General features: G+C 66.0%; 47 protein-coding genes and 1 rRNA gene. 13 read left to right on the top strand and 35 right to left on the bottom strand.

Annotated features, from left to right (window positions below; genetic code table 11):
* The 4 genes from B5G02_RS08335 to B5G02_RS08350 form a co-directional block, all read right to left on the bottom strand.
* A 16S ribosomal RNA gene (locus B5G02_RS08335) occupies nt 1-1,410 on the bottom strand; the annotation flags it as partial.
* Between the two features lie 447 nt (nt 1,411-1,857).
* Nucleotides 1,858-3,270, bottom strand: a complete 1,413-nt coding sequence (locus B5G02_RS08340; protein ID WP_094335885.1) for a phosphoglucomutase — start codon at nt 3,268-3,270, stop codon at nt 1,858-1,860.
* A gap of 161 nt (nt 3,271-3,431) precedes the next feature.
* Nucleotides 3,432-4,328, bottom strand: a complete 897-nt coding sequence (locus B5G02_RS08345; protein WP_094335886.1) for a homocysteine S-methyltransferase family protein — start codon at nt 4,326-4,328, stop codon at nt 3,432-3,434.
* Nucleotides 4,329-4,760, bottom strand: a complete 432-nt coding sequence (locus tag B5G02_RS08350) for a metal-dependent transcriptional regulator (protein WP_094335887.1) — start codon at nt 4,758-4,760, stop codon at nt 4,329-4,331.
* 214 nt (nt 4,761-4,974) lie between these two features.
* Between B5G02_RS08350 and pepT the strand changes: the two genes are divergently transcribed.
* Nucleotides 4,975-6,225: a peptidase T gene (gene pepT / locus B5G02_RS08355; RefSeq protein WP_094335888.1), complete on the top strand. Its 1,251-nt coding sequence runs from the start codon at nt 4,975-4,977 to the stop codon at nt 6,223-6,225.
* An 89-nt stretch (nt 6,226-6,314) separates the two neighbouring features.
* Here pepT and B5G02_RS08360 read toward each other — a convergent pair whose 3' ends face one another.
* The 28 genes from B5G02_RS08360 to prfA all read right to left on the bottom strand — a co-directional run bounded on the left by B5G02_RS08360 (nt 6,315) and on the right by prfA (nt 33,293).
* On the bottom strand, nt 6,315-7,511 hold the full coding sequence (locus B5G02_RS08360; protein ID WP_094335889.1) for an LCP family protein: 1,197 nt from the start codon (nt 7,509-7,511) through the stop codon (nt 6,315-6,317).
* 11 nt (nt 7,512-7,522) lie between these two features.
* On the bottom strand, nt 7,523-8,806 hold the full coding sequence (gene murA / locus B5G02_RS08365) for a UDP-N-acetylglucosamine 1-carboxyvinyltransferase (RefSeq protein ID WP_094335890.1): 1,284 nt from the start codon (nt 8,804-8,806) through the stop codon (nt 7,523-7,525).
* Between the two features lie 84 nt (nt 8,807-8,890).
* Nucleotides 8,891-9,283, bottom strand: coding sequence for an ATP synthase F1 subunit epsilon (gene atpC / locus B5G02_RS08370; RefSeq protein WP_094335891.1), 393 nt, complete (start codon nt 9,281-9,283; stop codon nt 8,891-8,893).
* A gap of 2 nt (nt 9,284-9,285) precedes the next feature.
* Nucleotides 9,286-10,743: a F0F1 ATP synthase subunit beta gene (gene atpD / locus B5G02_RS08375; RefSeq protein ID WP_019240042.1), complete on the bottom strand. Its 1,458-nt coding sequence runs from the start codon at nt 10,741-10,743 to the stop codon at nt 9,286-9,288.
* Complete coding sequence (gene atpG / locus B5G02_RS08380) at nt 10,740-11,651, bottom strand: ATP synthase F1 subunit gamma (RefSeq protein WP_019240043.1); 912 nt, start codon at nt 11,649-11,651, stop codon at nt 10,740-10,742. The genes atpD and atpG overlap by 4 nt, the downstream gene beginning before the upstream one ends.
* 4 nt (nt 11,652-11,655) lie before the next feature.
* Nucleotides 11,656-13,272: a F0F1 ATP synthase subunit alpha gene (gene atpA, locus B5G02_RS08385; RefSeq protein WP_019240044.1), complete on the bottom strand. Its 1,617-nt coding sequence runs from the start codon at nt 13,270-13,272 to the stop codon at nt 11,656-11,658.
* A complete protein-coding gene (gene atpH, locus B5G02_RS08390) occupies nt 13,265-13,738 on the bottom strand; it encodes an ATP synthase F1 subunit delta (protein ID WP_019240045.1) in 474 nt (157 codons plus the stop codon). Before atpH ends, atpA begins: the two co-directional genes overlap by 8 nt.
* A 10-nt stretch (nt 13,739-13,748) precedes the next feature.
* Complete coding sequence (gene atpF, locus B5G02_RS08395) at nt 13,749-14,351, bottom strand: F0F1 ATP synthase subunit B (RefSeq protein WP_019240046.1); 603 nt, start codon at nt 14,349-14,351, stop codon at nt 13,749-13,751.
* 33 nt (nt 14,352-14,384) lie between these two features.
* A complete protein-coding gene (locus tag B5G02_RS08400; RefSeq protein WP_019240047.1) occupies nt 14,385-14,576 on the bottom strand; it encodes an ATPase in 192 nt (63 codons plus the stop codon).
* A 98-nt stretch (nt 14,577-14,674) separates the two neighbouring features.
* Nucleotides 14,675-15,472 (bottom strand): F0F1 ATP synthase subunit A, encoded by a 798-nt coding sequence (gene atpB / locus B5G02_RS08405; RefSeq protein ID WP_019240048.1) that lies wholly within the window; start codon nt 15,470-15,472, stop codon nt 14,675-14,677.
* A gap of 380 nt (nt 15,473-15,852) precedes the next feature.
* Nucleotides 15,853-16,143, bottom strand: a complete 291-nt coding sequence (locus tag B5G02_RS08410; RefSeq protein ID WP_241146208.1) for a hypothetical protein — start codon at nt 16,141-16,143, stop codon at nt 15,853-15,855.
* Nucleotides 16,144-16,210: 67 nt separating this feature from the next.
* Nucleotides 16,211-16,858, bottom strand: a complete 648-nt coding sequence (gene upp, locus B5G02_RS08415) for a uracil phosphoribosyltransferase (protein ID WP_094335893.1) — start codon at nt 16,856-16,858, stop codon at nt 16,211-16,213.
* Between the two features lie 61 nt (nt 16,859-16,919).
* Nucleotides 16,920-17,363: a ribose 5-phosphate isomerase B gene (rpiB, locus tag B5G02_RS08420; protein ID WP_019240051.1), complete on the bottom strand. Its 444-nt coding sequence runs from the start codon at nt 17,361-17,363 to the stop codon at nt 16,920-16,922.
* A 208-nt stretch (nt 17,364-17,571) separates the two neighbouring features.
* Nucleotides 17,572-19,113 (bottom strand): glycerol kinase GlpK, encoded by a 1,542-nt coding sequence (glpK, locus tag B5G02_RS08425; protein ID WP_019247005.1) that lies wholly within the window; start codon nt 19,111-19,113, stop codon nt 17,572-17,574.
* A gap of 13 nt (nt 19,114-19,126) precedes the next feature.
* The gene (locus B5G02_RS08430) at nt 19,127-19,867 is read right to left on the bottom strand and encodes an L-threonylcarbamoyladenylate synthase (protein WP_019240053.1); all 741 of its coding nucleotides are present in this window, start codon (nt 19,865-19,867) and stop codon (nt 19,127-19,129) included.
* Between the two features lie 339 nt (nt 19,868-20,206).
* Nucleotides 20,207-21,376 carry a N5-glutamine methyltransferase family protein gene (locus B5G02_RS08435; protein WP_094335894.1) on the bottom strand — a complete coding sequence of 390 codons (1,170 nt, stop codon included), beginning with the start codon at nt 21,374-21,376 and terminating at the stop codon, nt 20,207-20,209.
* A gap of 469 nt (nt 21,377-21,845) precedes the next feature.
* The gene (locus B5G02_RS08440; RefSeq protein ID WP_019240055.1) at nt 21,846-22,565 is read right to left on the bottom strand and encodes a GntR family transcriptional regulator; all 720 of its coding nucleotides are present in this window, start codon (nt 22,563-22,565) and stop codon (nt 21,846-21,848) included.
* 264 nt (nt 22,566-22,829) lie between these two features.
* Complete coding sequence (locus B5G02_RS08445) at nt 22,830-23,804, bottom strand: aldo/keto reductase (protein WP_019240056.1); 975 nt, start codon at nt 23,802-23,804, stop codon at nt 22,830-22,832.
* Between the two features lie 3 nt (nt 23,805-23,807).
* Complete coding sequence (locus B5G02_RS08450; protein WP_019240057.1) at nt 23,808-24,851, bottom strand: zinc-dependent alcohol dehydrogenase; 1,044 nt, start codon at nt 24,849-24,851, stop codon at nt 23,808-23,810.
* Between the two features lie 46 nt (nt 24,852-24,897).
* Nucleotides 24,898-26,097, bottom strand: coding sequence for a hypothetical protein (locus B5G02_RS08455; RefSeq protein ID WP_019240058.1), 1,200 nt, complete (start codon nt 26,095-26,097; stop codon nt 24,898-24,900).
* Between the two features lie 18 nt (nt 26,098-26,115).
* Nucleotides 26,116-26,955, bottom strand: a complete 840-nt coding sequence (locus B5G02_RS08460) for a PTS system mannose/fructose/sorbose family transporter subunit IID (RefSeq protein WP_019240059.1) — start codon at nt 26,953-26,955, stop codon at nt 26,116-26,118.
* Complete coding sequence (locus B5G02_RS08465; RefSeq protein WP_094335895.1) at nt 26,945-27,715, bottom strand: PTS mannose/fructose/sorbose/N-acetylgalactosamine transporter subunit IIC; 771 nt, start codon at nt 27,713-27,715, stop codon at nt 26,945-26,947. Before B5G02_RS08465 ends, B5G02_RS08460 begins: the two co-directional genes overlap by 11 nt.
* Nucleotides 27,715-28,545, bottom strand: a complete 831-nt coding sequence (locus B5G02_RS08470) for a sugar phosphate isomerase/epimerase family protein (protein WP_094335896.1) — start codon at nt 28,543-28,545, stop codon at nt 27,715-27,717. The genes B5G02_RS08465 and B5G02_RS08470 overlap by 1 nt, the downstream gene beginning before the upstream one ends.
* A gap of 24 nt (nt 28,546-28,569) precedes the next feature.
* Entirely contained in the window at nt 28,570-29,430 is an 861-nt protein-coding gene (locus B5G02_RS08475) for a class II fructose-bisphosphate aldolase (protein ID WP_026089078.1), read from the bottom strand.
* A 36-nt stretch (nt 29,431-29,466) separates the two neighbouring features.
* Nucleotides 29,467-29,928, bottom strand: a complete 462-nt coding sequence (locus B5G02_RS08480; RefSeq protein ID WP_019240063.1) for a PTS sugar transporter subunit IIB — start codon at nt 29,926-29,928, stop codon at nt 29,467-29,469.
* A gap of 59 nt (nt 29,929-29,987) precedes the next feature.
* Complete coding sequence (locus B5G02_RS08485) at nt 29,988-30,413, bottom strand: PTS sugar transporter subunit IIA (protein ID WP_019240064.1); 426 nt, start codon at nt 30,411-30,413, stop codon at nt 29,988-29,990.
* Between the two features lie 320 nt (nt 30,414-30,733).
* Nucleotides 30,734-31,846 carry an ATP-binding protein gene (locus B5G02_RS08490; RefSeq protein ID WP_019240065.1) on the bottom strand — a complete coding sequence of 371 codons (1,113 nt, stop codon included), beginning with the start codon at nt 31,844-31,846 and terminating at the stop codon, nt 30,734-30,736.
* A 379-nt stretch (nt 31,847-32,225) separates the two neighbouring features.
* A complete protein-coding gene (gene prfA / locus B5G02_RS08495) occupies nt 32,226-33,293 on the bottom strand; it encodes a peptide chain release factor 1 (protein WP_094335897.1) in 1,068 nt (355 codons plus the stop codon).
* A gap of 649 nt (nt 33,294-33,942) precedes the next feature.
* Here prfA and B5G02_RS10165 point away from each other — a divergent pair.
* The 10 genes from B5G02_RS10165 (at nt 33,943) to B5G02_RS08545 (ending at nt 44,762) form a co-directional block, all read left to right on the top strand.
* A complete protein-coding gene (locus B5G02_RS10165; protein WP_094335898.1) occupies nt 33,943-34,659 on the top strand; it encodes a zinc ribbon domain-containing protein in 717 nt (238 codons plus the stop codon).
* A gap of 50 nt (nt 34,660-34,709) precedes the next feature.
* Complete coding sequence (locus tag B5G02_RS08505) at nt 34,710-35,108, top strand: hypothetical protein (RefSeq protein ID WP_019240068.1); 399 nt, start codon at nt 34,710-34,712, stop codon at nt 35,106-35,108.
* Between the two features lie 73 nt (nt 35,109-35,181).
* Nucleotides 35,182-35,754, top strand: a complete 573-nt coding sequence (locus tag B5G02_RS08510; protein WP_026089079.1) for a zinc ribbon domain-containing protein — start codon at nt 35,182-35,184, stop codon at nt 35,752-35,754.
* Between the two features lie 44 nt (nt 35,755-35,798).
* Nucleotides 35,799-37,649, top strand: coding sequence for a zinc ribbon domain-containing protein (locus tag B5G02_RS08515; RefSeq protein WP_094335899.1), 1,851 nt, complete (start codon nt 35,799-35,801; stop codon nt 37,647-37,649).
* 11 nt (nt 37,650-37,660) lie between these two features.
* The gene (locus B5G02_RS08520) at nt 37,661-38,848 is read left to right on the top strand and encodes a hypothetical protein (RefSeq protein ID WP_094335900.1); all 1,188 of its coding nucleotides are present in this window, start codon (nt 37,661-37,663) and stop codon (nt 38,846-38,848) included.
* 54 nt (nt 38,849-38,902) lie between these two features.
* The gene (locus tag B5G02_RS08525; protein ID WP_094335901.1) at nt 38,903-39,283 is read left to right on the top strand and encodes a hypothetical protein; all 381 of its coding nucleotides are present in this window, start codon (nt 38,903-38,905) and stop codon (nt 39,281-39,283) included.
* 21 nt (nt 39,284-39,304) lie between these two features.
* Complete coding sequence (locus B5G02_RS08530; protein ID WP_094335902.1) at nt 39,305-39,622, top strand: hypothetical protein; 318 nt, start codon at nt 39,305-39,307, stop codon at nt 39,620-39,622.
* Nucleotides 39,623-39,656: 34 nt separating this feature from the next.
* Nucleotides 39,657-41,876: a zinc ribbon domain-containing protein gene (locus B5G02_RS08535; protein ID WP_094335903.1), complete on the top strand. Its 2,220-nt coding sequence runs from the start codon at nt 39,657-39,659 to the stop codon at nt 41,874-41,876.
* 497 nt (nt 41,877-42,373) lie between these two features.
* On the top strand, nt 42,374-43,372 hold the full coding sequence (locus tag B5G02_RS08540; protein WP_019240074.1) for a hypothetical protein: 999 nt from the start codon (nt 42,374-42,376) through the stop codon (nt 43,370-43,372).
* A gap of 64 nt (nt 43,373-43,436) precedes the next feature.
* On the top strand, nt 43,437-44,762 hold the full coding sequence (locus B5G02_RS08545) for a zinc ribbon domain-containing protein (RefSeq protein WP_094335904.1): 1,326 nt from the start codon (nt 43,437-43,439) through the stop codon (nt 44,760-44,762).
* A 50-nt stretch (nt 44,763-44,812) separates the two neighbouring features.
* Here B5G02_RS08545 and B5G02_RS08550 read toward each other — a convergent pair whose 3' ends face one another.
* Nucleotides 44,813-46,330 (bottom strand): zinc ribbon domain-containing protein, encoded by a 1,518-nt coding sequence (locus tag B5G02_RS08550; RefSeq protein ID WP_094335905.1) that lies wholly within the window; start codon nt 46,328-46,330, stop codon nt 44,813-44,815.
* Between the two features lie 370 nt (nt 46,331-46,700).
* Between B5G02_RS08550 and B5G02_RS08555 the strand changes: the two genes are divergently transcribed.
* Together B5G02_RS08555 and B5G02_RS08560 are read left to right on the top strand one after the other, a co-directional pair.
* Nucleotides 46,701-47,783 carry a zinc-ribbon domain-containing protein gene (locus B5G02_RS08555; RefSeq protein ID WP_094335906.1) on the top strand — a complete coding sequence of 361 codons (1,083 nt, stop codon included), beginning with the start codon at nt 46,701-46,703 and terminating at the stop codon, nt 47,781-47,783.
* Nucleotides 47,784-47,898: 115 nt separating this feature from the next.
* Nucleotides 47,899-49,167 (top strand): zinc ribbon domain-containing protein, encoded by a 1,269-nt coding sequence (locus tag B5G02_RS08560; protein WP_094335907.1) that lies wholly within the window; start codon nt 47,899-47,901, stop codon nt 49,165-49,167.
* Between the two features lie 2 nt (nt 49,168-49,169).
* Here B5G02_RS08560 and B5G02_RS08565 read toward each other — a convergent pair whose 3' ends face one another.
* Both B5G02_RS08565 and B5G02_RS08570 read right to left on the bottom strand, forming a co-directional pair.
* The gene (locus B5G02_RS08565; protein WP_094335908.1) at nt 49,170-50,297 is read right to left on the bottom strand and encodes a DUF1385 domain-containing protein; all 1,128 of its coding nucleotides are present in this window, start codon (nt 50,295-50,297) and stop codon (nt 49,170-49,172) included.
* Nucleotides 50,298-50,309: 12 nt separating this feature from the next.
* Entirely contained in the window at nt 50,310-51,194 is an 885-nt protein-coding gene (locus tag B5G02_RS08570) for an aldose 1-epimerase family protein (RefSeq protein ID WP_094335909.1), read from the bottom strand.
* Nucleotides 51,195-51,487: the final 293 nt, after the last annotated feature.

Raw genomic sequence — 51,487 nt, forward strand, 5'->3', positions numbered from 1 at the left:
CGGTTGGGCCGGCGGCTTCGGGTGCAGACGACTCGGGTGGTGTGACGGGCGGTGTGTACAAGGCCCGGGTACGCATTCACCGCGGCATGCTGATCCGCGATTACTAGCAACTCCGACTTCGCGGGGGCGGGTTGCAGCCCCCGGTCCGAACTGGGGCCGGCTTTCGGGATCCGCTCCCCCTCGCGGGGTGGCAACCCTCTGTACCGGCCATTGTAGCACGTGTGCAGCCCCGCGCATAAGGGGCATGATGACTTGACGTCGTCCCCGCCCTCCTCCGGCTTGGCGCCGGCGGTCCCGCGTGGGTTCCCAGCTTAGTGATGGCAACACGCGGCGGGGGTTGCGCTCGTTGCGGGACTTAACCCAACATCTCACGACACGAGCTGACGACAGCCATGCACCACCTGTATGGGCTCCTCTCGGCCCCCGGGTCTCCCCGGGCTCACCCATATGTCAAGCGCGGGTAAGGTTCTTCGCGTTGCTTCGAATTAAGCCACATGCTCCGCTGCTTGTGCGGGCCCCCGTCAATTCCTTTGAGTTTTAGCCTTGCGGCCGTACTCCCCAGGCGGGACGCTTAATGCGTTGGCTGCGGCACGGGGGGATCGTCCCCCCACACCTAGCGTCCATCGTTTACGGCCGGGACTACCAGGGTATCTAATCCTGTTCGCTCCCCCGGCTCTCGCGCCTCAGCGTCGGTGCCGGCCCAGAGGGCCGCCTTCGCCACCGGTGTTCCGCCCGATATCTGCGCATTCCACCGCTACACCGGGCGTTCCACCCTCCCCTGCCGGACCCAAGCCGCGCGGTTCGGGGGGCGGGCCGGGGTTGAGCCCCGGCATTTGACCCCCCGCCTGCGCGGCCGCCTACGCGCGCTTTACGCCCAATGAATCCGGATAACGCTAGCCCCCTACGTATTACCGCGGCTGCTGGCACGTAGTTAGCCGGGGCTTCTTCTGCAGGTACCGTCAGTCTCGTCCCTGCTGAAAGCGGTTCACGACCCGAAGGCCTCCATCCCGCACGCGGCGTCGCTGCGTCAGGGTTCCCCCCATTGCGCAAGATTCCCCACTGCTGCCTCCCGTAGGAGTCTGGGCCGTGTCTCAGTCCCAATCTGGCCGGTCGGTCTCTCAACCCGGCTACCCGTTGTCGGCACGGTGGGCCTTCACCCCGCCGTCTACCTGATGGGCCGCGACCCCATCCCCCGCCGCCGGAGCTATGCCCGGGCGGACATGCGTCCGCCCGGGGCCACCGGGTATCACCCGCGGTTTCCCGCGGCTGTCCCCGTGCGGGGGGCAGGTTGGTCACGTGTTACTCAGCCGTTCGCCACTCGCTTCCACCCGGAGGTGGGTGCCGTTCGACTTGCATGTGTTAGGCGCGCCGCCAGCGTTCATCCTGAGCCAGGATCGAACTCTCCGTCCAGAGCCCCCGAGGGGGCGCCGGGCGCGAGGCCCGCTCCGGCCGGCTTAAACGCCGATCGGATTCCATTCCGTTTGGGCGATGTCCTGGATGACGGGGAAGATATCTCTTCTTCCCTGTACTGGTTCGAGTGCATCGCTACATTCTATTCCGGAGATGGCTCCCGCCATCTCCCCTCCGAGCGCGCACATCGGGTCTCCCCTCCGTGCGCCTCGCGGTATCCGGTTCCCAAGGTACGCGCCGGCGCGGCTCTCGCTCGGCCGCGCGGCAAGGAGATATAATGCCAGAAATCCCGGCGGGCGCAAGCGGGGATGCTCCCCTCCACATCTCCTACATAATTGAGCCCTGTGCGGTGGTTTTGACCACTATATATAGTGTTTCGAAAACGCTCGTCTACTATTTGCTACCGCTCGCCGAACCCGTGATGAATTTGAAAACCTTTCTCCGGTCTTAGCAGACGCCGTTATCAAGCGCCTCGCCGCGCGCGATGTCGCACCCGGCCTCGAGCAGCTGATCGCGTTCCTGCACGGTCGGAGCCTCCGCGTACACGCGCACCACCGGATCCATGCGGCTCGGGCGTAGGAGCACCCACGACTCATCCTCGAATTCGAGCCTGAGTCCGTCCATGTGGCTCACCGCGACCGGCGCGCGCCCCGCGACGGTGCGGGGATTGAGCCCCGGCAGCATCGTGCGGAAGATCTCACTCACCTCGTTCTCGACGCGCAGGTCGCGCATCGCGTAGGCCATGGCGCCGTACTCCCGCTCGACCTCGTCGACGATCTGCCCGAGCGGCTTGCCCTCGACCGCCATGAGCTCGCAGAGCACCAGCGCGATGTGCAGCCCGTCGCGCTCGAGCATATGGGTGGGCACGCAGATGCCCGTCCGGCCCTCGACGCCCAGCAGCACGTCGCCCTTCAACGCTTCCTTATATATATGTTCGAACCCGGTGGGCTTCATGGTCACGCGGCAGCCGAGCGAACGCGCCATGCGCCGCGTGAGCGTCGACGCCGCGACGCCCAGGACGACGCGACCCGTCTGGCCGCGGTGTTCGACGAGGTGCTTGAGCACGAGCGTCGCGATCATGCGTGGGCTGATGAACCGCCCCCGCTCATCGACGGCGCTCAGGCGGTCGGCGTCGCCATCGGTGACGAAGCCCGCGCACGCATTGGTCTCCATAACCGCACGCTCGCAATCGTCCACCCAGGGCTCGACGGGCTCGGGGTGCACGTCCAGGGTGTCCTCGTCGTCGGAGCCGTGGATCTCGGCCACGTTGATGCCGAGCGCGCTCATGACCTGGGGCAGATAGGTGCGACCGGCCCCGTAGAGCGGGTCGTAGAGCACCGAGAGTCCTGCCTGCGCGATGGCGACGCCGTCCACCGATGCGCAGAGCGCGTCCAGGTAGGGCGTGACGATGTCGGTGCGGTGGATGCCCCCGTACACGCCGATGGGCTCGGCGGACACGTTGCGCTCGATCTCGTCGGACGCCTCGCGCGTCACCGCGACGCCGTCGCTCCCGTAGATGCGCACGCCCAGGTAGTCGTATGGATGATGCGAGCCCGTCACCATGATGCCGCCGCAGGCGCGCGCGTCCTGCGCCACGGTCCAGGCCAGCGCCGGGGTGGGCGCGAAGCGGTCGGACACCTTTGCGGCGAGCCCGTGCCCGGCGAGGATCCTTCCCACCAGGCAGGCGAGGCGCTCCGCCTCGGCGCGCGTGTCGAACGCGACGTAGACGAGGGCGCCCGGGGTGGCCTGCGCCCAGAGCCCGCCGACGGCATCGGCGATGCGTGCGAGATCTACCTCGATCGCCTCGTCGTCGACGCGCGCGTACCAACCGTCGGCGGACAGGTGAATCATCGTGCTCATCGAGCATGCACTCCTTGGATGCTGTTTCGGTTATGCGGTGAGGCAGCATGCGGAACCAAGACCCCGCGCCGCGGTGCCGCACCATCCATATACCCAACATTCATGGCCGCCGTGCGCGGCACACCGTCTTCGCGGAAGCGCGCTGGCGCGGCTATCGCATCTTATATAAGTGCATCCGCCATGGCCGCGGTCGTAGCGGGCGTGCCGCCGCAGCAGCACCCCACAAGGCGCGCGCCCGCGTCCCGCCACCGCACGCATGCCTGGGCGAAGCGCTCCGCCGGGGCGGGCCAGACGAGCGCGCCGTCCTCCGTGCGCGTTGGGTTCCCCGCGTTCGGCCTCACAGAGACCGGGGTGCGCGCCGCGCGCAGCAAGCGCGGGAGCGCGGCATCGGCCGCCTCGATAGAGCAGCAGTTCACCCCGACCGAGCCGGCCCCGTGCTGCTCGGCGTACACCGCGGCACCCTCGATGGTGAGGCCGTCCCCCAAAAGGCAACCGCGCTCATCGACCGCGAAGCTCACGAGCACCGGCATGCCGTCCGCGATGTCGCGCACGCCCGTGAGCGCAGGGCCGAGGTCGCGGATGGAGCAGAACGTCTCGAGCATGACGGCCGAGACGCCCGCGGTGAGCAGCGCGAGCGCCTGGTCGCGGTACGCCGCGCGGGCTGCGCGGTACTCCGGGGAATCCTCGCGGAACCATTCGATGCCGCAGGGGCCGATGGAGCCGACGACGGGGAGGCTTCCCGCTGCGCGCGCGTTGTCGACGGCAGCGCGGTTCACTTCGGCCATGTCGCGCGCGACCCCGTCACGCTCGAGCGCCGGCGCGGACGCTTGGAACGTGTTCGTGAGCATGACCTGCGCGCCCGCCGCCGCGTAGAGGCGGTGCAGGCGCTGCACGGCCTGGGGCTCGGCGAGGTTCCAGAAGGCGGCGGGGACGCCCTCCGCATCGGGCTCGCCCATGAGCATCGTGCCCATGGGGCCCTGCATGAGGAGCGTCTCGCCCTGCAAGCGCTCCATGAGCTCGCGGGCGCCCGTGCGGTCGAAGTAATCCGCCTGCGCCATCTAGGATCGCCCGTCTTCGAATGCGATGCCCTGGCGCTCCAGGTACGAGAGCCAGCGCTCCATGGTGTCTTCCGAGAGGGCGTGCTCCATCTTGCACGCCTCGGCATCGGCGCGGTCGAAGTCCACCCCGAGCTCCTGGGTGAGGAACGCGCGGAGCAGGCGGTGGCGGCGCCACACGGCATCGCCGATCTCGCGCCCCTGGTCGGTGAGCGTGATCCTGCCGTAGTGGGACTGCTCGACGAGGCCCTGCGCCTTGAGCGCGGTGATCGCCTTGTTGACCGACGCCTTCGAGACGCCGAGGCGCGACGCCACGTCCACGGAACGCATGCCGTCCGTCGCCCCTCCCTCTTCCTCGATGCGGACGAGACACTCGAGATAGTCCTCGTTCGACATCGTGAGATGCAGCTCCTGCGATGCCGCGGTGGTATCCATGAAACGCTCCCATCGTCGTGATTTCCGCACGATTGTACCCCAACGCCCCGCCGGTCTGCCCCGCTGCACCGGAGTCGCACACGGCACGGGGCGACGGGCGGCGAGCGGGCGCGCTGCTCGCCGCTCCCCGGCGGGAGCGCGTGCTAGAGTGGGGCTATGCGAATGGCGGAAGGGGCGCCCGGGCGGGCGCCCGCCGCGGGAAAGGAGCATTATTGTGGCAGACCAGCGCACCCCGTCCGACGTCCTCGAGCGCTTCCTGCGCTACGTGCAGGTCGATACGCCGTCGAGCGACGCCCATGCCGACCAGACCCCCTCGACCCCGGAGCAGTTCGACCTCGCGCGCCTGCTTGCAGACGAGCTGCGCGCACTGGGTGCCGAGGACGTCGCGGTCTCCGAGCACGCCTACGTGACCGCGCACGTCCCGGCGAGCCCCGGCGCTGAGCATCTGCCCGCCCTCGGGCTCATCGCGCACATCGACACCACGGAGGCGGCGCCCGGCCGCGGCGTGAAACCGCACGTCGTGCGCTACATGGGCGGCGACCTCGTCTGCGGCGAGCATGCGGGCGACCCCGTCGCCATCGGCCCCGACAAGCTCCCCGCGCTCGATGGGCTCGTGGGCGAGGACCTCGTCTGCTCCGATGGCACGACGCTCCTGGGCGCGGACGACAAGGCAGGCGTGGCCGAGATCATGGCGCTCGTCGCGCGCCTGGCCGCGCACCCGGAGCTACCGCACCCGCGGCTGGGCATCTGCTTCTGCCCGGACGAGGAAATCGGCCACGGCGCCGCCCTCCTCGACCTGGAAGCGTTCGGCTGCGCGTTCGCCTACACCGTCGACGGCGGGCCCATTGGCGAGCTCGAATGGGAGTGCTTCAACGCCTGCGAGGTCATCGTCACGTTCCAGGGCTACTCCATCCATCCCGGCGACGCGAAGAACCGCATGGTGAACGCCGCGAACCTGTTCTGCGCCTTCCATGCCATGCTGCCGGCCGCGATGCGCCCCGAGCACACCGAGGGCTACGAGGGCTTCATCCACCTGCTCGGGGTCTCCGCCACCTGCGAGCGCGCGTGCGCCCGCTACATCGTGCGCGACCATGACGCGGGGCTGTTCGAAGCGAAGATCGGCCTCATGGAGCGCGCAGCGGCGTTCCTGAACGCCGAGCTCGACACGGAGCGCGTGCGCGTGGAGGTGCGCCGGGAGTATCGCAACATGGCCGAGGTCGTCTCCGCGCACCCCGAGCTCATCGAGCGCGCGAAGGAGGCCTTCGCCGCCGCCGGCATCGAGCCGCGTGTGCTCCCCATCCGCGGCGGCACCGACGGCGCGCAGCTCTCGTTCCGCGGGCTCCCCTGCCCCAACCTCTCAACCGGCGGTTACGCGTTCCATGGGATCAACGAGTTCATCCCCGTCTCGTCGCTCGAGGCGATGGTCGATGTCCTCGAGGAGCTCGTGGCGCGCTTCGCCCGATAAAACGCGGCGGGCTGGGCGCACGATTGCGCACCCAGCCCGCTGCTCCTTGGTGATAAAAAGGTGTCTGACACCATGTTATCAGCCTGGCGTTATTCGGATTCCGTGCTCTCCGCCTCGGCGTCGTCGCTCGTCGTGGCGGTTCCGTTCGACCAGTCCGAGCTCGAGTTCTCCGAAAGGTCACCGATGGTCGCGGAGCTGTCGCCGCCCTCGCCCATGGTCTGCGGGCCCTGCGGGTCCTCACCGGCGTCGACGCGCTCCATCATCTCGCGCAGCGCGTCCTCGTAGACGAACACGTAGCTCTGGCCGTCGATATAGGTGTCGTCGCCCGCCCAGGAGGGGATGTTCGCCGAGTACATGGAATCCGTGTCCATGCCGCGCATGGCGTTCACGAGCGCGATGATGTCGTTCACGGAGAGCGACGTGTGCACCATGTCGGCCAGCGAATCGAGGATCGCAGGGATGGTGCTCACATCGAGGCTGTTCAAGATCTTGTCCGCCAGCGCGCCAAGCACCATGCGCTGGTGGCGCATGCGCGTGTAGTCGCCGTCTGCGTAGAGGTAGCGCGAGCGGGCGAATGCGAGGGCGTGTTCGCCGTCGAGATGCTGCTGGCCGGAAGGCACGTCCACGCTCAGGTGCTCGTCGCCCTCGACCGCGTCGCCCTCGGGAATGTAGAGGTCGATGCCGCCCACGGCGTCGATGAGCGTCTCCATGCCGCTGAAGTTGATCTCCGCGTACTCCGAGATCTGGACGCCGCAGAGCTCGTTCACGGCCTCGACCATCTCCTCGGCGCCGTTGCCGTCATCCATCTGGCCGTACGTGAAAACCGCGTTGATCTTCATCGTGCTGCCCTTGTACTCGACCTTCGTGTCGCGCGGGATGGAGATGAGCGTGACCTGCTGCGTCGTGGCATCGATGCGCGCCAGGATGATGGAGTCGGTGCGGTAGGTGTCCTCGCCGGGGCGCCCATCGGTTCCCAGCAGCAGCATGTAGAACGGCTCGCGGGCCACGTCGGAGTCGACGAGCACCGCGCGGAGCTCGTCGGTGATGATGCCGGCGTCGTTCAGGCGCGCGACGATGCTGTTGAACCACAGCGCCACCGCGCTGCCCGCGGTGATGAGCATGATGAGCAGCGTGCACACGATGCTGCGGCGGATGATCTTGCCCCTGCGGCGCTTCCGCGCGCGCTCGGAATAGCGCGAGACGTTCTTGCGGCTGTAGATGCGGCTCGCGGTGGCCGAGGACGTCTGCCTCGACTGCTGTACCGCGCGTTTATGGCGAATCCCCATGGGCACCCTACCTAATCGTCCTCGGGATCGGGTAGCGACAGGCTTTCTACCTTCGCCCCCAGCCCTGTCAGCTTGTCAACGAACCGCTCGTACCCGCGGCGGATATGGTGCGTGGCCGAGACGTCGGTGAAGCCGTCGGCCACGAGGCCCGCCAGCACGAGGGCGGCACCGCCGCGCAGATCGGGCGAGACCACCTCGGCGCCGGAGAGGCGCTCGACGCCGTGCACGATGGCGTGATGGCTCTCGATGCGGATGTTCGCGCCCATGCGCACGAGCTCGGACGCGAACATGAAGCGGTTCTCGAAGATGTTCTCCGTGATGACCGAGACGCCGTCGGCCAGCGCGGCGAGCGCCATGACCTGCGCCTGCATATCGGTGGGAAAGCCGGGGAACGGAAGCGTCTGGATGTCCGTGGGCGCCGGGCGGTCGATGCGCCAGGCGCGCACGCCGCTCTCGAGGCGCTCGTAGCGCAGCCCCATGAGCTCGAGCTTCTTGAACACCATGCCCAGATGGACCGGGCTGAAGCCCAGGACCTCCACGCCCGCGTCGCCGGCGGCGAGGGCGGCCGCCACCACGAAGGTGCCCGCCTCGATGCGGTCGCCGATCACGCGGTGCTCCACGGGATGCAGCTCCTCGACGCCCTCGATCGTGACGACCGGCGTGCCGGCACCCGTGATCTTGGCGCCCATCTCGTTGAGCATGTTCGCCAGATCGACGATCTCGGGCTCGCGCGCGGCGTTGTCGATGATCGTCGTGCCGCGGGCGCGGACGGCCGCCATGATGAGGTTCTCCGTGGCGCCCACGCTCGCGAACTCGAGCGAGACCATGGAGCCGGTGAGGCCGTCAGGCGCGGCGGCATGGATGTAGCCGTGATCGGTGTCGAAGTTCACGCCGAGCGCCTCGAGGCCGAGGATATGCATGTCGATCTTGCGGGCGCCGAGGTTGCAGCCGCCCGGCATGGCGATCTTCGCGCGGCCGAAGCGACCGAGCAGGGGTCCCATGACGGCGGTCGAGGCGCGCATCTTCGCGACGAGCTCGTACGGCGCCTCCCAGCTATCGGCCGTGGAGGTGTCGATGCGCAGCGTGTGCTCATCGAGCACGTCGATGCGCACGCCCAGCCCCTTGAGTACCTTGCCCATCACATGGACGTCGGAGATGTTGGGGACGTTGGTGAGCGTCGTTGCGCCCGGCGCGAGCAGCGTCGCCGCCATGAGCTTCAACGCGGAGTTCTTCGCCCCGGAGACCTCGACGGCCCCCTCAAGGGCATGCCCGCCATGGACGCGGATGATGTTCACAAAGCCGCCTTTCACAACCATGCCCGGAACCGATGCGGCTCCGGGCATGGCACGTTCGCATTCACTCGTGGGGTAAGCAGCGCGCTACTTCGAGCACAGCAGCTTGCACCATGCGATTTCATTATAGAGATATGCGCGGCGTGCATCATCTGCGGACAAATTGCCCAATTGTTCTTCAAATCCGCGCAGGCGCTCGCGCACCTCGTCGGGCGAGACGGACGCCATGTCCTTGGCGCGCTCGGCCAGGATGACCACCTCGTCGCCCGTGATCTCGGCATAACCGCCATCCACGGCGAACGTGTGGCTCACCTCGCCCATACGCTCGTCGCACAGGCGCACGTACCCCGAGGCCACCGAGCAGATCTCGCTCGCATGGAGCGGGGCGACGCCCAGCTCGCCGTCGGTCGTGGGCAGCGCCACGAACACGGCCTCGCCCTCGTACGCGTTATGTTCCGGGCATACGATGCGCACACGCATGGCTACTCGCTCGCCTTCATCTTCTCAGCGCGCTCGCGCACGTCGTCGATGGTGCCGGCGTAGCGGAACGCCTGCTCGGGGATGTCGTCGCACTCGCCGTCGACGATGGCGGCGAAGCTTCGCACGGTGTCCTCGACGCGGATGTACACACCGGGGTTGCCGGTGAACTTCTCGGCCACGTGGAACGACTGCGAGAGGAACTGCTGCAGCTTGCGGGCGCGGTCGACCGTGAGGCGCTGCTCCTCGGAGAGCTCGTCCATGCCCAGGATGGCGATGATGTCCTGCAGGTCGGAGTACTCCTGCAGGATCTCCTGCACCTTCACCGCCACGCGGTAGTGCTCCTCGCCCACGATGCTCGGGTCGAGCGCGTCGGAGCTCGATGCGAGCGGGTCGATGGCCGGGTAGAGGCCGAGCGCCGCGATGGAGCGCGAGAGCACCGTCTGGGCGTCGAGGTGGGTGAAGGTCGTGGCCGGCGCCGGATCCGTGAGGTCGTCGGCGGGCACGTAGACCGCCTGCACCGAGGTGATGGAGCCGGTCTTGGTGGAGGTGATGCGCTCCTGCAGGTCGCCCATCTCGGTGGCGAGGGTGGGCTGATAGCCCACGGCGGAGGGCATGCGGCCCAGCAGGGCCGAGACCTCGGAGCCCGCCTGCGAGAAGCGGAAGATGTTGTCGATGAACAGCAGCACGTCCTGGCCGCGGTCGCGGAAGTACTCGGCCGCGGTGAGGCCGGCGAGGCCCACGCGCAGGCGCGCTCCCGGGGGCTCGTTCATCTGGCCGTAGACCAGGCAGGTCTTGTCGATGACGCCCGACTCGGTCATCTCGAGGTAGAGGTCGGTGCCCTCGCGCGTGCGCTCGCCCACGCCGGTGAAGACCGACGTGCCGTTGTGCTCCTGCGCGAGGTTGTTGATGAGCTCCTGGATGAGCACCGTCTTGCCCACGCCGGCGCCGCCGAAGAGGCCCGTCTTGCCGCCGCGGATGTAGGGCTCGAGCAGATCGACGGCCTTGATGCCCGTCTCGAAGATCTCGGTCTGGGTGGTGAGCTCGTCGAAGTGCGGCGCGGGATGGTGGATGGGGTAATAGCCCTCCACCTCGGGCATGGGCTTGCCGTCCACAGGCTTGCCCAGCACGTTCCACACGCGGCCGAGGGTCTCGGGGCCGACGGGCATCTTCATGGGCTCGCCGGTGTCCACCGCCTCGAGGCCGCGCTGCAGGCCGTCCGTGGAGGTCATGGCCACGCAGCGGGCCACGCCGCCCGGCAGCTGGCTCTCGACCTCGAGGACCGTGCTGATGTGCCCCATCGGGGTGTCGGCCTCGACGGTGAGCGCGTTGTAGATGCCGGGCACCTGGCCGGTGAACTGCACGTCCACCACGGCGCCGATGATGCGCACGATGCGGCCGGAGCCGGCGGAGCGGACCTGTCCGGCCTCCTCGATGGCCGTCTTCATGCTCGGGTCAATCATTGCTGTTCCTCCAATGCTGAGGCACCGCCCACGATCTCGTTGATCTCGGTGGTGATGGATGCCTGGCGCACGCGGTTGTACGTACGCGTCAACGTGGCGACGATCGCCGTGGCGTTCTCGGTCGCCGAGTGCATGGCCTTGCGGCGCGCGCCCTGCTCGGCAGCGGCGGAGTCGATGAGCGCCTGGTGGATGACGGTCAGGATGTAGCTCGGTACGAGCTCGCCCAGCACGTGCTCGGCCGAGGGCACGAACTTGAACGAGGACGAGACGCGCTCCGGCCCCTCGCCCGTGTTCTTGCGCGGGCCGTGCGCCATCGCGATCGCCTCGGGGTCGAGCGGCAGCAGCGTCTCGACGCGCAGCTCCTGGTCCACGCGGTTCTTCGCGTGATGGTAGACGATGACCACGCGGTCGAGCTTCTCGGCCTCGTACTCGCGGCAGACGTAGCTCGAGATCATGCGCGCCTGCTGCAGGTCCGGGTCCGCCGAAGTGCCCGCGAAGTGCATCACGAGGCCCGGGTGGTTGCGGAAGTAGTCGCTCGCGCGGCGGCCGCAGGTGATGATCTGGGCCTCCGCGCCCAGGCGGTTCCACGAGGCCATGAGCTTCTCGGCCTCGCGCGTCACCGACACATTGAAGCCGCCCGCGAGGCCGCGGTCGGACGCGACGGCGATGACGAGGCAGCGCTTCATGGTCTCGCGGCGCTTGAGCATGGGGTTGCTGCCCGCGACCTCGGCGTCCTGCGCCACCGTGAGCATGACATCGGTGAGCGCTTCCTTGTAGGGCTCGGATTGCACCGAGCGATCGAGGGCACGGCGGATCTTAGCCGTCGAGACCATCTCCATCGTGCGCGTGATCTGCTCGGTGCTCTGAACCGACGAGATGCGTTTCCTGATGTCGCGAAGGTTCGCCATGGGGTTAGCGCTCCTCTGCGCCGGGCTCGTCGTCCGCAGACGCGGAGTCGACCGCGTGCTTGGACACGAACTGCGTCTTGAAATCGCGGATGGCGTTGTCGAGACGTCCCTTGAGGTCGCCCTCGATCTTCTCGCTGCGCAGGCGCGTGAGCACCGGGCCGAACGAGTTGCGCATCTGCTCCAGGAGCTCGTCGCGGAACGGGATCACCTGGGAGAGCGGCAGGTCGTCGAGGTAGCCCTCGTTGCCCGCATAGAGCGCCACGATCTGCTCGGCCACGTCGAACGGCTTGAAGCGCGGCTGCTTCAAAAGCTCGGTCATGCGCGAGCCGTGCGTGAGCTGCTTCTGCGTGGTGGCGTCGAGGTCGCTGCCGAACTGCGCGAAGCCCTGGAGCTCCTGGTAGGCAGCGAGGTCGAGGCGCAGGTTGCCCGCGACCTGCTTCATGGCCTTGGTCTGGGCGGCGCCGCCCACGCGCGACACCGAGATGCCCACGTCCACCGCGGGGCGCTGTCCCTGGAAGAACAGGTCGCTCTGCAAGTAGATCTGGCCATCGGTGATGGAGATCACGTTCGTGGGGATGTACGCCGAGACGTCGCCGTCCTGCGTCTCGATGAGCGGCAGGGCGGTCATGGAACCGCTGCCGTGCTCCTCGGAGAGCTTGCAGGAGCGCTCGAGCAGGCGCGAGTGCAGGTAGAAGATGTCGCCCGGGTAGGCCTCGCGTCCCGGCGGGCGGCGCAGCGTGAGCGACATCTGACGGTACGCCACGGCCTGCTTGGACAGGTCGTCGTAGATCACGAGCACGTGCCCGCCCGGGTTCTCGGCACTCGCCGGCTTGCCGTCGCGGCCGTTGTACATGAAGAACTCGCCGATGGCGGCGCCCGCCATGGGGGCGATGTACTGCAGCGGCGCGGAGTCGGCGGCGGTGGCCGAGACGATCACCGTGTAATCGAGCGCCTGGTGCTTCGAGAGCGTCTCGCGGATGTTCGCCACCGTGGAGGCCTTCTGGCCGATGGCGACGTAGATGCAGATGATGCCCTTACCGCGCTGGTTGATGATGGCGTCGATGGCGATGGCGGTCTTGCCCGTCTTGCGGTCGCCGATGATGAGCTCGCGCTGGCCGCGGCCGATGGGGATCATCGCGTCGATGGCGAGCAAGCCCGTCTGGAGCGGCTCGCACACCGGCGTGCGGTCGATGACGCCGGGCGCCTTGAACTCGATGGGGCGGCGGTGCGTGGTGCGGATGTCACCCAGGCCGTCGATGGGCTGGCCGAGCGGGTTCACCACGCGGCCGAGCATGCCGCGACCCACGGGGATGTCCATGATGCGGCCGGTGGTGCGGCACTCGTCGCCCTCGGCGATGGTGTCGACCTCGCCGAAGAGCACGGCGCCGACCTCGTCGCGGTCAAGGTTCTGCGCGAGGCCGTACACGGTTCCACCCGTCTCGACGCTCTTGAACTCCAAGAGCTCGCCGGCCATGGCGTTGCGCAAGCCGGAGACGCGCGCGATGCCGTCGCCGACCTCGTCGACGTGGGACACCTCCTGGGTGTCGACGGTCGCCGCCAGGCTATCGAGCCTATCGGCGAGGGCGCGCGCGATGGACTGCGCGTCGATCTTCTCAGACATGGGCGGTTTCACCTCCATGCGATTCGTCGTCCAGATGGACGGAGGAAAGGGACTCGCGAGCCGCGCGGAGCTGCGTCTTGACCGAGATGTCGCGACGCTGGCCGCGCATCTCGAGCACGATGCCGCCGATGATGGACGGGTCCACGCGCTCGATGAGGAACACCTGCGTGCCGAGCTCGCCCTCGAGCTGCTTGGTGATGTCGGCACGGAGGTCTTCATCGAGCGGCACCGCCGTCGTGACGGTCACGCCCACGATGTCGGCGTCCTCCTCCGTCATGGCGCGGTACGTCTCGGCGATCTTCGGCAGCAGGTCGAGCTGGTCGCGCTCGACGAGCGTCCGAAGCACCTCGATGACCTCGGGAGCCGAGGAGGCGATCGCGTCGAGGTGCTTCAGGTCCTCGAACACGCGGCCCTCGGTCTTCGCGGCCTCGAGCAATGCGCGCGCATAGGTCTCGAGAACCCTCATCTCCCTGCGGCTAGTTGCTGGCATTCAGGCTACCCGCTTCCTTGATGTAGCGCTCGATGAGACGGCGCTGCTCGCCATCCTCGTCCAGCGTCTTCTCGACGATCTTGGACGCCACCGACACGGAGAGATCCGCGATGGATGCGGCCGCGTCGGCGTAGAGCGCCTGGCGCTCGTCCTCGACCGTGCGATGCGCCTTGGCGATGATCGCCTCGGCCTCCTTGTGCGCGGCGGCCACGATGCGCTGGCGCTCGGCCTCGCCGTCCTGGCGAGCCGCGAGCACGATGTCCGCAGCCTGGCGGCGCGCGTCGGTGAGCATGTCGTCCGACGCCTTGCGGTCCGCGATGGCCTGCTTCTTGGTGCGCTCGGCCTCATCGAGGCTCTCCTCGATGCGCTTGCTGCGCTCATCCATCATCGCGAGGATCTGCGGCCAGGCGACCTTCGCCAGGACGACCCAGATGATGAGGAACGCGATGAGCGCGGGGACGAACTCCGCCATCTTGGGGATGAGGATGCTCGCACCGCCCGCCTCCTCGGCAAACGCCGAGACCGGAGCGCAGAGCGCGGCGCACGCGGTGGTCGCGGCGACGCCGGCAATGCGATGTGTGAACTTCATGATGTGCTCCTTATGCCACACGCTGGGGCGTTCCTAGGCAATGAGGGTCACGACGAAGCCGATGAGGCCGAGTGCCTCGGTGAAGGCGGACGCCAGGATGAAGACCGTGAACGCGCGGCCCTGAACCTCGGGCTGACGCGCCATGGCGCTCGTGGCGCCGAACGCCGCAAGGCCGATGGCAAGGCCGGCACCGATAACACCGAGACCGTATCCGATAACTCCCACAATTCCTCCTTTGTCATGCGCCGGTATGGCGCGGGACTCCAACCTATGGACGGGGCGGCGCTCGCCGCCCGGGTCACCTCTTAGGCGCGCCGGGCGCGCTAGTGGGCATCCGCCTCCGCGATCTGGATGTAGACCGCGGCCAGGACGGTGAACACGTACGCCTGCACGAACGCCACGATGAACTCGACGACGTAGATGATGAGCAAGATGAGCAGCCATGCGATGCTCGGGAGCGCGCCCACCGCGTTCATGGCAGTGAAGTGCTCCAAGAGCGGCTGGGCGAAGATCGTGGCCATGAGGGAGAACGAGCCCATGACGATGTGCCCGGCGAACATGTTGCAGAACAGACGGATGGCCAGCGTGATGGGGCGCAGCAAAAGCGAGAACACCTCGATGACCCACACGAACACGTTCATGGGGAACGCGACGCCCGCGGGCGCGAGGCTCTTGAGGTAGCCGAGGACCCCGTGCTTCTTGCAACCGAAGTAGATGAAGTAGATGAACGTCACGAGGGCGAGCGCCGCGGTGCAGCCGATGGCGCCCGTGCCCGGCTTCATGCCCGGGATGAGGCCGATGAAGTTGTTCACGAGGATGAAGAAGAAGATCGTGGCGAGGAACGGGAAGTGCCGGCGCCAATCCGTGCCGACCACGCCCTTGGCCACGTCGTTCTCGACATATTCGACCACGTACTCGACGCCGTTGACGAACACGCCCTTGGGAACGAGCGTCTGCTTCTTCACGAACACGCCGACGATGATCAAGAGCACGACCGCGGCGATGAGGAGCCAAAGCGAGTACTGGGTGAGACCCGCGTCGAGCGTGCCGAAGACCGGATCCGAAGAGAACTCGGCGACGAGCTCGTTGATCGCCTCGGGCAGCTTGGAAAACGCGTCCAAAATCACACTCTCCTATCCACCGGCGCGCCGGCGCCGAAGGGTTTCCACGGCCGGCGAGGTGCCCGACGTCGCCGAACCGTTCCCTGAAATGCTATGTACCCGCCCGGCGGGACACCGGGCGCGAGCGCATGCCGCCAGCATGGAGACGTCGGGGAGGCGGCGTCGCCGCATCCGGTACCCGACGAAGCCCCTGCACGAGGGCATAGGCTCAGGCTCACCATATATTAGTCTGCCGCCCCCCAAAGTCAAGGTGTTTTCGTGGCTAAACTAGCTGGCCAAATGTTGCAAAATCACATACTTGCCACACGTTTTTCGGCCGCGTGGGCGCGTGTGCTCGGCGCGGGAGGGCGAGGGCGGGCGCCGGGGACGGGGAAGGCGGCTTACCAGAAATCGCCGCGGGCGATGGCGGCGAGGGAGAGGGCGATGATGCTGCCCACGAACCCCACGAGCTCGCCCAGGAAGTACGCAAGGAAGGCGTCGCGCCCCACGACCCATGCGACGAGCACGCCCAGGAACAGGATGGCGAACGACGATGCCACGCCCACCATCCCCATGACCATGTTCGCCGCGCGCCGCCGCGACATGACGGGCACGACCGCGAGCGCGAGCGGGGCGAAGGCGAGGAGGCCGGTGATGACGCCCACGACGGCCGCGGGCCACTGTTGAGCCAAATCGAGTTCCGGCACCGCGCCTCCCCTCCCATCGAATGTCAAATTACCCCAGGGGTATTTTTACATGCTACAGCGTGCCGAAGATGCGGTCGCCCGCGTCGCCCAGGCCGGGCACGATGTAGGCCGCGTCGTTCAGGCCCTCGTCGATCGCGCAGGTGTAGATGTGCACGTCCGGGTCGGCCTCCTGGACCGCGGCGATGCCCTCGGGCGCCGCCACGATGCAGAGCAGGCGCACGTCGCGCACGCCCTGCTTGCGCAGGTAGCCGAGAGCCGCCGTCGCCGACCCGCCCGTGGCGAGCATAGGGTCGACGAGCAGGCAGATGCGCTGGTCCACGTCGACCGGCAGCTTGCAGTAGTACTCGTGGGGCTCGTGCGTCTCCTCGTCGCGGTACATGCCGATGTGCCCCACGCGCGCGGCGGGCACGAGCTCGAGCAGGCCGTCCACCATGCCGAGCCCCGCGCGCAGGATGGGCACGATGGCGAGCTTGCGGCCGGAGAGCTGCCTGCACGGTGCCGCGCAGATGGGCGTCTCCACCTGGACGTCCTCGAGCGGCAGGTCGCGCGTGGCCTCGTAGCCCTCGAACAGGGCGAGCTCGCCGATGAGGTCGCGGAACTGCTTGGTTCCCGTGCGCTTGTCGCGCAGGATCGAGAGCTTGTGCTGTACGAGCGGGTGATCGACGAGCGTCACGCGCTCGGGGTCAAACGAAACGGACATGATCGGCACTCCTCGTCTCAAAGCGGTGCCGGTAAGGCGGCACCGGGCGTTCTTTGGGCCGCTACTCCTCGTCGAGCTCCATGATCTTGGCGACGCGGCGCTCGTGGCGGCCGCCCTCGAAGTCCGTGGTGAGGAACGCCTTGACGATGGCCTCGTTGTCCTCGACGTCGACGAAGCGACCCGAGAGGCACACGACGTTACCGTTGTTGTGCTGACGGAAGAGCTCGGCAAACGGCACCGAGGTGATCGACGAGGCGCGGACGCCCGGCACCTTGTCGGCCGAGAGCGCCATGCCGATGCCCGTGCCGCAGATGAGCACGCCGTAGTCCGCCTCGCCGTTGGCGACCGCATGGGCCACCTTCGCCGCGAAGTCCGGGTAATCGACGGAATCGCCCGTGTCGGGGCCGAGGTCCGTCACCTCGCAAGCCAGCTCATCCTGCATGTAGCGGGCGATCTCGCCCTTCTGGTCGAACCCGCCGTGATCCGATGCGATGGCGACGCGCATTGCTGCTCCCTCCAAGATGGTTGGCGCGGCATCTCCGCGCCCTTCTTTCACTCTAGCATTCGGAGCGCGTCTTGGCGTGCGTCCGCTTCTGCGGTTTCGATGGTTTCGGGGGCGGCGGCAGGGCGCGGGGCGGGGTGCCTGGAACTACGCCGGGCGCCGCGGCGGCTGGGGCTGCGCCGGGCGCCGGGGCGGGGCGCGGCGGGGCGGGCTACCGCTGGCTGCGCGCGCGGGAGACCGCGTCGTGCCAGCCGGCGAGTTCGCGGGCGCGCTCCTCGGCATCCATCCCCGGCTCGAAGCGGCACGCCACGTCGCGGTTCTGCCGGATCTCCTCGCGATCCTCCCAGTAGCCCACGGCAAGGCCGGCGAGGTAGGCCGCGCCGAGTGCCGTCGTCTCCACCGCCTCCGTCTGCACGACGGGAATGCCCAGGATGTCGGCCTGGAACTGCATGATGAAGTCGTTGCGCGAGGCGCCGCCGTCCACCGAGAGGCTGTCGAGCGTGCAGCCCGCGTCGGCCTCCATGGAGCGCAGCACGTCGAAGCTCTGGAACGCCATGGACTCGCAGGCCGCGCGCACGATGGTCGCGCGGTCGGACGCGCTCGTGAGGCCGTAGATGAGCCCGCCCGCGCCCGCGTCCCACCACGGCGCGCCGAGCCCGCTGAACGCGGGGACGAGGTAGCATCCGCCGTTGTCCGGCAGCGACCGGGCGATCTCGGCCGTCTCGGAGGCGCTCGAGATGATGCGCAGCTTGTCGCGCAGCCACTGGATGACGGAGCCGGCGTGGAAGATCGAGCCCTCGAGCGCGTAGCTCACCGTGCCGCCCTCCGCGATGCCGACGGTCGCCACGAGGCCGTTCTGGGACTCCACCACCGTGTCGCCCGTGTTCATGAGCATGAAGCAGCCGGTGCCGTAGGTGTTCTTCGCCTCGCCGGGCTCGAAGCAGCAGTGGCCGAAGAGCGACGCCTGCTGGTCGCCCGCGACGCCGGTGATGAGCGGCATGTGGGTCATGATCTCGCCCGAGACGCGGCCGAACTCGCCCGAGCTCCAGCGCGGCTCAGGCAGCATGCAGCGCGGGATGCCCAGCAGCTCGAGGAGCTCGTCGTCCCAGTCGAGCGTGTGGATGTTGAAGAGCATGGTGCGGCTCGCGTTGGTGTAATCCGTTGCGAACACCATGCCGCCCGTGAGGTTGTAGATGAGCCATGTGTCGATCGTGCCGAACATGAGCTGGCCGGCCTCGGCGAGCTCGCGGGCGCCGCTCACGTTGTCGAGGATCCAGGCGATCTTCGTCGCGGAGAAGTAGGCGTCCGGCATGAGGCCCGTCTTGGCGCGGATCATGTCCGCGTAGCCGTTCTGGGCGAGGGCCTCCGCGTGCGGCGCGGTGCGGCGGCACTGCCAGCCGATGGCGTTGTAGATGGGCTGGCCGCTGTCGCGATCCCACACGACGGTGGTCTCGCGCTGGTTGGTGATGCCGATGGCGGCGATGCTATCGGAGTGGATGCCGCTTTTGAACTGCACCTCCATCATGACCGCGATCTGCGAGGCCAGGATCTCGGTGGGGTCTTGCTCCACCCAGCCGGGCTGGGGGTAGATGGCCTTCACGGGGCGGGACGCCTGCGCCACGATGCACCCGTATTCGTCGACGATCACCGCGCGCACGGACGTGGTGCCGCAGTCGAGCGCCATGATGTAGCGGCTCTTGGTGTACGCGTACATCGAATCGACGAGCTTCAGGTCTTTCAGCGAGAGCGCCATATGCCACCTACCACTATGCTTCCTGCACGGCGGCCGCGCCCGCCCGGGCGGCGACCCGCAGGATCTCTTCATCGGAAAGCGCCCCGTGGCGCGCGATCACGACCGCGCCCGAGACGCAGGACACGATGCTCGACGCGTCGCGGCAGCGGGTCTCGCCCGCGTCGATCGCGGCGTCGACGCCCGCGAGCACCTCCGGCTCCACGGCGTCGAACGATGCCGGGGCGGGGTTGCCGTGCGTGTTCGCGCTCGTGGTGGCGAGCGGGCACCCGCAGGCGCGGATGAGCGCGGCGACGACCGGCGAGGCGGAGCAGCGCAGCGCCACCGTGCCGTCCGCCGCCTGCATGAAGCGCGGCACGCGGTCGCTCGCGCGCACGATGAGCGTGAGCGCGCCCGGCCAGAACGCGGCGGCGAGCGCGCGGGTCGCGTCGTCGATATCCCGGCCGTAGCGGTCGAGGTCCTCGACACCCGCGACGAGCCAGGGCACGGTCTGGGTGAGCTCGCGACGCTTGACCGAGAAGATGCGGCGGTACCCGGAATCGGGCGGTGGAAGCGGCGCGCCGTTCACCTGCGCGTCGGCGGCAGTGCCTGCAGGCGGCTGCCATGCCATGAGGGGCTCGACCGCAACGCTCAGGCCGTAGACCGTCTCGGTGGGGATGAGAGCGAGCCCGCCCGCGGCGAGCACCTGCGCGGCCCGGTCGATCCCCGCGTCGTGCGCGGCAAAATCCAGCCCATCTGTGCGGTATATCTCCGGCATCGACCGCCGACCGTCCTTTCCCCGACCTTCTCGCGCCCTTCCCAAGGCGATGCATCGTGTCGATGCATTGTCTCACGAGCGGGACGCGCGGGCGGGGGCAGATGCGTTTCCAGAACGCAAACGGGGTGATGATTTCGCCCAAAGGGGTGTCGTGTGTCGAAAATGTGACGGGCGCGGGACAGAATTGGGGTGCGCGGGTGGTTGGGGCCCGCCTCCTGTCGCCCACTGAGGTGCGCGGGTGGTTGCGAGTTGTCTTGTCGCCCGCCGGGGATGCCGAGTGGCTGCTGCCCGTCTCACTGCCCGCGGGGTACACGGAGCGCGGGGCGCCGCGGCGTCCTGCTACCCCGTGTGCGCGAAGATGAAGCGCTGCCTGCCGGTCAGGTCCTTCAGGATCTCGACATCGTGCATGCCCGCATCGGTGCAGATGCGAGCCGCCTCCTCGAGCGAATCCTCGAAGAGCTCGCAGGCGAGCAGGCCGTTTTCCTTGAGCATGTACGGGGCCGCGGAAACCAGGCGCCGGAACACGTCGAGCCCGTCACGGCCGCCGTCGAGCGCGAGCTCGGGCTCGTAGTCCCGCACCTCGCGCGGAATCGCCTCCATCACCGAGGACGGGATGTACGGAGGGTTCGAGACGAGCACATCAAATGAGAAGCGCTCCTCGGTGCGGACGGGTGCGGTGAGGTCGCCGCGGCGTATATCCACCGCCTCGGGCGAGACGCCGAGCTGGGAGCGGTTGCGCTCGGCAAGGTCGACCGCCTCGTCGCTGATGTCGGTCGCCACGCAGCTCACGCAGCCGGGGCGCTCCGTCGCGAAGGCGAGCGAGATGCAGCCCGTGCCGCAGCCCACCTCGAGCACACGAGCGGGACGCACTTCGGGCGTGGACGCGTGGGCTTCGGCGGGCGCGGCGTCGGGCGCGGCGCCCGATGCATCCTGCACGGCGGGCATCGGGGTGTTCGCGCTTTCGTCCTGCACGGATTGCACCGGGGCTTCCGCTGAAACCTCCCCCGCGGTGTCCGCCGCCTCCGTGCCGTCGCCCGCCTCCGCAGTCGCAGCGGCAGCGCGCGCGGCGGCCTCGGCCTGGCGGGTCGCCTCGACCTCCGCGTTCCACGGCAGGGCGACGCGCTTGCGCCGGGGCTTCTGCCACCCGGTCACGTTGCGATCGAGGTATTCCAGCACGTAATCCACGAGCAGCTCGGTTTCCGGGCGCGGGATGAGCACGCCCGGCGCGCACATGATGCTCAGCCTGCGGAACGCCGTCTCGCCCGTGATGTATTGGAGCGGCTCGCCCAGCGCGCGGCGCTTGATGCCCTGGTGCATGGCGTCGAGCTCGTGCTGCTCGAGCGGAAGGTCGCGCTTGGTGAACAAGTCGATCCGCTCAAGGCCGGCGGCGCTGCAGAGCAACCACTCGGCCGAGATGCGCGGCTGTTGCACCCCGCGGCGCTCGAAAAACTCGGTCGTCCATTCGAGGCACCGACCGATCGTCCAAGGTTTCTGCATCTCGTCAGCCATGCTATCTCCCCCGCCCCTCACGTCCCGCCGATTCTACCGTAACGCGCGGGCGCACCACGCCGTCGCGCGCTGCCATCGCCCGATGCGCATACCCTATCGCATGCATCCGACCGAAATCCAAGCGTTTCTGGCACAAACCTTGCCAGATCCTTGTCGCGAATCTGGCAGGCGGAACGCATGCCCAGCTCGCACCCCGGCCATCGCGCGCAAATTCAGATACCAGTGGTTCTTTTCGGCAGCTATTCGCCACAATATCTCTAGATGTCGATGCCGGCACGCGATAGTGAGCGCCGCGCTCACCTCGTCGCGAACGTCGCCGCATGCGAACCGCCCGCGCGCCTTCATAAACAAAGTTGTCAACTTTACACGCGAAGGGCGTTCTGAACAGCGCTTCGTAAACAGAGTTGTCAACTTTGTGCTCGAAGCGGGCGGCACCGGGACGCGCTCGCGCCTGCGCCGTTTCTGGCCGCTACAGATCGAGCATGTACCGCGATCCCACATAATATTGGCGACCGATGTAGATGGGCTCGCCGAATTGATCGAGCGCATACGTAGTCGTATGCAGCAGCGGCTCGCCCACGGAAATCTGCAGCGCGCTCGCCTTCGCCGCAGACGCCCCGATCGCCTGGACTGTCATATGATCCTGCTTGACCGGCCTGCGTCCATACAGCGTATCGAGTGCCTCGTAGATCGAACCGTCCTTCAAGTCCATGGAAAACAATTCCTTGGTATCCCGATACGGCAAGAAGAGGTTTTCCTCGAAGATGGGAAGGCCGTCTGCCATGCGGACGCGCTGGATGTGCACAAGCAACTCGCTTGCATCGAGGCCGAAAAACTCGCGCTCATCGGCTCGCGGCGGAACGATCTCCTTTTTGATCAGGCGAGCACTCGAAACGTGCCCCTCCTCGCGGCAAATCTCAGTGAAGCTCTTCGGAGCCTTGCCGCGCAGCACGTTTCTCCTCATGCGTGGTGCGCAAACAAACGTCCCCAGCCCGCGGCGCTTGATAAGGTACCCATCGTTGCTGAGGTCCTCGATAGCGCGGCGCACGGTGATACGGCTTACGGAGTACGTCTCGGAAAGCTCCGTCTCGGTGGGAATCTTGCTTTCGGGAGGATAGACCCCATCGTTGATGGCCGTCTTGATATCTTCGTAGATGCGCTGATACAGCGGCTGCTCTTTCGAGGGCACGATGCGCTCCTTGATCCATACCTTCGAGCGATGCATGATCTGGCGGATACATCCGGATCATGGTGTCATCGCCGTTAATACATCTATAACCTATTGGCTGGCAAACGTCTATAACCTTTTACCCCATCGGCACCAAAACCGCACGTCACACATACAGTTGTATGAAAGGGCGAGCCGGCTCAGCACCAGCTCGCCCTCGGTCGTCTGCACGGCGGAGGCTCTGCTGCCCTCGCGGCGCACGACGTTCTGTTCCCCGCACGCCGATTAGGACGTGGCCTCCGTGATACCGAGGCGCTCGAGTTCGCTATCGAGCAGGTCGATATCATCCTGCGCGAGCTCCCAAGAGAACGTGGCGCAGTTCTCCTCGGCCTCGCGCACGTTGCGCACGCCGGTGAGGGCGGTCGTCACGAAGCTCTTCTGGGTGCTCCAGTTGATGGCGATCTGCGCGAGCGGCTTGCCGTACTTCTCGGACACCGCATCCATGGTCTTCAGGAACTCCTGGATCTTCGAGAACAGGGGCTCGCGATAGAACGGATAGAAGGTGTTGCGGAAGTCGTTCTCGGCGAAGTTGGGCTTCTCGCGAATGGAGCCGGTAAGGATGCCCGAGCCAAGCGAACCCCAGGTCATGACATCGATGTCATGCTCCTCGCACCACTGAAGCTGGTGCAGGTCGGCCTGGTTCACCATGGAGAACGGCAGCTGCACGATGTCGATGTCGGCGTACTCGGAGGCCTGGGCGATGTAGTCGATGTCGACGTTGCACAGGCCGAGCATGCGCACCTTGCCCTGCTCCTTGAGCTTCTGCACGTACTCCATCGTCTCCTTGATGGGCGTGCCGAAGTCATCCGGCCAATGCATGAGGTAGATGTCGAAGTAGTCGGTGCCCAGACGGCGCACGGAGTCGGCGAACTCGCGCTCGATCGAGGCGGGCGTGCTCTTATGGACGCCCTTGCCGTCCTCGATGTAGGAACCGTACTTGGTGGCGAGCACGATCTTGTCGCGGTCGTAGCCCTTGATGGCCTTCCCCACGACCTCCTCGGAATGGCCGGAACCATAGATGGGCGCGGTATCGATGAGGTTCACGCCTCCATCGATCATCGCCTGGATGGCGCGGATGGACTCGGCGTCATCGACCTCGCCATAGCTCGCGCCGAGGGAGTTCGCCCCGCCGATTGCCCAGGTACCCACCGTGATTGCCGAGATATCCACCCCGGACTTCTTCATGGTCTTGTAACGCATGTGCTACTCCTCGTTGCAGATGACGCTGATACGGAACATGCCGGGCTCGCAAGCGCGCTCGAAAGCATGCTGGATCTGGTCGAGCGGGATCTTCTCCTCGACGAGCTCCTCGAAGTTTGCGGCGCGCATGTTGATGAGGTTCGCGGCTTCCTTGAAGTCGACGTAGTCGGCGCCGTAGGTGCCCACGATCACCATGCGGCGGTAATGCACGGTGTTCGGATCGAGCTCCCACTTCGGCGCCGGGTAACCGGCGGCAAAGATGAGCAGGCGGCCGCGCTTCTCCTTGAGCATGTCGATGGCCTGGGCGTAGGCGCTCGCCGCCGCCACGGCCACGATCACGCCGTCCGCACCGCGCCCGCCCGTGAGCTCCTTGACCTTCTCGACGGGGTCGACGGCGGAAACATCGATGGCCTCGAGGCCCAGGCGACGCGCAGCCTCGAGCTTCTTGGGCATCATCTCGGTGATGAGCACGCGGCAACCATGGGCCTTCGCCACGAGCGCGTTCAGGATGCCCATGGTTCCCGCGCCGATGACCACCACGGTGTCACCGAAGTCGCAACCGAAACGACGGAAGCCGGCGCAGCACGTGCCGAGCGGCTCAAGCAGCGCGGCCACGGAGGGGTCGATGCCGTCATCGATCTTGTAGCACGCGACCTCGCTCGAGACCACGTACTCGGCGCAGCCCGCGTTGCCGAAGAAGCCATCGTCGTTCGGATGGTCGGCGCTCATGAGGTGCGGGCACTCGCTCGTGCGGCCCTCACGGCTCGGGAGCGTGTAGGGGTCGTAGTAATAACCGCTCGCAACGTAATCGCCAACCGCGACGCTCGAGACCTCCGAACCGACGGCCTCGACCGTGCCCGCCCACTCATGGCCGAACACGAGCGGCGTGGGGCGGTTGCGCGAACCGTTGAACGCGCCGTACTCCGACGTGCAGATATTGTCCGCCGCGACCTTGACGAGCACCTCGTGGGAGGCGAGCTCGGGCAGCTCGCGGTCGATGACCTCGGCCTTTCCAGCTGCGCGCAGAACCGCTGTCTTTACCTTCATGGTTTCCTCTCTCACAATCTTGATAAACGCCCCAGGTCGACACGAATCAGGCTGCTGCAGCCAGGATGTCGCGCACCTGCTTCTCGATGAGCTGGACGAGCACCGCATCAGAGGCGGCCGCGACGTCGCCCAGCGGCTTCTCGCCCGCGTTATCCACCTCGAGCCCGCACACCTCGTGCATGAGCCCCCGGAGGCACGCGGTGTCAGCGGGGTCGACCCCGCGCTCCCCCGCCAGGTACATCAGGCCGTATGCGATGCCGCGCGCCAGGTAGAAGGGCACGATGCCCTGTTGCAGGCACATCAGGGCAGGCCCGACGAAGCGGTTGCCGCGCGAGAGCTTCTCCTCTGCGCCCGCCATGACGCGGCCGACGGGGTCCTGCACGCCGGCATCGAGCTTCGCCATGATGAACGCGACCCACTCCGCATCCTCCGACGCATCAAACGCGTAGGTGCGCGTCACCGCTGCATGCGCCTCGTCGAAAGCACCTGTGATGCACGAGCGGATCCACGAATCGTGGTAGCAGTCGCAGATGTAGGACAAGCCCGCGTGCGCCCCCATGAACGCCGCCATGGCGTGCAGCATGTTTCCGCAGTACACCTTGCGATAGATGTGCCCCTCGGCGCCGTGCACGTAAGACACATGCGCCACGTCGAGGCGCGGCCCCATCCAAGCGTCCGCATCGATCTCGAGCCCCGGGTTGGCCGAGACTACGACCTGCCAGGGGTTCGCGCCAGCGGCGCTGGGCACTCCGGCAGCGAGCACCATGACCTGGCATACGCCCAGATGCTCAGCGGCATAGGAGCGCTCGGCCGGGCTGAGCCCCTCCTCGATGAACCCGCGCACCTTGGCCGGGGCTCCGAGGGCGTTCACGCACAGCAGCACGTTGAGCGGCCGGTCGCAGCCCGCGGCCGCACGCCGGCGCACCGCCTCGGCGATCACCCGGGCAATGCCCTCAAACGCACCTTCGTATACGCAGCACGCGGCCACGTCGATGTGCTCGAGCGCCTCGACGATCGGCTCGTCGGTCGAGCTGTCCACGATGTCGAAGGCATCGACGCGCGTCGTCTCGTCCACCGCGTTGCCATCGGTCACGCGAACGTCGTAGTAGCCCTGCGCCTCAAGCTGGCGCATGCCCTCCATATAGAGGTCGTAGAGATGGAGCCGGTAGCCCTCGCGGGCGAAGAGCAAACCGACGACGCCGCGCCCGATTTTGCCCGCACCGAGAATCGCGATGTCACGTCCCATAACGAATCGTCCTCCCCGTTACCCGATGATGCCGCACAGGGCGAGCGCGACGCCCACGACGATAAGGCCGATGAGCAGCACGACCACGTTGACCTTCTTCTTACCGAGCAGCCAATAACAGGCCAGCACCAGCAGGAGCGGCAGCATCTTCGGCATGACGGTGTCGAGAAGGCCCTGGAGCGCCGTGGGATCGGTGCCGCCCGCGCCACCGAAGGTGATGGGCGTGGTAAGCGCCACGTTCGTGGCGGTCATGGCACCGATGGCGGCGAGGCCGATGACGCTCGCGGCATATGAGATCTTGTCCATGATGCCCGTGGAGGCAGCGTCCTCGAGGAAGCGCGTGCCCATGCTGTAGCCCATCTTGAGCGTCCACCAGCGGGTGATGAGCTGGGGGATGTTGAAGATGAGGAAGAAGAGCACGGCGCCGGCGATGCTGCCCTGCATGCACAGGTCGATGGACACCGAGACGGCGATGACGCGCAGGGTCGAGTGGAAGACGGTGTCGCCGATAGCCGAGAGCGGTCCCATGAGGGCGGTCTTGACGCCGGTCACCGCGTTCGTGTCGAAATCGTCGCTCTGGGCATTCTGCTCCTCGAGCGCAAGCGTCACGCCCATGGGCAGACCGGAGACGTACGGGGTCACGTTGAAGTACTCGGTCATGTGACGGCGATACGCATCGACGCGCTTCTCTTTATCGTCCTTGTAGATCTTCTTGAGCGCGGGGATCATGGCATAGGTGTAGCCGCTGTGCATCTGAGCCGGGTAGTCGTTCATACCGTTCAGGTGGATGCCGCGGCTGAACACGGTGAGCAGGTCCTTGCTGCTCAGCAGGCCTCCCTGCTTGACGTTAGAACTCATTGTCGTCCTCCTCTGCAGCAGTCGAGAGCGCGGGCTTGTCCTCGCGGGCGAATACGATGAGCACCACGGCCGCGGTCGCGAGCAGCGTCACGGCGATGGTGGGCATGCCCAGGTACGCGGTGAGGATGAAGCCGATGAAGAACCACGCGGCTACCTTCTTGTCCATGATCATGGTGAGCAGGAGGCCGAAGCCCACGGCGGGCAGCAGGTTGCCGGCGGAGTTCAGGGCGTTGATGATGTTCGTGGGGATGGAGTTGACCGCTGCCTCCATGGCGCCGCTGCCGAAGTAGATGGACAGGAAGCCGATGAGGAAGTACAGGCCGAACTGGCTCACCCAGGCGCCCACCCAGAAGATGGCGCGGGCGGCGCGGTCGTTGTCGTTCAGAAGCTGCGCCTTCATAGCCTCGCCGAAGAAGGCGTTGATGAACTTGCAGAGCACGTAGGCGAAGCCGCCGATGAGCGCGAGCGGCACGGCGAACGTGGTGCCGATACCGGTGCCGGCTCCGGTGATCACTGCGAGCGCGGTCGAGACGCCGGCTGCGGTGCCGCCGTCGGGCGAGACCGCCGCGCCGATGGGGAACGAGCCCAGGAACACGATCTCGAGCGAGGCGCCGATGATGGCGCCGGTGGCCACGTCACCGAGCACGAGGCCCACAAGCGCGCCCTCGACTATGGGGCGGTTGAGCATGCAGTAGCCGAAGAAGTAGTCCATCTTGCACAGGCCGACCACCAGGCCGGTGAGCAATGCGGGAATAAGCATTACCGTTCACATCCCTTCAGTGTTTCTATCGAACGCGCGAGCACCTCGCGCGGGCGATCGTAATAGGCAGATGCGGTCATCTCGAGCGCACAGTCCCCCTCGTAGCCATGCGCCTCGAGCTCCTGCAGCACCGCGCCCGGCTCAAGCACGCCCCGGGAGTCTCCCCATCCCAGGTGCGCGAACACATGCGGGTCGAGGTTCGTCAAGTGCACGTACCCGACACGCTCCCCAACCTCCCGCAGGTGGGCGGAGAGGCTGTCGCCGTTGCGGGCGATCGTTCCGGTATCGAGCGTGGCGCGCAGGTTCTTCTCATTCACCTCCCCAAGCAATCGAGATAGGCCGTCTGCATCCATCACGAGCCGATACTGGGTTCGCGACAAGGGTTCCACGCAGACCTCGATCCCCTCCTCTGCCGCCATGTGGCAGATGGCGCGCAGCATGGTGCAGAGCGCATCCCAAGCCCGCGACGGGTCGTCGTCGAGCAGGCGCCATCCAGCGTTGACCGAGATGCGCCGGGCGCCTAACCGGGCAGCGAGCGACACGATCTGGCGGTAATAGCCCTCGGTAAGCCGCTGCACCTGGCTATCGGATGAGGCGATGTTGTACGCCTTGGGATTGCTCTGCTCGGGCGTGAGCGTCCGGATGCGCACGCCGTACCGGCTCACGAGCCGGGCGACTTCGGACGCGTTGTATACGGCGTGCGCATCGATGTTGACGTGCTGGTTGCAGAGCCAAAGGTCGACGTCGCGGATATCGAGCGAGGCCACATCGGTCAGAAAGCGCTCGAAGCTCCAATAGCGCCAAATCTGGTTGGTGGGCAGAAAGCGCATGGGAACCCTTGCCTGTCACGTTGCCTACGCCTTGCCGGTGCAGCCGAAGACGTTCATGTAGTGCATGAGCGCTTCCTTATAGGCCGCAGCGCCGATCTCGTCGTACTGGCAGGCGTTGATCTTCTTCTTGTTGGGATCGACATCCGGCGCGTAGTCGGACTCGATGGTCGCCTTGACCGCCATGTTCGACGCCTGCGACAGGTCGGTCCAGAGGTTCACCTTCTGGATGCCGCACTCGATCGCCTTCGCGATGAGGTCATCACCGGTGCCGGAGCCGCCGTGAAGCACGAGCGGCACGTCCACGCTCTGGGCGATGGTGGAAAGCAGGTCGTACTCAAGGTGCGGCGTGCCCTTGTAGGCCCCGTGGCTCGTGCCGACGGCGACCGCGAGACAGTCGACGCCCGTCTCCTCGACGAACGAAGCCGCCTCTTCCGGATGCGTGAGGCCGGCGTCGCGGGTCTCCTCGTACTCATTGCCCTGGCCGACATGGCCAAGCTCCGCTTCGACCGACACGCCGACGGCATGGGCGATCTTCACGATCTCCTTCGACTCGGCGACGTTCTGCTCGTAGGGAAGCGTGGAGCGGTCGACCATGACCGAGCTGAACCCGGCGCGGATGGCGCGGATGATGTGCTCGAAGGGGCCGCCGTGATCGAGGTTGAGCGCGAACGGGACCTTCGGATAGCGGCGCTCGTAGAAGCGCGCGAGCTCGCCCATCTCCTCGATGCCGAAAACGCCGGGGCATCCCAGGATCACCGGGGCATCGAGCTCATCGGCGGCCTGCAGGCAGGCTTCCATGGTGAAACGGCTGAAAACGTTCGGCGCCGGAATGCCATAGTGACCCTTCTTGGCGTCTTGCAGAAGTTCATGCATAGGTGTAAGCATGGCTGGACCCTCTCTTCTCCTTTGAATCGAATATGGTTAGGCGTAGATGGTCTTCGTCTCCGTGGGCACCTGGCGAATCTCGAGCTCGATGCCGCGTGCCCCGAGCTCGTGCAGCATGTCCTCCTCTTCGGGAAGGAGGAAGATCGCCTGGCTCACCTGGCGCGCACCCTCGCGCTTCTTGATGCCGCCGAGGTTGATGCTCGTGATTTCCGGTATCGCGTCGCAGATGCGTTTGGCGTCGGCAACGCTGCCCGTGACGATAAAGAGCTTGTACTTGTCGGTCACGCCGCTCTTGATGGCCTTGATGCTGTCCTCGACGGTCTTGACGACGAGCTTGATGCCCTGCGGCTTCGCCAAGCGCAGCGTCGCCATCTTGAGGCTATCGGTCGCGGAGTCGTCATCGGCGATGAGGATGCAGTCGGCTCCGATGGAGCGCACCCACGAGAATCCGACCTGCCCGTGCAGCAACCGGTGGTCGATGCGGAAGAGCTTGATCACGTCGTTGTCCTTTCTGGATTGCCCCGCGCGAAGGGGTCGCTTCCGCGCGAAGCCATGCGTTAAAACTCGTTGGCGTCCGCCTCCGCCGTGCTCCCGACGAGGCCGTTCACCAAAGCGATGCCGTCGCGCGCTCGCTCGACGATGCTCGGCAGCTGCTCCGAGACGGTGTCCGCGGGGCACACCGCGACCTCGAGCAGAAGAGCGAGGTTGAGGCCGCATACCAAGTGAAATGGATACTCGCCGAGCAGTTTGGTGAACTCGTTGTTCACAGAGCCGCCGAGCACATCGGTAAGTACGATGAGCTCCGTGGTGGCGTAGTCGTTCTCGGCGACTGTCCGGCGAAATAGCTCCTGATAGTCCGTGTCGCTATCCACATATGCCGTGATGCATTCGATGGGGGTCTGGTCGCCGAAGATCATCTTCATCGAAGTGAGGATGCCCTCCGAGAATCTACCGTGCGTCGCGACGACGATGCGCTTCTCCATGTCACACCCCCTTCCCGCCAGTTGATGCCAAACTCACGGTGCAAAAGCACGCAGTGCCCTCCGTGTTCGTAAAAGTAATATACGTCTATTACGTTCTATATGTCTATAATTTATGCGAACGGTCTGTATGGCGCCGTGAGTGGTTATGCGAGTGGATTGGGGGAGGTGCCGCCGTCGTTCACCTGTGAAGCGGTGCGACGCGCGGGGAGGACTCTCGAACCTTGGCGTAAAAATAGGGGCACCCAAGCGGATGCCCCATCGGAAGCTGTTTGGTTGCGGTGGGCGATATGGCCGGAAGCTCACTCTTACTCCGCCCTCTGTTACAGGTCGGCGTATTCTCGCTTCAAATAATCCTGCAGGTACGGAACGTCGAAGCGCACGAACCCGCGACCAGCAGGCTCGATCACGCCTGCATCGATGAGGCGCTTTCGATACTTCTGCGCATAATCTGCCTTCACATCCAGGCGCTCCGCGATGTCACTCATCTTCGAGCGCCCATCGTCTCGGGACATAGCGACGAGAAAGTCGACATCGCGCTCGGATAAGGCCAGGAGCGTCGTCATGCATACGTCGCGCTCAAAATCATCTCGCGCGACAGAGCAACATACTGCGAGCAAATCATCTGTCGCGATGCCGCCGTGCGGGAGCCGCTGCGAAATGTTGTATCCCACGAGCTGGAGCAGATACGGTGAACCTTTAATCTCACGTGCCAGACAATCGAGCTGGTCTTTGCTTATGACGATGTTGAGCGTCGAGAACGCACGATCCAAAAACGCAATGACCTCGGAATCCCGGAGCGGCTCAAGCCGCACGCGGTCCGCGCGGTTCAAGAAGGTGAGCACGCGGTCGTTGAGCGTCGCAGACACCGCGCCCGGCAGCCCTGCCAACACAAGCGAGACGTCGAGGCGCTCGCCGATGAGCTCCTGATACACCGCGACAAGGCTCCGCACATCGGGTGAATTTGCCTGCAGCTCATCGATAAGAATTAAGATGCCGTGACCGCGCGCGGTAAGCGTCCGCGCCAGCTGCGTAAGACGAAATGCCGCGCTCTTCGTTTCCTGCACGTCGCGACTGAATTCCAGACCTGCAGAGAATCCGAACGCGCCGATGCTCCCGCCCGACACGCGGGTCGACCTCGGCTCGCCCACGTATCGCTGACCCGCATCCTGAATCTTCTCAACAACGCGTTCGAGCATGCCCTCCGTAGCAATGGTCGGTGTTGCGACAACGACACCCTGCTTCGAAGCCCGCTCGGCAAGTTCCAGGAGCAGCACGGTCTTGCCGCTTCCTCGTTGGCCGAGCAGGACCGTCGACCGTCGACGATTCCCCGGCTCGGTCGCCAAGCCGGAAAGCATCTCGCTGAGCACATCCTCGCGTCCGACGAGGTATGAGGGTCGGTTGCCAAACGCTGGGGAAAAGATAGGTTGCTCCACGATGAACCCCCTTCGAAGTTTGGCGGTATCTGCTCTATTCGACCATAATCGAGCTGCTGTTTTCCTTTTTTTCCTATTTTTTCCTTTTTTTCCTATTTGTCAATGAGGATGGACTGTAGTCGGCATGCAGGCGCCGCCGTATGTGAACCGCCCGCGCGGACCTTCATGAACAGAGTTGACAACTTTACACGCGAAGGGCGCTCTGAACAGCGCTTCGTAAACAAAGTTGCCAACTTTGTGCGCGAAGCGAGCGGCACCGGGACGCGCTCGCGCCCCGCGCACGCCAAACGCAAAGCGGGGCACCCCGGGCGCCTTATGCGACCCGAAGTGCCCCGCGCACATCGGTGCTCCCAATGCACCAACGCCGGCTCTCGCCTGCTTACACAGCCTCCGCCAGCTTCTCCGCGCGGTCGGCGGCGGCGAGGGCATCGATCACGGCGCCCAGGCCATCGCCCAGCAGCACGTTGTTGTACGTGGAGTTGAACCCGATGCGGTGGTCGGTCACGCGATCCTGCGGCTGGTTGTACGTGCGGATCTTCTCCGAGCGGTTGCCGTGGCCGATCTGGCTCTGGCGCTCCGCGCCCAGCTCGGCCTGCTGCTTCTGCAGCTCCATCTCGTACAGGCGGGCGCGCAGCATCTGCATGCACACCTCGCGGTTCTGGATCTGCGAGCGCTGCTCCTGGCTCTGCACCACGGTATTCGTGGGCAAGTGCGTGATGCGCACGGCCGAGTACGTGGTGTTAACGCACTGGCCGCCGGGGCCGCTCGCGCAGTACGTGTCGATGCGCAGGTCGCCGGGATCGATCTGGATGTCGATCTCGTCCGCCTCGGGCAGCACCGCCACGGTGGCCGTCGAGGTCTGGATGCGCCCCTGGCTCTCGGTCTTAGGCACGCGCTGCACGCGGTGGACGCCACTCTCGTACTTCATGACGGAGTACACCTTGTCGCCCGTGACCTTGAACTCGATGCTCTTGAAGCCGCCGGCGTCGCTGGGGCTCGCGTCGAGCACCTCGACCTTCCACTTGTGGCTCTCGCAGAAACGCTGGTACATCTTGAAGAGATCGCCCGCGAAGATGGCCGCCTCATCGCCGCCGGCAGCGGAGCGGATCTCCACGATGGTGTTCTTCTCGTCGTTCGGGTCGCCCGGGATGAGCATGAACTTGATGTCTTCCTCGAGCTGCGGGAGCTTCTCCTCGTTCGCGGCGAGGTCCTCCTGGAGCATGGCCTTCTCGTCCGCGTCGGAGGTCTCGTGCAGCATCTCCTTCGCGGCGTCGATGTCGTCGAGCGCCGTGAGGTACTCGCGCGCCTTGGCCACGAGCTCGGCCTGCTTGGCGTGCTCCTTGGCGAGGCGGGTGTATTCCTTCTGGTCGGCGAGGACGGAGGGGTCGAGGAGCTTCCGTTCGAGCTCCTCGTAGGCGGCGATGAGTTTCTCGAGCTTGTCGCGCATGATGGTTCCTTTGCGTTCGGGCGCCCGGGGGCGCGGAGGGTTCGGCGATGACGGGGCGAGGGCGCCGCGGCACGAAGCGACGGCGCGGGCAATCAGCCCAGCTAGAACATGTCGAACCGCAGGTACATGCGCAGCTTCCCTTTCACGTATGTAAATTTACCCCAGGGGTTATTTTACATGCGGCTTGTCTTCGGGTTCCTATCATACCCAGAGCTGGGAAAAGGGCAAGGCACGGCCGCGCAGCCTGCAGAAACGACACGCCGCGGCGCGCACCACGATGCGTTTTGATACACAGCTGATATACAGATGATATAGAGAATTCAAAGGACGAGACGAACGAGGTTCGAAGAACCCGCAGGTCAACGGCATGCGTGGGAACAGCAAGATGCTCCCGCGACGCTCAGATGATATTGAGTGATATAGAGAATCCCGCCAGGCGCAGCCGGGGCATGTAGAAAAACCCCTGGGGTGTTTTTACATTCGGCTTGTTATGTAGAAAAACCCCTGGGGTAATTTTACGCGACAAAATTTTCTAACTCTTTCAAAACCCATAATAGGGGTTGCTGAAACTTCTATACTCGTAGCTGTACCGCAGAGGAGGGGCGACAAGCTCCTGCGAATGCTCGCGTACTGATATGGGAGGCTGGCTATGGCGATTATCCATTTACTGAACTCAGGGGTTACGGTCGATACCGACTATACGGACAACGTGTGGGAAAACGGTTGTTGCTGGGCGCTCATGTATCGTCTCGGGTTCAATAACGCGACGCGCATTGCCGACATGGTGGACGCGGATACATACGGACGGCTCCCCGTAGCCAACAAGGGTGTCATGCTCGTTGGTGCCTCAGAGAATCCCTACGAGGAACCCGGTTTCGAGGCGTACGTCGCTAGGCTACAGCGTTCGGTCGTCTGTCATTTCCTGCATACCAAATACGGCATCGACACTCTTCCCGACGGCATGGAGGCGTCCTGCCAAAACCAGCCAAACGTCTGGCGCGACGTGAATGACTTGGCTGAACGGTTCATGCAGGATAGGGTGCTTCCTCGTTTCATCGACGGATGGACGGGGTCTGTCCGTGGAGTGAAGGAACAGTTCGGCAATCTCTTCGAATCCATCGTCGTGCCCACGTACGAGCGGCGCACGGGCAAGCGCTACGTGCCGCGCAACTGGGAGGATCCTGCGCACCCCGGCATGCCGCGCCCGAAGCAGGCCGCACCGGCGTCAGCCCCTGCGGCAACGCCCGCATCCGCCGCGCCCCAGTCTGCATCCACGCACCCCACACCCAAATTCTGCAGCAACTGCGGCTCGCCGCTCTCGCCCGGAGCGAAATTCTGCTCCAACTGCGGCAACCGCATCGGTTAGCAACGCAACGACCATCCCATCGAACACATATATAAGAGAAAGGAACGGATATGGGGCTCCTGTCGAACAAGCGGCTCGAGGTCGAACGTGTGAACGGCAAAACGCAGGTCCATGTGGTCGAGGAATTCACCGCGCTCGGAACGCTCGCCGCGCTCGGGGTTTGGGCGCTCGTGTGGTACCACGGGAGCACCATCTTCGAGGCAATCGCCGCAGCGGGCACCGCAGCGCTTGTATCGATCCTCGTGCTCGTCATCCTGCGCTGCGCGCTGCGCCTCATGAGCGAGGGGATGGGGCAGCTCGCCCAATGCAAGCGCCCCGACGGCGGGAAGCTCTTCCCCAAGGCCGAGCGCATCGGGTACGGGCTGCTCTTCGGGAAACGGCACCCCGTCCTGCTCTACCTCATCAGCTTCGTGCTCTGCTTCATCGGGCTCTTTCTCTCCTTCCAGTAGAAACACCATGGCGGCATGCAACGACGCCGACCGCCTGAACCCCTCGCCCATCCCGACATCGAAAGGAATCACCATGTTCTGCACATCCTGCGGCGCCCAGCTCGTAGATGGCGCCAAGTTCTGCACCTCCTGCGGCCAGCCCGTCGCCCAGAGCGCCGCGCCCGCTACGGCTCCGGCGCCCACGCCCACGCCTGCGCCCGCTCCCGCTGCGGCGCCGACGCCCGCGCCGGCTGCTCCCGCGCCTACCCCCGCACCCACGCCCGCCGCATACACCAACCCGGTGGCTGCCCCCGCTCCCGCAAGCTACTCCGCGCCGGCACCCACGCCGGCACCCGTTACGCCCCAGGCCGCGCCCGCGACCTCGCAGATGTCCCAGGCAGCGGCGGGCACGCTCGCGGACATCAAGGTGATTCTCGCCACGGGGGAGAACCTCAAGCACATCTCCGCCGCGACGGCATACTGGGGGTTCGGTCTGTTCATCGCCTGCATGGCGTACCTGTTCATCCTGGTGAGCTACGGCGCCCCGGAGGCTTCCATCTTCACCGTCATCGCCACCATCCTCTTCCTCGCTGGCATGGCGCTCGCCGCAATCGGGGTCATCGGGGTCATCGTGGCGAGCGCTAAGGACGGACTACAGCGCCGGTAGCGCGACCTCAGCCAAATAGGACGATTTCTAGGGAAGGAGTCCAGATGAGTTTTTGCACGACATGCGGGGCGCCGCTCAAGCCCGGCGCGAGGTTCTGCGAGCAATGCGGGTCGCCCGTAGGCGTCGCGGCGCCGGCAGCGAGCCAGCCTGCGCGACCGGCACCAGCCGCGCGCCAACAGCCCGCCGCAGCGCAACCGGCCGCCGCGAGCCAAGCGGCGAATCTGGCAGCGCAGCAAGCCGACGCGGTGAGGCGCGCCGCCCAGGCGGTCGCCAACGCCGCCGAGGCGCGCATCGACGCGGCCCGCGCCGCGGCCGGCGTGGAGCACGACAGCCCTCGGCACTATGCGATGCAAAGCGAGACGAGCACGGGCGCCATCGCCCGCAGCACGGCGGCGCCCGCAGGCATCGTCGCCGCGAGCACCGCAATCGAGATCGCGCCCTACGCTTCTCCCTTCTCGGATAAGGAGCGCGAAGCGAGCGCGCACCTGCCGGCGAGCGCGCCCAAGCACGCCCGGAAGATGTGCGAGAAGGACATCGCCGAGGTGTCGCAGCGGGTCAACAGCCTCGCCGTGAGCATTCGAGAGCACGTCAAGAAGGCGGCCCGCGACGATATGGACGCGGTGCAATACGCCGGCGCCATCATCGACCAGATGGGGCGCGACGGCACGTATCACAGCGACGTCGTGCCGTTCAACGAGCTCGAGACCGTGACGCGCTACCGCGCGAACATCAAGGAGCGCCTCGACGCCGACCGCACGGTCATCAAGGACGTCTCCGCGTGGCTCGACTATGGCGTGCCGACCTTCGTCGATGACGCCCGGGCGCTCGCCGTGCGCATGTGGGGTACCTTCGACCAAAGCGTTCTCGACCGGGCGCAGGCCGACTACGATGCGGCGGCGGCCGCATATGACCAGGCGAAGCAGAGCTATCTGGACACGGCGGTCGCTTACGACGAGAAAGTCCGCCTCAACACCAAGCAGAACATCGAGCCGAGCTACGCCCTCCCCATGAGTGCGTCGTTCAGGCGCTATGCGAAGCTCTTCCTGTGGCTCGTCATCCTGACGCTCGCGCTCTCGCTCATCTGCTGGCTGTTCCTGCACGTCGCCATTATCATCATGGCGCTGCCCATCGTGCGGCTCATCGGCATCATCGGCGCCATCGGGTTCTTCGTCGCGAGCATCGTTATGGAGCGCGGGGTCGAGCGCAAGCGCACCGCGGACCTCAACGCGCAAAATGCCGCCATCATCGCATGGAACGCGCAGCTGCAAGCCGAGCGTCAGCAAGCCCTCGTCCAGCCGAAAGCCGCGATGGACGCGGCGGAGGAGCGCAGGAACGCCGCGCGGAAGGCACTCGAGCAGGCGAAGCAGAGCGTCGACCCCGACGAGCGCGTGGCCTTCACGTCGCTCACCAACACCTTTGTGCAGGCGCTCGATGCGCTCAACCGTGCCATCGAGCCCGTGGTCGCTGCCATCGGGAAGCAATGGCCTATCGACGGGTTCGAGCAGGCTATCGACGACGACTGGATGGATCAGCTCAAGCGACATGATCCCCCGCGCTACATGATGCTTCACAGCGAGCGCGCGGACGAAGCGCAATCCGCTGCCATCGCGCAGGCGAGCAAGGTGCAGCAGGAGGAGGCCATCAAGCAAACGCAAGAGCAGGCGAAGCAGACGCGAGAGCAGCAGCTCCAGACGAAGATTGCTCAGAAGAACTTCGAGGCGGCAGAGGCAAGTCGTCGAGAAGTCGAATGGCAAGCGCAGCGGCAGGCCGATGCGGCTGCGCGCGCCGCGCAGGCTCAAATCGCTGCGTCTCAAGCCGCAGAAGATGCCAGTAATGCCACCTACAACGCTGAACGCTCTCGCAAGCAATACTACGACGGCATTAAGTATCGCTAAGAGGAGGACTCATGCACACACCAGCACGCACCTCATCTCTCAAACGCATCCTTTCCCGCATCGCGACGGGTATCGCCACGTGCCTACTCGTCGTCGTGCTGAGCGGGTGCTTCGGACAGCAGCCCGCGGTGGAAACGGACGACGCGACTGTAACCGAGGCCAAGACCGTCCTGGCATCCATCACCATCGACGCGCCGGGCTGGAGCAAGGACAGCTCACCCTTCGTCGTGCACTTTGTCGGCCTCGATGAGGCGACCGCGGACGTGGACTTCTACCACGCCGTGAGCGCAGACGACGAAGCGAGCGCCCAGGTGGAGCTGCCCGCCGGCGGCTACGAGGTGGGCTACATCAGCGCCATCAACGCGGACGGCAGCATCTACCGCACGCCCGATGAACCGGCGACCGTCGTCATCGGCGAGGCCGACGGGGAGAGCGACGACGCGGCGGGCGAGCAGCCGGCCCTCGACGTTGACGGCAGCTTCGAGCAGGTGCCCGCCGAGGACGTGACGCAGGACGACATCGACGGCATCCTGGGAGACCTCGCCGACGCCGTCGAGAAGGGCGACGAGACGCTCTCCGGCGACGCGGGCAAGGACGTGGTCGACACCGCCACGGGCAACGCGCAGAACGCCCCCAACGTGGACAAGGACAAGGTCGAGCAGGCGGGCGACGAGGCGTCCGACGCGGTGAAGGACGAGCCGACCAAGCCCTCGACCAGTGGCAACGGTGGCTCCGGCAGCTCCTCCGGCAACAGCGGCTCCTCGTCCAAACCGAGCGGCGGCAGCTCCAGCAGCTCTAGCTCCGGCGGCTCCTCCTCTGCCAGCAAGCCCGCGCACCAGCACGCCTGGGTGGCGCAGACCGAGCAGCAGTGGGTCGTCGACGAGGCGGCCTGGGACGAGCCGGTGTACGAGACGCGGGCCGTGACCAAGTACATCGCCGAGTGCCGCTACTACAAAGAAGATGGTTCGGCCGGCGGTTGCGGTGCGAGCGCCACGTTCGACAATGCGACCGATGCCAGCAACTGGATGAAAGATCACCTGTTGGCGCATCGCTACGACGACGAAGACCACTTCACGCACTACTACTCGAAGACCGAGTACGAATACGTCCAGACCGGCACCGTCCACCACGATGAAGTCGGCCACTGGGAGACCGTGACGACCGGTTACAAGTGCTCCGGCTGCGGCGCGACGCAGTAAGCGCACCCGCCCCGCACCCTCGACACCTCACCACCCCATGAAAGGAGTACCACCATGACAAATCACCAGGGTACGTCCCTCGTGCACAGCATCCTCGCGCGCGCCGCGGCAGGGATCGCCGCCTGCCTGCTCGTCGTCATGCTGAGCGGATGCTTCAGCCCCCACCCCGACATCGTGGGCTCGTGGAGCGCGCCAGGAAAGGACAACGATTACATCACCTACACCTACACCTTCAATGATGACGGCACAGCGCTTGTCGAGACCTCAGAGACGAGCACGGGTCAGGTCGGGTATCGCGAAGAGACCACCTGGACGTCTGACTTCGGCAACGTCGTAATGAGCTTCTCCGACGGCGACAGCATCGTCTTCACGGTGTCCCTCACCGGCGACAGCATCTCCGATCCCTACGGCAATACCTACCATCGCAGCAACTAAGCGCAGAAGGGAGCGTGCTCCATGGAGGACATGTCCAACGGACGCAAGGTCGTCTCATCGGTCGATAGGTTCCTCGACCGCGCGGGCAGCCTATTCGGAACCATATTCGCCGTCGTGGCGACGCTGCTTTCCGAACTCTTCGGCTTCGTCGTGCACACCACCGCGGGCAAGATCATCGCGGTGTTCGTCACCCTGCTCATCATCGCGAACGTCGCGCCCGAGCTCGCGCAGCAAATCTCCCAGGCGGTCGGGATCGGGCTGGCGCTCGTGATCGTCATCCCCATCATCGTGGTCATCGCCATCCTCTGGTGGCTCTACAACAAGTTCTGGTGGCTGTAGCAAGCATCAAACACGTCGATGAAAGGAAGCGCGTATGATTCTGGTCTCGCTGCTTCGCCCTAATCTCAAGCTCAACCTCGCGTCTACCGATGCGCTGTGGCTGCAAATCTGCGCCGGCCAGCTCGTCGACCATCTGGGCATCCAGAACGGCGAGCGCATCGCCGCCGCCTGCACGGACGCCGCCTTCGAGCTCGTGCCCTGCGACCCCGACGGCCGCTGCTTCATCGACACTCCCGAGGACATCCGCGCGTGCCCCGGGTTCGACGACGCGCTCGAGGCGCTCACCGGAGCAACCGAAGCGCACGTCGCGGACGGGGAGTTCGGTATCGGCGCGGGCGTGAGCAAGGATCTCGACGGCTTCCGCGGCTTCGTCGACCTCGCGAGCCTGTTGGACGACCCCGGCGTGCTGCCGGACATCCAGGCGGACGCCGCCCGGCTCACGGATGGCATCGTGGCCCACGCGCAGGCCATCTGGACCGAGGAGCGCTCGCATTCCAACGCTTGGTATGGCAACGTGTACGAAGCCGTCGCGGGGCAGTTCGTGGGCGAGGAGAGCGTCTGCCGGCTGGATAACGAGGACGTGCCGCCCATCTCGCAGATGCCCCTGCGACAAAACGTTTTCTGGGACGCATGGTTCCTCCCCTCCCCGCAATTCCCGTTCACGCGCTACGACGTTCAGTCCGGAGACGCGCCCGCGCTCGAAGCGGAAGCGAGCCTGCCAAACGGCTACCGCGCCGAGAGCTGGCTGCTACCCGCGAGCGATAGCCTGTGCGACGCCGTGGATACGTTCGAAAGCATGATGGAGCGGACATGGGAGCCGCGCGGGCTCACGAGCCGGATGCACTGCCTCTTCGGCGGGCCGTTCGCCATCAACGGCATGTACTTTCACCTCTATAGCGACGTGTTCCGCTCCGATTGGCAGACGTTCGTCGTGGGCGGTGTCGCGGCAGTCGTGGAGGGGCGGGTGCGCCTGTTCGCGCTCTCGAAGCTCATTGAGAGCGACCGTGCCGCCGATGAGGAGTATCCGGATCGCGTGGTCGCGGCCATCGAAGGCGCCTTGCGCTCCGTAGCTGCCCGGATCGCGGGCGCGCGGCGCTCGACGGGCGGCGCCATGCTGTGCGCGCCGGCGTTCACCTCGACCGGCCTCGTGCGCATCAGCACCTCGCTGGGGCGCGGGTACGTGCCCATGTCGGAGCTCACCGTGTCGATCGGTGCGGCCGTCGAGGAGGTGATGTCGAAGCGCTACCAGACGGACATCAGCGCCGAGATCATCAACACCGACAGCCTGTATGGCACGGAGTTCGAAAGCCGCGTGATACGCGTGCGCCTGCCCGAGCAGAGGCGCAGCGCCGTCTACCTGGTCATCACGCGCGCGGATGATTGCTTTGCCGTCGAGCAGCTCACAACGCTTGACTACGACAACGATGCCATCATCGACGCGTTCTTCGACGTGCGGGATGCCGTGATAGACGCCCTGGATGGCTTGGGCGGCCGGGTCTCGTGCATCTCATTCGTGAATTCGCATCTCCCGAACACGGTGCTCGAGGTGTTCGTCCCGCACCTCCTTGATGTATATGCCCAAGCCATTTTGAATATGGCCGACGATGAGTCGCTTCAGCTGTTCGCGGAGGACGGGCTGGCCGTGCGCGCCGAGCGCAGCGACGAGACCGACGAGTATGGCATCCGCGTGGTGGAGGTCAAGCTGCATGACAGCTCCGGCCACCACACTTGCTGCATACGCGCCCTGCTCCACGAGGACACCGCCACCGTGACGTTTGACATCATCTACAACACAGATGACGCGCCCACCGCGGAAGACGAGCTGTTCCTCGATGACTTCGCACTCCTTGCGACCAGCTTCGCGCAGACCCTGTTCGCCGTGGCGCCCGTGGACTCGGACGAGCCCGCCGAGCCGTGGAGCCTGGAGCGCGCGGTCGCGCTTTGCGGCGATTTCCGCGACGCGCTGGGCGAGGAGCTCGACCCGCCGTACCTCGATATGTTTACCGAGGTGGAACGTGGGAACGACGCGGGTGCTGATGCGCAATCGGGCGAGGTGCAGGCACCCGAACCTGTGGAGATGCCCACGCCGGAACAGACGGCGGTGCCGCAGCAGGCACCTGCACCGCAGCCTGCGGCGGCACCGACGACCGCAGCCGCACCGCAGCCTGCACCGAAGTTCTGCTATGCCTGCGGCTCACCGATCACCCCGGGCGCCCGCTTCTGCACCAACTGCGGCACGCAGGTAGCCCAGTAACCGCCGAACATCGACCCCTCTACATCGGCGCCCGCGTCTCTCCCCGGCGCGGGCGCTTCGTTTTCACGCAGGCGAACGCGCGGGCGACGACAGCGGCACGCACTTTTCGCGCCTCTCGCCCGCGACTCAGAAAGTTCGAGCCTCGAGTCTGTGTGGGATTTTGGAACCCCCGAGTAGACGGCGCTCTAAGCCCTGAAAAAGCGCTGGTAAGCGCATTGGACCTATCGGGGCTACTCGACAACCTTCGAATCCCACACAGACTCGAGGCTCGAACATATTCCAACGGCCGCAACGCGACCTAACGACGGCGTCCACAGCTCGCTTTTCGTGATTTTTAACCCCTCCCACATCAAAATTTCTGTACCCTTTCAAAATCTCTTTTTCGAGCTTCCTAATTTCATATACTTACTTCAGCGAGACGGGAGGGCACAGAGCCCACCCACGGCTCGGCGACACGCCCGCCGAGCGCGCTCGCGGCATCTCGAGAAAGGAACACCATGAACGCCACAGCCTGCACACCCGCCCCCATCACCCGGCGCCTCGCGCTGGCGATCCTCGGCATGGCCGCTGCGCTCTTCGCCCTCCTCTCCCTGAGCGCGTGCTCCTCCACGCCCGACCTGCAGGCCTTCGAGGATGCCTTCGCCGAGCAGGAGGCCGACCTCCTCGAGGGCGTTGCGCTCGATGACTATGTGAACCCGAGCGACTACGGCTTCTCGTTCGATTTGAGCGAGCCCGAAACCGAGGACGGCGTGACCACCACGAACGGCACGGTGACCGTCGCGAACGATAGCTTCCAGACCATCTACGACGTCAAGGGCACCTACCAGGACGATACGTTTACATTCTCTGTCGACGAAGGCCCGACCACGCCCATCGCCGGCGTCGACTTCGATGATGAGCACGACTTCAACGGCGCCGAGAGCGAGCTCACCGGCGACGACACCTGCGAGGTCACGACCACCGAGACCATCGACACGTGGTTCGCGACCCTCACGTTCAACCGCACGTACCACTATAAGTTCGAGAACGACGGCGTTGGCCAGTACTGGGCGTTCACCGGCGAGGATGTCAACTCCTCGGACATCCAGTACAAGGATGGCGCACTCGACGGCTCGTACTCCTACAGCTCGGACTCCATGAGCGAGGGCTCGTTCACCACATTCCAGATCTCCGATTTCAACGCCGATGACGGCACCTTCACGGTGAGCTATGCGAACAAGTACGCCTCGGGAACGGCGCAGTGCACCCTCGAAACCATCGAACTCGATGAGGATTCCCTGGAGCAGGCGCAAGACGATGGCACTGCCGTGGCAGATGCCTACCAGTTCCATTTCGTTGGCGACAGCCCTGAGGACCGCGACGTGACCATCGAGGGCTACCTCTCGCAGGATGACAACAGCATCGTGTCGAACAGCTGGTTGCCGTCCTCGGGTTTCGAGGTCATGGGCTACACCCAGGTGGTGTACGGCACCGTCTCCGGCACGCTCGTGAAGTAGGTTGACCGAACGTTGGCGGGCGGGCTCGCCGCTGAGTCCGCCCGCATGTCTGAAAGGAGCTGCGATGTTCTGTCCTCAATGCGGCAGCAAGCAACCAGATGACGCCCAGTTCTGCGCGCAATGCGGTGCGCCGTTGAGCGCGGTGAACGATGCGGGTGAGGCGGCCGAGGCCGCACCGACAGGCGGTGCGAAGAGCGCTGGTGCTGCGGCTGAGACCGCGGCCGCGCCGACACCGGCGGAGAGCCCCGAGCCCGAGGCAGCGCCCGCGAGCCCCGCCGCGCCCGCCGGCGAGCCCGCCGCAACCTCCCCCGCTCCCGCGGAGAAGCCGAAGCGCAAGAACCATCGCACCGCCATCATCGCGGGCGCCGTGGCGGCCGCGCTCGTCTGCGGCGGCGGCATCGGGGGCTTCATGTGGTGGCAGGGCGAGCAAGAGCGCATCGCCGAGGAGGCGCGCGTCGAGGCGGAGCAGAAGGCCGCCTACGAAGCCGCGCACCAGACCTACCCCATCACGCTCGAGATCCAATGCGACGGCCTTGATACCTCCACCGGCACGAAGATCCCCCTCCATGTGACGGGCACGGACTTCGAGGGCAACGAGGTCGACGAGCTCTTCTTCACCGATCAGAACGCCACGGGCGTGGAGCTCATGCGCGGCGACTACACATTCGACATTCCCGCCTCGCCCATCGCGGCGGACGGCACCATCTACGACGTGAGCGCATCCGGAGCGGCCGGTCTCGGCGGCAGGGTTGACGACGACGGCTCCTTCTTGACCCAGAACGCGCTCTGGCTCGACCCCATCGATGCCGCCGATGTCACCGATGACGAGATCGAAGCGGCCTATGACATGGCCGTCCAAGGCGGCTGCAAGAATGCCGACGAGCTCCGCGACGCCGCCTACGCCCGCCGCGACGAGGCACTCGCGAAGGACGCGCTCGGCGCCTACGAGGCGGCGTCCTACAGCTTCACCATCCCCGAGCAGTGGATCGGCCGCGTCGAGGTGACGATCGACGGCGACGACGTCACCATCACCCCGTCCGGCCAGCCCGACCACCTCATCTGCGAGCTCGAAGTCATCCAGGGCGAATTGCACAGCGCCGGCGACATTTCCGTTGCCACCCAGGCCGTCTGCGACCTGGGCGACCGCACCGTGGTCGCGCAGGTGCGCAACTATTGCTACATCATTCCGCAGGCACTCGACTCGAACAGCACGAACCCCGACGACTTCTATACGCAGAACGAGGCCGAGGAGCTCGTCAGCCTGGAAACCCTCAGCGCGTACACCTACGACGACGCGCTCGCCGGTTGGGAGAACAACCCGGGCGTCGGCATCACGGGCGCGAGCGATGCCCTGTTCGATTACCTCAAGCAGTCAGTTACGGCGAAGTAGCGATGGGCGCCGTCCGCGACATACTGGGTTTCGGGCACGCGCGCTGCACGCTAGAGCTGCCGACTGTGCAGGAGGCGGGCGATCTCGTCCTTCTTGCTCAGCAGCTCCTCTTGCAGCGGCTTGTGGAGGATGCGCTTCCAGTCGAGCCCCTCGCGCATGCAGCGCGTAAACAGCTCGGCGTCCCAGCCCTCGTTGTTGATGGCGCTCTTCACCTTGTTCTTGAGCTCAGGCCACTTGTTCAGGATGTCGATCACCTCGGCGCGAGCTTCATCGAGCGTCTGGTCCTCCCGCTGGAGCTCGCGCGCGATCTCCGTCACGGAACGGCCGCCGTTGAAGTCGCTGTCGCCCTTGAACAGCTCGCGCACCCGCTTCGTGCGCATGCTCTTCAGACGGTTCTTCGCCTCGTTCTTGCACTTCTCGCTGCAGAAGAGACGCTCGCGGCCGCGCTGGTTGACGCGCGAGAACGGCCTGCCGCAGTTGCCGCAGTAACCGATGCGCACCTTCTCGATGCCGCTGGAGTACTCGTACCAGAGCCACGCGAGGTAGTTGGGGAAGCGCAGGTGGCCGGTCTTCTCGTCGGCGTAGAACACGTCGAGGCGCGCCTCCTGGAGGTGCGCGGCCACGAGCAGGCGCACGAGCGAGGCGATGGGCGAGCAGTCCGCGTCGTCGAACGGCACCGCGTCCATGGTGTACAGCGCGCCCTGCGCGATGCCGTACGCCTTGGAATCCTGCGCGGCCGCGAGCTCAGCGCGGTCGGCGTCGGATACGAAATGCTGGAACACCTGGGCGTCGGTATCGGCATCGAAGTCGAAGACCCTGCTCAGCGCGAGGTAATCGGGGAGGCTCATCTCATGGGCGAACGAGACGACATGCATGTACAGCATGACGGCCGGCTCGACCTCGGGTTCGTGCTTGATGGAAAGGAACGCGTAGTTGATGCGTCCCTCGCGCTCCTCGCGGCGCACGAAGGGAACCTCGAGGTGCCGGGCGTACTCCGCATCCACCATGCGCGCGATGACGATGAGGTCGAACCGCGAGCCCGTCTCCGGGTTCGCGAGGCGGTACTTGGCGATGTTGTTGAACGCTCCGCCGTTCAGCGCGGCGACGCTCATCGTTCCCTCGAGCTTCGAGGCGATCTGCTGCAGGCGCGTCGCGAGGTCCGCCACGCTGGCCGCGGACATCCACACCTCCACGGGCTCCTCGGCGGAGGTGCCGAACAGGGGACCGTGGTGCTGCGCGAACCGGTAGAGATCCTTACCGGAGACCTCCTCGACGCACACGGGCTCGGCGGGCGCTTCCCCCGCATCATCGGATTCGGGCTCGATGGTCTTATGCATCACGCATTCGGCGAGCTCGAGCAGGGTGATGCCGTCCGCCGACGCAGACGCGTCGTCCGACGCATCCGCCGCGCGCGCCTCGTCGACCGACATGGGCTCGAAACGGAAGGCCTGCCACTCCTTCGAGTCGCGGTCGGTCGCGTCCGCGCCGTCTGCGATGGGCAGCACCGACCGGCAGGGAACTTGTCCGCGCGTCGTGCGTATCTGCAGAAACGGATCGAGCTCGCTCATCGTCTTCCCTCCTCGACATCAAGCCTAATCATACAACGCGTTTCGATTCAAACCGGGAGTTCATCATGAGATGCAGGATTTGCGGCACTGAAAACAAAGATTATCTGCGCTACTGCGTGATGTGCGGGGCGCCGCTCCCGGAACACGAGGAGACGCACGGAGCGCGCTCGAACGATGGGCGCGGCGATGATGGCCCGTGCGAAAACGGGGGTGGCGAGCGTGCGGCGCAGGGAGCCGATGCGCCCCTGGCGGAACGCCCTGCGAACGACGCGTAGGCCTATGGAGCTCGACGCGGTAGGCGCCGCCTTTGCGGAGCGCGTGTTGCACTGCTCCCCGCACCCCCTCCCACCTCGTCTGAAAAGGAGTCATGATGTACTGCCCACAATGCGGAACGAACGTCGCCGACGGCCTGAACTTCTGCCCCCGGTGCGGGGCGCAGCTCGGCGGCGGCTCGGGAAACCCCGATAGCCCCGGCGGAGGAGCCTCTTCCGAGAGCTCACCGACCGTGGGCGGGGCTGCGACGTACGCCGCGTCCTCCACGCCCGAGGTGCCCGGCGCGGCCAGCTCTGGCGCACACGATGCCGCCACCCCCGGTACCCCCGCCCCCGACACGCTCTCCGCGCAGGTCTCGCGCGCGCAGAAGCACAGCAAGCGCCGGTTGCCGATGCTCCTCATCGTCATCCTCGTCACGCTCGCGCTCGCCGCTGCCGCCTTCGCCGCCACGTACGTCTACCAGAACGTCATCCTGCCGCAGCTCGAGGAGCAGGCGCAGCAGCAGGCCGAGGAGGATCTCGCCGCGGAGCAGCAAGCCGAACAGGACGCCCAGGCAGCCGAGGAGGCCCGCCAGCGCGCGGTCTACAACGACATCCTCACCACCTACCGCGACTCACAGGCGCAGGGCTGGCAGAACGCGAGCTCATCCACGCTGAACGACCTCGCGGCGCTGGGCGCGATCGTCGACCTGCAGGAAGATATGAACGTGAGCGTCACGTACGACGAACTCGTGAGCGGCACCGTCGCCTACGCCTACACGGACTTGGGCAACGACGGCACGCTCGACCTCGTGATCGGCGTGCTCAGCGGCAATGGCGACGCGTACAAGCTCATCGGCGCGTTCTCCACCGACGGATCGACCACGACGTCGCTCATGAACGGCAGCCTGCTCATGCGCGTCACCTGGGACGTCGATATCGACGGGTACCTGCGCTCGGTGGGCGCGGACGGTGCGGATGCGGGCTCGGTGACCCTCTACACCGTCGAGGACGGTAACCCCGTGATCGTCCAGCATCTGGGCTGGCGGGACGGCTCCTACTTCACATACAACGACGACGGCACCACGAGCCCGGTCGACGAGAGCGAGGTGTCGAACGCGCGGAACGCGGCGCAGACCGATTTCTACCTCGACTGGACGCCGCTGGAGGACTTCGAGCCCGTCGTCGCCGACGGCGAGTAGGGCGGCAGCGCGTCACAGAAAAATGTATCCCCCTCAAACACCGCGTGAGAGTAAAATTATCCCAGCCGCCGCGCCTCGGCACCCATGAGGTGGCGCGCGGCTGGGAGGGGGTACCATGCGCTGTCCCGTGTGCGGAAGCACCGTCGGCCCATCGTTGTCGTTCTGCCCGCGCTGCGGCGCGCAGCTCAACGATGCGGCTCGGTGCGCCCAGGCGGGCTCAGCCGCGGACGCGGGCGCCTCGCCCACCGATACCGCGGACGGCGCCGGCGACGACGCGGCGGCGAACGGTTCCGTCACCGTGAACGAGGCCGTGGGCGTCGACCCCGACGACACCGCGCCGCTGCCGTTCATCGCCGAGGACGCGGATTTCCTCCACCGCGACAGCCTCTCCTCGCATTTCACCGATGCGCAAAAGGAAAGCAAGAAGCGCCTGCCCATGGTGCTCATCGTCGTCATGTTCGTGCTCTTCGTCATCGCGATCAGCACGCTCGCCATCGCGACCTACTACATCTACCAGAACTACGTCGAGCCCCTCATCCGTGAGCTCGTGATGCCGACGCTCTACGACGACGAGGGCGCCACGGACGACGATACGAACCAGGGAGACGGCGCGACGGGAGCCCTCATCACCCAAGCCCCGGCTGCCGCACCCGCTACAACCGCTCCGGCAGCTCCCGCTTCGCCCGCCGCGCCCGCAACCCCGGCGCCGCCCGCGAACGACGGGGGCGGCACCGCGCCGCCGGCACCCGTCGCCCCGGAGGACGACCCCGCGAAACAAGCGATCTACAACGACCTCCTCACCGCCTATCGCGACGCGCAGGAGGACGACTGGCAGAACGCGCTCGGCTCCGAGTATCAGGACCTCTCATCGCTGGGCGCCATCATGATCACGCATGAGGACATGAACGTCAGCGTCACCTATGACCAGGTGGAAAGCGGCACGGTGTCGTATTCCTATGTGGACCTGGGCGACGACGACACGCTCGACCTCGTGATCGCGACGGTGCAGGACGACGGCTCGTACCAGCTGCTCGGCGTCTTCAACACCGACGGCACGGAGCCCATCTCCATCACGAAGGGCGCCGTAGCTATGCGGTCGTACTGGAAGCTGCGCGACGACCTGCTCCTCGAGAACGGCGCGCCGTACAGCGCGTGGGAGTACAACACTTACGTCTACCGGGTGTCCGGTTCCGAGCTCATCACCGAGTCCGCGTACGGCTACGACGACTACGGATATTGGAGCGAGGACGCGGAGGGCACGCGCACCTACATCACGCTTGAAGAATATGCGGAGCTGCAGGCGAGCGACACGGCGACGCTCGACTGGCACCCGCTCTCGGAGTTCGTCGAGGTCGAGCCGGATGTAAATTTACCCCAGGGGTAATTTTACATGCGCGCCCGTTCCGCGCGCACCTCCTGGGCTCGAACGCGCACGAGCGACGAGATAGCGCACTCGAGCATGCCGCGATCGGGAACGCGCGTCGTGAGGCGCTGCATCTGAACGCCCGGCCAGAGCACCACGCGCACGAGCGGGTTGTCGGGGTGCCTGCCCGCCCAGCGAACGGTTATCTCGTAGGAAATGCCCATCACCAACGGCAGCAGCACGAGCCGGGAGGCGAACACGACGAGCCACCGCGCGATGCCCGTGGCGCCGAGCGCATTGGCCAGTGCGCCCACCGGGACGACGGCGTTGACCGCGACCGCGATGATGACGGTCATGACGATGAACGCCGTGCCGCAACGCACGTGGAGCCGCGAGAAGCGCATGCAGTTCTCCGGCGTGAGATCGAGCCCGTGCTCGTAGCAGTGGATGGCCTGGTGCTCCGCGCCGTGGTAGGCGAAGACCCGCGCCATATCCGGCAAGCGGCCGACGCCCCAGATGTAGGCGACAAGCACCACGAGGCGAAACGCCGCCTCGACGAGGTTCCACGCGAGGCTGTTGTGCGCCTGCAGGTCTCCCATGAGGAGGTTCGTCACCGCGACGGGCAGGGCGACGAACAGGCCGACGCCCAGCAGCACGCCCACGGCAACCGACGCGAACATGCCGGCGTCGGCGGACGCGGCAGGTGTTTCGGCAGGCGCGTCGGGCGCATCCGCGGGCGGGACTTGCCGGCTTGTCCGCGCCTCGCGCGAAACTTCGGCCGTGCCCTGCACGGCGCACGGCGTGCCCATCTCGCCGCCCGGTGCCGAAGGAGCCGCCCCGGCCTCCGCCGCTCCGCCCGGCGCCTCGTCATACACGTGATCGACGGCGATGGAAAGCGCCTCGTACGAGATGCACATCGACTCGACGAAGGACACGCAACCGCGCACGATGGGAAGCTTTTGCCATGCGGGCCGTTCGGCCGCATCCGGCAGTACGCGCTCCTCGACGTACATGCCGCCCGCATCCGTGCGCACCGAGACCGCCCAGCCGCAGCGCCCGCGCATCATGACGCCCTCGAGCACCGCCGAGCCGCCGATGTGCGTCTGGAACAGCTCTCCCGCATCCGCGGCGCGCGCAGCCAGCATTCCCATCGCCCGGCGCCCCTAGAGAAGCGTCACCGTGAACGAGCGCTCGTCCACCGCGCCGGGCTCAAGCAGCGTGATGCTGCGCTTGTGCTCGAAGATGTCATCCTCGCTCGTGAGCGTCGCGTGACCCGTCCACGGCTCGAGCGCGACGAAGGGCACGCCGTCGCCCGCCCAAACGCCCAGGTACGGGAAGCCCTCGAAATCGAGGCGCACGCCGTGCCCGCTCTTCGCGCCGCGCAGCGACACCGTGCTCTGCGGCACTCCCTCAAGCATGATGGTGTCGAAGCGGAACGCCGCGCGCGTGAGCGGCATGCGGTCGGTTGCATCGACGATGGGATTCATGACGTCATAGGTGAGCAGCCCACCGTCCGCGATGGTGGGAGATTCGTACGTCCACGGCTCGGCGAACTCGAGCACGTAGTCCTCCCACGCCTCGCCGTCGCCGCCGGGTGCGGGCACGTTGAACGCGGGATGGCCGCCCACCGAGAACGGCAGCGGCACGTCGCCCGTGTTCTCGACGCGAAACGTCTGGGTCAGGCTCGCCGGCCCGGTGAGGGCGTAGGCCATGTTCAGGCGGAAGGCACACGGGTACACCGCGCGCGTCTCGGGCGTGTCGGTGATCTCGAACGTCACGCTCGCATCGTCACGCGACACGATCGCATGCTCCATATCGCGCGCGAAGCCGTGGCGGCCGAGCCTGACCTCACCCTGGGCGGACGCCGCGCGGCCGTCGCGCAGGGTGCCCACGATGGGAAAGAGCACCGGCGCGTGCTTGCCCCACCAGCGGGGATCCGCCTGCCAAAGGTACTCGCGGCCGTCGAGCGCAAGGCTCGTGAGCTGCGCGCCCTTGGAATCGATCGACGCCGACGCCGTGTTGTTCGTGATGGTCACAACCTGGGACATATCCGCTCCTTCGCGCCCGATGCTGCCGCCCGGTGCCACAAAATGCACCCGGCATGATTGTAGCATCGGGCGCGAAGACGCCCCGACGGGGTGCGCGGGAACCAAACGGCGCGAAACGAACGTTTTATGCGGGGGTAGCCAAGTAGCCGGCAAAAGGGCAACTCGACTACCTGCACTGATAATTTGCAATATGGTCGTACCGCCGTTCGGCGGATACCATGTCGGTACGCGGCGCGGTGACCCATCTACCTGCTGGCGCCCCCGCGGGGCCGCCTTCAAAGCGACCTGTCCCG

Source organism: [Collinsella] massiliensis, assembly GCF_002161605.1.
Classification (GTDB): domain Bacteria; phylum Actinomycetota; class Coriobacteriia; order Coriobacteriales; family Coriobacteriaceae; genus Enorma.

Excerpts from the sequence above, each read along its gene's own strand:
- B5G02_RS08340 (WP_094335885.1), bottom strand. The coding sequence starts at position 3,270 with ATGAGCACGATGATTCACCTGTCCGCCGACGGTTGGTACGCGCGCGTC.
- B5G02_RS08345 (WP_094335886.1), bottom strand. The coding sequence starts at position 4,328 with ATGGCGCAGGCGGATTACTTCGACCGCACGGGCGCCCGCGAGCTCATG.
- B5G02_RS08350 (WP_094335887.1), bottom strand. The coding sequence starts at position 4,760 with ATGGATACCACCGCGGCATCGCAGGAGCTGCATCTCACGATGTCGAAC.
- B5G02_RS08360 (WP_094335889.1), bottom strand. The coding sequence starts at position 7,511 with ATGGGGATTCGCCATAAACGCGCGGTACAGCAGTCGAGGCAGACGTCC.
- atpC (WP_094335891.1), bottom strand. The coding sequence starts at position 9,283 with ATGCGTGTGCGCATCGTATGCCCGGAACATAACGCGTACGAGGGCGAG.
- atpD (WP_019240042.1), bottom strand. The coding sequence starts at position 10,743 with ATGATTGACCCGAGCATGAAGACGGCCATCGAGGAGGCCGGACAGGTC.
- atpG (WP_019240043.1), bottom strand. The coding sequence starts at position 11,651 with ATGGCGAACCTTCGCGACATCAGGAAACGCATCTCGTCGGTTCAGAGC.
- atpA (WP_019240044.1), bottom strand. The coding sequence starts at position 13,272 with ATGTCTGAGAAGATCGACGCGCAGTCCATCGCGCGCGCCCTCGCCGAT.
- atpH (WP_019240045.1), bottom strand. The coding sequence starts at position 13,738 with ATGAGGGTTCTCGAGACCTATGCGCGCGCATTGCTCGAGGCCGCGAAG.
- atpF (WP_019240046.1), bottom strand. The coding sequence starts at position 14,351 with ATGAAGTTCACACATCGCATTGCCGGCGTCGCCGCGACCACCGCGTGC.
- upp (WP_094335893.1), bottom strand. The coding sequence starts at position 16,858 with ATGTCCGTTTCGTTTGACCCCGAGCGCGTGACGCTCGTCGATCACCCG.
- rpiB (WP_019240051.1), bottom strand. The coding sequence starts at position 17,363 with ATGCGCGTCGCCATCGCATCGGATCACGGCGGGTTCGACCAGAAGGGC.
- glpK (WP_019247005.1), bottom strand. The coding sequence starts at position 19,113 with ATGGCGCTCTCGCTGAAAGACCTGAAGCTCGTCGATTCGATGTACGCG.
- B5G02_RS08430 (WP_019240053.1), bottom strand. The coding sequence starts at position 19,867 with ATGCCGGAGATATACCGCACAGATGGGCTGGATTTTGCCGCGCACGAC.
- B5G02_RS08435 (WP_094335894.1), bottom strand. The coding sequence starts at position 21,376 with ATGGCTGACGAGATGCAGAAACCTTGGACGATCGGTCGGTGCCTCGAA.
- B5G02_RS08445 (WP_019240056.1), bottom strand. The coding sequence starts at position 23,804 with ATGCGTTACAAGACCATGAAGAAGTCCGGGGTGGATATCTCGGCAATC.
- B5G02_RS08450 (WP_019240057.1), bottom strand. The coding sequence starts at position 24,851 with ATGAAGGTAAAGACAGCGGTTCTGCGCGCAGCTGGAAAGGCCGAGGTC.
- B5G02_RS08455 (WP_019240058.1), bottom strand. The coding sequence starts at position 26,097 with ATGGGACGTGACATCGCGATTCTCGGTGCGGGCAAAATCGGGCGCGGC.
- B5G02_RS08460 (WP_019240059.1), bottom strand. The coding sequence starts at position 26,955 with ATGAGTTCTAACGTCAAGCAGGGAGGCCTGCTGAGCAGCAAGGACCTG.
- B5G02_RS08465 (WP_094335895.1), bottom strand. The coding sequence starts at position 27,715 with ATGCTTATTCCCGCATTGCTCACCGGCCTGGTGGTCGGCCTGTGCAAG.
- B5G02_RS08470 (WP_094335896.1), bottom strand. The coding sequence starts at position 28,545 with ATGCGCTTTCTGCCCACCAACCAGATTTGGCGCTATTGGAGCTTCGAG.
- B5G02_RS08475 (WP_026089078.1), bottom strand. The coding sequence starts at position 29,430 with ATGCTTACACCTATGCATGAACTTCTGCAAGACGCCAAGAAGGGTCAC.
- B5G02_RS08485 (WP_019240064.1), bottom strand. The coding sequence starts at position 30,413 with ATGGAGAAGCGCATCGTCGTCGCGACGCACGGTAGATTCTCGGAGGGC.
- prfA (WP_094335897.1), bottom strand. The coding sequence starts at position 33,293 with ATGCGCGACAAGCTCGAGAAACTCATCGCCGCCTACGAGGAGCTCGAA.
- B5G02_RS10165 (WP_094335898.1), top strand. The coding sequence starts at position 33,943 with ATGGCGATTATCCATTTACTGAACTCAGGGGTTACGGTCGATACCGAC.
- B5G02_RS08505 (WP_019240068.1), top strand. The coding sequence starts at position 34,710 with ATGGGGCTCCTGTCGAACAAGCGGCTCGAGGTCGAACGTGTGAACGGC.
- B5G02_RS08510 (WP_026089079.1), top strand. The coding sequence starts at position 35,182 with ATGTTCTGCACATCCTGCGGCGCCCAGCTCGTAGATGGCGCCAAGTTC.
- B5G02_RS08515 (WP_094335899.1), top strand. The coding sequence starts at position 35,799 with ATGAGTTTTTGCACGACATGCGGGGCGCCGCTCAAGCCCGGCGCGAGG.
- B5G02_RS08520 (WP_094335900.1), top strand. The coding sequence starts at position 37,661 with ATGCACACACCAGCACGCACCTCATCTCTCAAACGCATCCTTTCCCGC.
- B5G02_RS08525 (WP_094335901.1), top strand. The coding sequence starts at position 38,903 with ATGACAAATCACCAGGGTACGTCCCTCGTGCACAGCATCCTCGCGCGC.
- B5G02_RS08530 (WP_094335902.1), top strand. The coding sequence starts at position 39,305 with ATGGAGGACATGTCCAACGGACGCAAGGTCGTCTCATCGGTCGATAGG.
- B5G02_RS08535 (WP_094335903.1), top strand. The coding sequence starts at position 39,657 with ATGATTCTGGTCTCGCTGCTTCGCCCTAATCTCAAGCTCAACCTCGCG.
- B5G02_RS08540 (WP_019240074.1), top strand. The coding sequence starts at position 42,374 with ATGAACGCCACAGCCTGCACACCCGCCCCCATCACCCGGCGCCTCGCG.
- B5G02_RS08545 (WP_094335904.1), top strand. The coding sequence starts at position 43,437 with ATGTTCTGTCCTCAATGCGGCAGCAAGCAACCAGATGACGCCCAGTTC.
- B5G02_RS08550 (WP_094335905.1), bottom strand. The coding sequence starts at position 46,330 with ATGAGCGAGCTCGATCCGTTTCTGCAGATACGCACGACGCGCGGACAA.
- B5G02_RS08555 (WP_094335906.1), top strand. The coding sequence starts at position 46,701 with ATGTACTGCCCACAATGCGGAACGAACGTCGCCGACGGCCTGAACTTC.
- B5G02_RS08560 (WP_094335907.1), top strand. The coding sequence starts at position 47,899 with ATGCGCTGTCCCGTGTGCGGAAGCACCGTCGGCCCATCGTTGTCGTTC.
- B5G02_RS08565 (WP_094335908.1), bottom strand. The coding sequence starts at position 50,297 with ATGGGAATGCTGGCTGCGCGCGCCGCGGATGCGGGAGAGCTGTTCCAG.
- B5G02_RS08570 (WP_094335909.1), bottom strand. The coding sequence starts at position 51,194 with ATGTCCCAGGTTGTGACCATCACGAACAACACGGCGTCGGCGTCGATC.